Origin of the sequence: Bradyrhizobium sp. CCBAU 11386, assembly GCF_028128955.1 — a bacterium.
Taxonomy (GTDB): Bacteria; Pseudomonadota; Alphaproteobacteria; order Rhizobiales; family Xanthobacteraceae; genus Bradyrhizobium.
Genome location: NZ_LBKA01000226.1, coordinates 1 through 55,897, shown reverse-complemented (window position 1 = coordinate 55,897; position 55,897 = coordinate 1). Strand labels below are relative to the sequence as shown.

The window sequence follows — 55,897 nt, the reverse complement described above, 5'->3', positions numbered from 1 at the left end:
GGGTCTTGGGCAGGCCCGGCGCGAACTGGATCTGGTCGGGCGAGGCGATCGGGCCGATCTCCTTGCGCACCCAGGTCACGAGCTCTTTGCGCAGATCCTCGGACGGCTGGACGCCGGCCATCAGGGTGACATAGGCGTAGATGCCCTGGCCCTTGATGTCGTGCGGGAAGCCGACCACGGCAGCTTCGGACACCTTCTCATGCGCAACCAGCGCGCTCTCGACCTCCGCGGTGCCCATGCGGTGGCCGGAGACGTTGATGACGTCGTCGACGCGGCCGGTGATCCAGTAATAGCCGTCGGCGTCGCGCCGGCAGCCGTCGCCGGTGAAGTACTTGCCTTTGTAGGTCGAGAAATAGGTCTGCTCGAAGCGGGCGTGGTCGCCATAGACAGTGCGCATCATGCCTGGCCATGCCCGCGTGAGGCAGAGATTGCCTGATGTCTCGCCGTCCAGCACCTTGCCATCGGCATCGACGATTTCCGGCGCCACGCCGAAGAACGGCAGCGTTGCCGAGCCAGGCTTGAGTTTGGTCGCGCCCGGCAGCGGCGTGATCAAAATGCCGCCGGTCTCGGTCTGCCACCAGGTGTCGACGATCGGGCAGCGGTCGTCGCCGACGACGCGGTGATACCACTCCCAGGCCTCGGGATTGATGGGCTCGCCGACAGAGCCGAGCAGGCGGAGCGAGGCGCGCGAGGTCTTCTTCACCGGCTCGTCGCCACCCTGCATCAGCGCGCGGATCGCGGTCGGCGCGGTGTAGAAGGTGTTGACCTTGTGCTTGTCGATGACGTTCCAGAAGCGCGAATTGTCCGGATAGTTCGGCACGCCTTCGAACATCAGCGTGGTCGCGCCGTTCGCCAGCGGCCCGTAGAGAATGTAGCTGTGGCCGGTAACCCAGCCGACGTCGGCGGTGCACCAGTAGACGTCGCCGTCGTGATAGTCGAAGACGTATTGATGCGTCATCGCCGCGTAGACGAGATAGCCCGCGCTGGTGTGCAGCACGCCCTTGGGCTGGCCGGTCGAGCCCGACGTATAGAGAATGAACAGCGGATCCTCGGCGTGCATATGCTCGGCCGGGCACTCCGTCGTCACCATCGCCGCGGCGTCGTGATACCAGAGGTCGCGGGTCGGGTTCATGTCGATCTTGCCGCCGGTGCGCTTGACCACGACGACCCAGTCGACGCCATCGGCCTTGGCGAGCGCAGCGTCGACATTGGCCTTCAGCGGCACTTTCTTGCCGCCGCGCAGGCCTTCGTCAGCGGTGATGATCACCTTGGATTGGCAGTCGTTGATGCGCTGGGCGAGGCTGTCGGGCGAGAAGCCCGCGAACACCACGGAGTGGATCGCGCCGATCCGCGCGCAGGCCAGCATCGCATAGGCCGCTTCCGGGATCATCGGCAGGTAGATGGTGACGCGATCGCCTTTCTTGACGTTGCGGGTGCGCAGGATGTTGGCCATCCGGCAGACCTCGTCGTGCAGCTCCTTGTAGGTGATGTGTTTGGACTGCGAGGGATCGTCGCCTTCCCAGATGATCGCGGTCTGGTTGGCGCGCTTGTGCAGATGACGGTCGATGCAGTTATGGGCGACGTTGAGGACGCCGTCCTCGAACCATTTGATCGAGATGTTGCCCGGCGCGAACGAGACGTTCTCGATTTTCGTCGGCACCTTCATCCAGTCGATGCGCTTGGCCTGTTCGGCCCAGAAACCGTTCGGGTCCGAGATCGAGCGGGCGTACATTTCCTTGTACTTGGTCTGGTCGACCCAGGCGCGCTTTGCCCACTCCGACGGGACGTCGTAAATCTTCTCGGACATATTTTCCCTCCACATACGGCAAGCCGAACACGAGCGACGGGCAGGCCGACTTGATCGTTGGACCGATTATGCGTCGAGCTAACCGGACCCGACAAGGTGCACAAGCTGGACCTTCGGCGAGCGGCCGACCATGCGGAGGATCAAGGTGCGCAGGCCGGCTGTCGCAAATCTGAAACAGGCCGGGAGGCGCCTTTCGGCTCTTTACCGAAATCTCCGGAACAGACCTGCGCAGAGCCCCATGCAGCGTGCGGAGGTATTTAGGAACCGTCTCTCACTGATTCGGGACTCGCAATACGGTTCGGAACACCCTAAATGGCCAACCCGGGTCCAAAGAGACCCCATGGAACAAAAATCAGAACAGCGGCATTGACCGGTAACAGGCAGGGTTAAGGCGTAACACTATGATGGATCAGCAGAATCTCGGGACGATGCGGCCCGCTTCAGCCGATCCTGCCGCTATTGCGCTGGCCAAAGCCCTCGGACAATGGCCGAAACCGGCCGTTTCGGGGCGTCTCAGCCCGAAAAGAGTCTTCGACACGGCGCCCGCGGCGACGGTCGAGGCCCTCGCCAGGGAGCTGGGCCTGCGGCTCGGCGACCAGAACGAGCTGACCATCCGCCGGATCAAGCGCGGCAAGGGCTATTCATTCGTCCGCCCTAACGGCGCGCATATCCGCGACGCCCGCACCATCCGCCGGCTGCACGCCATGGCGGTGCCGCCGGCCTATCGCGAGGTGCGCTACTCGGCCGATCCGAGCACGCATCTCCAGGCCGTAGGACGCGATGCCGCGGGCCGGTTGCAATATCGCTATCACGCCGACTGGGAGAAGGTCCGCGAGCACCGCAAGGCGCATCGCCTGGAGAAGCTCGTCGGCGCGCTGCCAAAGATCCGGCGCAAGGTCTCGGCGTTCCTGTCGGGCGACGAGCCGACGCGCGAATTCGCGCTCTCGGCCGTGATCGAATTGATCGCGCGCACCGCGATCCGTCCCGGCAACGAATCCTACGCCCGCCTCAACGGTACCCGCGGCGCGACCACGCTGCTGAAGTCGAACGTGACGCTGGAGGACGATTGCTTCGTGCTGACCTTCAAGGCGAAGGGCGGCAAGGCAGTGCGCAAGGAATGCGATGCGGCCAAGCTGGTGCGCGCCATCGGCATCCTGCGCGGCGTTCCCGGCAAGCGCATGTTCCAGTATCGCGATGCCTACGGCATCGTGCGCGCGGTCAACACCACGCAGGTGAACGCGTTCTTGCGCGAGATCGCCGGCATCAAGATTTCGCTGAAGGATTTTCGCACGCTGATGGCCTCCGCCGTCGTCGTCGAATCGTTGTCGCGGATCACGCCGGCGACCAGCCAGCGCGGCCGCAAGAAGCAGGTGCTGGACGCGATCCGCGCCGCGGCCGACAAGCTCTCCAACACGCCGGCGATCTGCCGCAAGAGCTATGTCCACGACACCATCGTCACCGCCTTCGAGGACGGCATCCTCGAGCGGTTCGCCGCGACCATGAAGGGCCAGCGCTCGCAGGCCAGGCGCGAGCAGCTTCTGGCGCAGGTGGTTGCGACCGCGGCGGTCTAAGCCGCCCGTCGCTACGCCTTGTCTGAAACACCCTTGTCGGGACCGGGATCGTTGCCCGCGGCTGCGGCCGTGAGCCGTTCCAGATAGTGCGCCCAGCCCTTCGCGTGTGCGGCGGCCTGTTCCTCGGTCGGCAGCCCGCTATGGGTCATGCGCAGCAGCGTGCCGCCGTCGCGCTCGATCAGGTCGATCTCGATCAGGCTCGAGCCGGGCGGCACCTCCTGGCCGCCCTCCCAGCCAAACGTGTAGGCCAGACGATGCACCGGCACGACCTCGCGGAAGGCGCCGCGGGCGACGCCGCCGCGCGGGCCGACGCCCTTGAGCAGATAGAGCCCGCCGGGATGCGGCTCCGTGGTCGCGTCGGAGCCCATCCAGCTCAAAATCTTCTCGGGATCGGTCAAATAGGCGAAGACGGTGGCACGTGGGGCTGCGATCTGGGTCTCGCGTCGCACTATGAACGGTTCGGTCATCGGCGATCATCCCTGGGCTGACATTGGGACATGGCGGCGGCCGAGCGGCCCGTCAAGGATTGCCTCGTGACAAAGACGGCCTGCCTTCGCCATGATCGGGCCATGCACCTCGCTCCGACCCTCGCCTGGCTCGTCGATGCCGCCTCCGATAGTCAGGGGGCCGACCGCCTGCTTGCGGAACTCGGCGCGCATCTGGTTGCCGACGGCGTGCCGCTTGCGGCCGGCGCCCTGACGCTGGAGGTGCCGCACCCGCTGATCGCGAAGCGGACCTGGCTGTGGCGAGCCGAGAACGGCACGGTGATCGAAGCGCTCGGCTTTGCACCAGGCGGATTGGCGCCCGACCCGCCCAACGATGCCGGTCGCCGCTGGCTCCGCGGCATCGCGGGCGGCGAGGTGCACGAAGATGTCGTCGGGCGGTCCGATGGGCCGTTGCTCGGCTGGATCGGCCCGCGTCCGTTCACCACGGATGAAATCGAGCAACTGCGCCAGGCCGCGCGTTTTGCCGCGACGCCCCTTGCCGTGCTCGCTGCGCGCGCCACGTTGCGGGCGACGCTGGATGCCTATCTTGGCAAGCGCAGCGCGGCGCGGGTGCTGGCGGCACCGCTGCGGCGCGACCTCGGCGAAACCATTCAGGCCGCGCTGCTCTATGCCGATTTGCGCAATTTCACGACCTTGTCGGAAACCACGCCGCCGGCCCAGGTCATCGCGGCGCTCGACGCCTGGTTCGACCGCATCGCCGGTGCCGTTCACGCCTTTGGCGGCGAGGTGCTGAAATTCATCGGCGACGGCGTGCTCGCGATCTTTCCGGTGGTCGAGGCATCACCGCGCCGCGCCTGCGATGCGGCCTTGCGCGCCGCAGGCGCGGCCAGGGCCGGGATGGCTCATCTCAACGATGAGCGCCGCAACCAGGGTCTGCCGCCGCTGTCGTTCGGGGCCGCGCTCCATCTCGGCGAGATGCTGTGGGGCAATATCGGTGCCGCCAACCGGCTCGATTTCACGGCGATCGGCCCCGCCGTCAATCTCGCCAGCCGGCTCGAGGGATTGTGCAAGCCGCTTCGCGAGACCGTGCTGGTGTCGGGCGCGCTCGCCGCCGAGACGGACATGCCTCTCGCTGCGCTCGGACCGCATCCGCTGCGCGGCATTGCCGCGCTATGCGAGGTCTTCGCGCTGCCGGAGACGTAAGTCGCGTAGCCCGCATGAGCGTAGCGACATGCGGGACCGGACCATCCCGGATGTCGCTGCGCTCATCCGGGCTACGGCAGCTTGGACTACATCCCGCCCATCTTGCAGACGAGCTTCCACTCCTCCGCCGTCACCGGCTGCACCGACAGGCGCGAATATTTCACCAGCGCCATGTCGGCGAGCTTCTTCTCGGCCTTGACCGCGGCCATCGTCACCGGCGTCTTCAGCGGCTTGTCGGCCTTGATGTCGACGCAGACGAATTTTTCGGTCTTGTCGGTCGGATCGGGATAGGCCTCCTTGATAATTTCCGCGATGCCGACGATCTCCTTGCCCTCGTTGGAATGATAGAAGAACGCCTTGTCGCCCTTCTTCATGGCGACGAGGTTCTGGCGGGCGGTGTAATTGCGGACGCCGGTCCAGGCTTCGCCTTTGGCGCCCTTCGCCACCTGCTGGTCCCAGGACCACACCGACGGTTCGGATTTCACCAGCCAGTAGTTCATCGCGCGCCCTATCCGTTCGTCATGGCCGGGCATAGCCGTCCGAAGGACGGCGTCGCTTCCGCTCGCCTATGCCCGGCCATCCACGTCTCTGCTGCCGTGTTCAATATCAAGACGTGGATGCCCGCGACAAGCGCGGGCATGACGGAAGATGTCATTCCTCTGCCTTGAAGGGGCGCGTCAACAGCCCCGAGATCGCGGCGTCGATCGTGCTCTTGCCGCTCAGGATCGCTGCGACCGCCTCTGATACCGGCATCTCGATGTTTTGCGAAGCTGCGAGTTCGATCAGCACCGGAGCAGTGAACTCGCCCTCGGCAAGCTTGCCGGCGGGCGGCTGCTCGCCGCGGCCGAGTGCGAGGCCGAGCGCAAAATTGCGCGACTGCGGGCTCGAGCAGGTCAGGATCAGATCGCCGAGGCCGGACAGGCCAGTGAGCGTCTCGCTGCGCGCGCCGAGCGCGCGGCCGAGGCGCGTCAGCTCGGCAAAGCCGCGAGTCGTCAGCGCGGCCTGGGCGGAAGCGCCGAGCTCGCGACCGACGGTGATGCCGACCGCGATCGCCAACACGTTCTTGGCGGCGCCGCCGATCTCGACGCCGCGGACGTCGGTGGAGTGATAGGGCCGGAACGTCGGCGAGCCCAACGCCTGCACAAGGCTGCTGGCCAGCTCTTCCTCCCTCGCCGCCAGCGTCACCGCGGTCGGCAGGCCGCGCGCGACGTCGTCGGCAAAGCTCGGGCCCGACAGGATCGCCGGCTGCGCGTGCAGCGCGGCTTCAGCGATCACGTCGGTCATGAATTTGTGGGTGCCGTGCTCGATGCCCTTGGCACAGGCGACGACAGGCGTCTGTTTCGTCAGATGCGAGGCCAGCATGTTGACGGCGCCGCGCAGATGCTGCGCCGGCGTTGCGATCAGCAGCATGTCCGCGCGCGCGGCGAGCGCGAGCTCGCTCGTCACGACAATCTCAGGAGCAAGCCGCACGCCGGGTAGCCGTGGATTGTCGCGGGTCGAAGCGATGCGCGTCGCATGCTCGGCGTTGCGCGCCCAGAGCGTGACGCTTCGTCCGGCTCGTGCGGCCACGGTCGCGAGCGCGGTGCCCCAGGCGCCCGCACCGATCACCGCGACGGAGTGGAATGTCGTCATCGCGCGCTCCCTCCACTCCCTGTCCCCGCTCTTGCGGGGAGAGGGTTGGGGTGAGGGGCCTCTATCCACGAAATCGGTGGGAGCGAGACTCGCCGAGAGCCCCCCTCACCCGGATTGCTTCGCAATCCGGCCTCTCCCCGCAAGCGGGGCGAGGTGAAGTTGAGCTCGTGGCGCCGCCTGTGCATTCAAAATCCCGCCCGCGTGTTGCCGTAGCCGGCCGGCGCCGTCGCATTGGCATCGAGCAGCCAGCGGGCGCGGGGCTGTGCTTCCATCGTGTCGGTCAGGCCGAGCGCGAGCCGTTCGGCGCCGGCCCATGCGATCATCGCGCCGTTGTCGGTGCAGAGCGCGGGCGGCGGCATGATCAGTTGCGTCCTGGCCTGCCGCGCGACGTCATGCAGGGCGCCGCGGATCGCCTGGTTGGCGGCGACGCCGCCGGCGGCCACGAGCGCACGCGGTGCGCCGAACCGCTCGCGGAAAAGTCTCAAGCCGACACTCAACCGGTCCGCCGTCGAATCCAGCACGGCGGCCTGGAAGCTTGCACAGAGATCGCTGATGTCCTGCGGCGTGATCTCGGCGATACGGCTCGCTTCGTTGCGCACCGCGGTCTTCAATCCCGACAGCGAGAAGTTGGCATCTGGCCTGCCCTGCATCGGCCGCGGAAAGGCAAAGCGCGTAGCATCGCCGCTTGCTGCCGCGCGCTCGACCTGCGGGCCGCCGGGATAGGGCAGGCCCAGCATCTTCGCGACCTTGTCGAAGGCTTCGCCGATGGCATCGTCGACGGTGGTGCCGAGCCGCACATATTGGCCGACGCCGGTGACCGCGACGATCTGGGTATGGCCGCCGGAGGCGAGGAACAGGCAGTACGGAAATTCGATTCCGTCGGTGAGGCGCGGCGTCAGCGCGTGCGCTTCCAGATGGTTCACCGCGACCAGCGGCGTGTCGTGCACCAAGGCGATCGCCTTCGCGGTGGTGAGCCCGACGATGACGCCGCCGATCAGTCCAGGCCCGGCCGCCGCGGCGACACCGTCGAGCTGAGCATAGTCGATGCCGGCCTCGTGCATGGCACGGTCGATGATGCCGTCGAGCACATCGACATGTGCGCGCGCGGCGATCTCCGGCACCACGCCGCCGAAACGGGCATGCTCCTCGACCTGCGACCGCACGATGTTGGACAGGATCTTGCCGCTGCCGTCAGGCGCGCGCTCGATCACGGCCGCGGCGGTCTCGTCGCAGGTGGTTTCGATGCCCAATACAAGCATTGGCGAATTGTTATCCAATTTGCGCCCTTGCGCTCATCCGGAAAGCAGAGTTCTGGTACGTCCGGTAGCATTCCGGGGTCGGCTTGCGCAATCGTTACGCGCAGCCGTCCTCGTGAATGCGTCACCGTCACGCGGTTCGGGAACACAAGCGATGTCCATTCTTGTCACACGGCCGCATCCCGAAAATGAGGCGACGGCGGACAATTTGCGCGCGCGGGGGCATGTGGTGCTGCTCGCGCCGGTGCTCAAGTTCGAGCCGGTCGCTTTCCACGACGAGAGCGAGGCGAACTATAGCGCCATCATTGTCACATCGGCCAATGCGATCCGTGCCGTCGCGCCGCTATTGCAGGATCTCGGCCTGCTGAAGCTGCCGCTGTTTGCGGTCGGCGAGCACACCGCGACTGCCGCGCGAGACGCCGGCTTTGCCGAGGTGATCATCGCCGGCGGCGATTCCGCGGCCCTGCGCGACAGGGTCGTTCAAAGCGCGCGCGACAAGGTGCTGAAGAAGAAAAGCACACTGCTTTATCTCGCCGGTGCGGATCTGTCGCGCGATCTCGGCGGCGAACTCGGCGCCGAAGGATTCAACGTGGTTACGCAGACCACCTATCGCATGGCGCCGGTCAAGATTCTCCCGCGCGATGTCTGCGAGGGCTTCGCCGCGCATGGGATCGAGGCGGTGCTGCATTATTCCAGGCGCAGCGCGCGGGCCTTCCTGGATGCAGCGCGGGACGAAGGCGTCGAAATCTCGGCGCTGGCGATCCCGCAATGCTGCCTGTCCGAGACGGTCGCCAGCGTGCTGCGCGATGCCGGTGCGTCGCAGGTTCTGGTGGCCGCGAAGCCGGACGAAAGTGCCTTATTTGACACCTTGGAGCGTGCTTTGCGGACCCGTTTGGCGTAAGAGGTCGGGCCGAATCCGACGCAATCGGGTCCGTTCAAGGATATTTGCCAAGGATCCGCGCAAGGTATGGAAGTGTGAGGAACCGTCACGATGGCCGACGACAAGCCTGAAGACGCAGGATTGGCCCCCGAGTCGGGTCGTGCCAAGCGCACCCCGCCCACCATCGACCTCGAGGCGACCGAAGTCTCGACCCAGCCGCAGGAGGTGGCAGGCGAGCCCGAGGCTTCGCCGGCGAGCGAGCACACCGAGCCCGAGCAGGCAAAATCCGAGCAGGCCGACGCTGAGCCGGAGCGCGCCGAGGCGCAGGCCGCGGTTGCGCCCGCTGCGGCGTCGCCTCCGGTTTCGCCCTGGGTCATTGCACCGTTCTCCGGTGCGGTGGCGGCGGCCGTCGTGATCGCGGTCGGCTGGATGCTGGGCTGGCCCGCCGTGCAGGCGCCGCCCGCCGCGCCACAAGTGACGAGCGCGACGGTCGACGCTCTGAACGGTCGCGTTGCCGCGGTCGAAGCCAAGGCTGGCAAGCCCGCCGCCGATCCGGCCATGGTGGCGCGGATCGATGCGCTGGAAAAATCCGTAGGCAGCCTGCGCAGCGACATCGCCAATCTGCGCGCACAGTCCGACAAGACCGCGAGCGCTCTTAACGATGCGAAATCTGCGCCGGGCGCTGCTTCGCCTGATCTTGCCGCTCTCAACGACCGCATCGCGCAGCTCGAGCGCGCCAGCAAGACGGAGCGGGCCGAGCTCGCGCAGCAGGGCGAGAAGATCGCCGACGCCAGGACGATCGACGACAAGCCGCTGCGCCACGTGGTGGCGGCGGCCCTGCTCGACGTCGCCGTGCGCCATGGCGATCCCTATGAAGCGCAGCTCGCCGCGGCGCGGTTGCTGGCGGCCAAGCCCGACATGCTGAAGCCACTCGACACCTTTGCATCGTCGGGCATCCCGACCCCGGTCGCGCTGAGCCGCGAGCTGCTCAACATCGTGCCGAAATTGTCGCCGCCGGCGGAGGCCCCGGCCGCGGGTGCCGGCATCGTCGAGCGTCTTCAGGCCGGAGCGTCGAAACTCGTGCGCATCGAGCGCACCGACGGCGTCGGCAACGATCGCGGCGCCATCGTGGCGCGGGTGACGGCTGCTGCGCTCCGCAATGATTTCGTCGAGGCGCGGCGCGAGTTGAAGACGCTGCCCGATGCCGATCGCGCGCCGGCGCAGGCCTGGCTCGACAAGGCCAATGCCCGCGATGCCGCGCTCGCCGCGTCCCGCAAGTTCGCCGACGATGCCATGGCGGATCTCGTCAAGCCTGCTCAATAAAGCTTCGCGCAATAATCAGCGCGTATAGGGATCGCCATGCTTCGCATCGTCCTTTTCCTCGTCTTGATTGCGCTGGCGGCGGCCGGCGCGGCCTGGGTTGCCGATCAGCCCGGCGATCTCGTCCTGACCGCGGGCGGTTTCCGCGCCTCAACGACGTTGCCGAGGTTCGTGTTCTTGCTTGGCCTGTTTGCCGCGGCAGTCGTGCTCGTCTGGAGCATCCTGACGACGATCTGGCGGACGCCGGGGCGTTTGCGCCGCCGCCGCCATGAAAAGCGCCACGCCCGCGGCCGCCACGCCATCACCCACGGCCTGCTCGCGATCGGTCATGGCGATACCGCGCTCGCGCGCCGTCACGCCGAGACGGCGCGGCGGCATGCGCCGAACGATCCGCTCGCGCTGCTGCTGCACGCACAATCGGCGCAGCTCGAAGGTAATCGCGACGAGGCGCAGCGCGCCTTCCGCGCCATGGCCGAGCGCGAGGATACGCGTCTGCTCGGCCTGCGCGGCCTGTTCATCGAGGCGCAGCGCGCCGACGACGCGGTCGGCGCCGTCATGATCGCGGAGGAAGCGATCAAGCTGTCGCCGTCGTCGACCTGGGCCTCGCATGCTGTGCTCGGCTTCCGCTGCGCGCGCGGCGACTGGAGCGGCGCGCTGGCGATCCTCGATTCGAACCTGTCCGCGGGCCTGATCGACAAGCCGGCCTATCGCCGCCAGCGCGGCGTGCTGCTCACCGCACGCGCGCTGGAATTGCAAACGATGGACCGCGACGTCGCACGCGAGAGCGTGATGGAGGCGATCAAGCTCGCGCCGACCCTGGTGCCGGCCGCGGTGCTCGCCGCAAAGTTCGAGAGCGAGGCGCATCAGGTGCGCCGCGCCATGAAGCTGGTCGAGACCGCCTGGCTCGCCAATCCGCATCCAGATCTGGCCGAGGCCTATGCACATGTGAAGCTCGGTGATTCCGCACGGCAGCGCTTGCAGCGGGTCGAGACGCTTGCGGCCAAGACGCCTGCCGATAAAGCCGGCCATATTGAAGGCCAGCTCGCGCTCGCACGTGCCGCGATCGATGCCTCCGAGTTCGCCCGCGCCCGCGCGGTGCTGGGGCCCTACGTCAACGATCCGACCCAGCGCGTTGCACTGCTGATGGCCGAGATCGAGCGCACCGAGCACGGCGACGGCGGCCGCGCCCGCGCCTGGACCTTGCGCGCGGTGCGTGCCCGCCACGATCCGGCCTGGACCGCCGACGGCTATGTCAGCGATCGCTGGCGCCCGGTCTCCCCGGTGACCGGCCGCCTCGACGCCTTCCAGTGGCAGACGCCGGTCGCGAGCCTTCCTTCCGACAAGGGCGACTTGATCGAATCCTCAGCCTTCGAGGAAGCCATGCTGGCGGCCCCGCCGCCGAAACGGGTCACGGCGCCTGCGAATGACACCCCGATGGAACCGGCGCCGGCTGCATCGGCACCGGCCGAGCAGGACAATTCGCCTCCGGCGGCCAAGGAAGAGCCAAAGGCAGAGCCCGTCGTCACGCCCACCGAGCCGGTTGAACCGGCCCCCGAGCCGGCCGAATCATCGCCGGCGGCGACGCCGGTGTTCCGGACCCGCGCCGACCTCGGCAAGCCCGCACCTGCCCCGATCCCCGCCGTCATCCCGATCGTCCGCGCCCCGGATGATCCCGGGATCGATGACGAGGGCCCAAGTGATGAATTTACGGAACAAATCGGCACGCCCAAGGCCCAGGCCGGCGGCTGGCGCGGATTCTGGTCCCGTTGGGGCGCCTAAGCCGCATTTCGCACCCGGCTTGTTCTTGCCAATTCGGGCCATGCCCGATATCAGGAGCGCGCGTATCGGGGCCGGCATCGTCCGGGTCCCGGCAGGGTTCGCCGCAATAGCTCAGTCGGTAGAGCACGTCATTCGTAATGACGGGGTCGGGGGTTCGAATCCCTCTTGCGGCACCAGCGCCCCGAATTCATCCGATCATCACAGCGTCTTAACCGACGCATCCAGCCGGCATGAGCGTGCGCGGATTCAAGATCGTTCGGTCGCCTGCGTGATCGCGATCACATAGTGTCGCGCGTATCTCGCGTAGCGTCCCCGTCACGCCAACACGGGGAGATTTCACATGCGCAAGATCATTCTGGTTGCCGCCATGGTCCTGGCTTCCGCATCTGCCCAGGCGGGCGGCCCACGCAGCCTCTCGCTGGCCACGGCGAGCGAACAGGCCTCGGCTTCACAATCGACAGCGACAACCACGGCCACACAGGTGAGCGAAGCCGCACCCGTCACCGAAGCTGCGAAATATGTCGACCGTCCGCCGGCGATCTTGGCCCCTGCGCCTGCCGCGGCACCTGCTCCAGCCGTCACCACGACGACTTCAGCGCCCGCCACGACCGCAACTCAGCCTGCTAAGACCACGGCGAAAGCCAACAAGCCGAAGCACAAGCGTACCTGGACCGAACGCCGCATCATCAGCGAGCTGCATCGCCACGGCATCTACTGGTAAGCCGCCCGCGTGCTCCACTCTCGCCGTCATGCCCGGGCAAAAGCGCGAAGCGCGTCTTCGCGCTAGATGACCTGGGCATCCACGTCTTCTTCTTCAATCCAAGAACGTGGATGGCCGGGACAAGCCCGGCCATGACGCAAACGTTCCGGATTGATCTTCCGCGTTACTGCGAAACCGTCTGCACCACGCTTCCGATCGGGCGTGCGCTCGAGGTCGGCACCTTCAGATCCTTCAGCAGCGCTTCGTCATATTCCGGCAGCGTCTGGAAGGTGGTCTTGGCCTTCATCTGCACGATCTTGTAGCCGCCGGCCTTGAGCCGTGCGAGCAGCGCCGGCATGGCTTCGCCGGTGTGCTTCTGGAAGTCGTGCATCAGGATGATGCCCTTGCCGAGCTTGTCGAGCCTGGTCATCACGGTCTCGACGATCTTCTCCGGCGTGGCGCCCTTCCTGAAGTCGAAGGAATCGATGTCGGTCGAGAACATCGCGACGTTACGGGTGCCGAAATAGGTCACCATCGCCGGATTGTGCTGAAGCTGCGGGAAGCGGAAGAACGGCGCCGGGTTGGTGCCGAGCGCGAACCTCACTGCGCTAAAGCCCTTCTCGACCTCGTCCTTGACCTGTTGCTCCGTCATCTTCTTGCTGTTCAGGTTGACATGCGACCAGGTGTGCGTGCCGACCGTGTGGCCCTGGGCCAGCACCTGGCGCAGGATTTCCGGGTGGTAGGTCGCGTGCTTGCCGACCGAGAAGAACAGGCCCTTGGTGCATTCATCCGCGAGCGCCTTCAGCACCGCGGGCGTGTTGACCGGCCACGGACCGTCGTCGAAGGTCAGCACGACCTCCTTGTCGGTGAGGAAATCGAACTGCTTGAAGTGCTCGAAGCCGAAGCCGGGACCGCCGGTGGTGTCGATCTCGACCACGCGGGAAACGCCGAGGGCGTTCGGATTGGCGCAGGTCGATCTCTGCTGAACCGGCATGGCCGGAGCGGGCGCTGGGGCCGCGGCGGCTGCCGCCGGCTTGCCCGCGAGGGCCGCGGTGGTCTCGACGTCATCCTTGGCGGCGAGCTTCGCCTGTGCCGGCAATTGATCGGCGGCACGGGCGGCCATTGTCTTGGGAGCGGCCTGATCGGCGCGCGAGGAATAATAAAACCAACCTCCGGCGGCAATCACGACCGCCGCAACTACACTGGCCAGCATCAGGCCCAACGCATTACGCATCGCTACTCTTTCCAATTACGCAACCAAACCTGCGGAATTTCCCGCGCGACGAGCCATTAATGCGAAGGAACAGTTAACGTGACACCAACACGACGGCGTTTGCGCCGGATTTTCAGCGGGGTGCGCCAATGTGACTGAAGTCACAGTTGGGGTGCGCCCCGTGACCGTCATCACAGTGGAAACTGTTTTGCTGGAGCATCGTAGTTCCCATCAACAACGGGCCCGCTTCCTGCGGTGCCAATGGGAGCTTCAAATGACCAAGTCGTTTACCGCCAAGTCGCTTACCTCCAAGTCCTTGAGTAGCAAGATCCGCGACACCAGCCTGGCCCTGGGCTTCGCCGCCATCGTCTCGATCGTTTCGACAACTTCGAGCTTCGCCTTCTCGTCCGAAGCGCAGCAGATGTGCACCGGCGATGCCTTCCGCCTGTGCTCGTCGGAGATCCCCAACATCCCGAAGATCACCGCGTGCATGATGAAGCATCGTTCGGACCTGAGCGCCGGCTGCCGCGCGGTGATGGACAAGGACCTCGCCAAGGGCGCCTCACGCAAGGTCGCTGACGCCCAGGACAAGCAGTAAGGACAACACAGCGATCGTTGTGTCGGTTAGCTCCCCTCGCGCAGTGCCCCGGCGTCAAGCCGGGGCCACGCGGCGGCGCCATTCAGTCTGTCAATAAAGCCGTTGCGGCTCCGGGATCGTCGCACTAGCTTCGCCCGCACTTTCTTCCGGGTAAGAGGCATTACGCGATGACCAGATTTCTTTTCGTTATTTCTTTGCTCCTGTGCGCATCTGGCGCCTCAGCGCAACAACAGCCCGGACACGACGCCTGCGCGCGCGACGTCACGCGCTTCTGCCGCGCCGTGATGAACAATGGCGACCAGGCTGTGCTCGCCTGCCTCAAGCAGAACCGCACGCGTCTCAGCAAGGGCTGCGACAAGGTGCTGACGGAGCACGGGCAGTGATTGTCATTCCGGGGCGCGCGAAGCGCGAACCCGGAATCCATCGAGCGGCAATCTTCTGAGAGAAATGGATTCCGGGCTCGCGCCTGACGGCGCGCCCCGGAATGACCAGAGACCTACGTGCTGCTCCCCGCCGCGGTCGCAACCACTGGCAGCACCTCGCTTGCTCCCTGGTCCGGCGTCTCTTCCTTCCAGCGCACCGAGCCGAACGGACGCTCCAGCATGCGGCGGATCCGCACCGGCTCGGGGCCGACGTGGAAGTCGATCGCCTGTTGATGCAGCGCGCGTTCCGACTGGGTCGAACGGTTGCGCTGGCGTAAATAGTCGAACCAGGTCGGGCAGTGATAGCGCTCGGTCCACAATTCGGGGTCGGCGATGTCGCGCGCGATCGACCAGCCATAGGCGCCGTTGCGCTGCCTCGAGAGCTGCACATCCTGCATGACATTGTGGAAGGCGCGCGCGTTCTCTTGGGCGACGCGGTATTCGATCTCGACCACCAGCGGTCCGCTGCGGCCGGTGAGCGACAGCCTGACTTCGGGGTCGGCCAGCACCTCGGCGTCTTCGTTGCGGGCGCCGACGCGCGGCATCGTGAGCCAGATTCCCAGCAGCGGCGAGACCAGCATCAGGCCTGCCGCGACCAGAAGCGCGGCCTCGACGCCGGCATAGTCGGTGAGATGGCCCCAGCCCCAGGCGCCGATCGCGATGCCGCCGGAGATCGAGGCCTGAAACGCCGCCAGCGACCGGCCTGCGACCCAGCGCGGTGCCGAGAGCTGCACGCCGATATTGAACAGCGCGACGGCGGCCATCCAGACCGCGCCGGCCAGCACCAGCGCGGCCGCCGTCAGCACCGGTTCCGTGCTCACGGCAAGGGCGGCCATCGCGAAGGCCATCGAGATGGTGCAGGCCCGGATCGCGGACTCGCCGCTCATGCGCTTGCGCAATTCGTGGATGTTGAGTGCGCCGACGACCGCGCCCATGCCGAAGGCGCCGAGCATGATGCCGTAGGTCTGCGCGCCGCCATGCAGCAGGTCGCGCGCGACCAGCGGCATCAGCGCCATCACGGCGCCGCCGATCAGGCCCATCACCAGCGTGCGCAGCAGCACGATCTTGATCGGCGGTGAATTGGTGATGTAGCGGAAGCCGGAGACCATGGCGCGGTTGAGCTTCTCCCGGGGCAGGCGCGAGGGCTCGGTGCTGCGCCGCCACAGCAGCAGCACGGCCAGCAGCGGCAGATAGAGGATCGCGTTGCAGGCGAACGCCGCCACCGCGCCGAGCGCGGCGACGATGACACCGCCGACCGCGGGACCGAAGCTGCGCGCGATGTTGTAGCTGATGCCGTTCAGCGCGACGGCCGACGGCAGTGCTTCGGGCGGCACCTGCTCGCTGACCGAGGATTGCCAGGCCGGGCCGAACAGCGCGTTGCCGCTGCCCACGACGAAGCAGAAGGCGAGCAACGTTTCCGGCGTGATCAGCTTGAGCCCGGCCAGGATCGTGAGCGCAGTCGCGCCGGTCAGCGCGATCATGAGCGAGACCAGGGTGACGATGCGGCGGTCATACATGTCGGCGATGGCGCCGGCCGGCATCGAAATCAGCATGATCGGCAGCATCAGCGCGGTCTGCACCAGCGCCACCTTGTCGGCCGAGGCCGCCATCTGCGTCATCGCCCAGGCGGCGCCCACGCCCTGGATCAGCAGGCCGAGATTGGAGAGCAGGCTGGCGAGCCAGATGCGCCGGAATACGGTGTACCGCAGCGGCGCGGTGATGCCGTCGCCGGCGAGTTTCTGACGGTTCGGCTGCTCGGTCATATCCCCTTCCAAAAGGGCTGGCAGAAGTGGTCCTGGTGATTCCGGCAGGTTCAGTGATGCCCGCGAAAGTCCTTCGCTGTCCAGTGATTAGGACGCTATAAGCGGTGCAAAGAGATGGTTTTGCCGGGGAGGAACAGATGAAGCTGTCGCGACGGACGATCCTGCTAGGTGCCGGCACGTTGCCTTTCGCGCTTGCGAGCGTCCGGATGGACGCTTTCGCACAAACCACGCCCGCGGCGCAGGGCGCCGAAGTGCCGCCGATCCTGTTCGTCCACGGCAATGGCGACTACGACGCGCTCTGGATGACCACGATGTGGCGGATGGAATCCAATGGCATCGCGCGCGATCGCATGCTGGCGATCAACTTCACCGATCCCTTGGCGCGGAGCGACGACAAGGTCGAGCAGGCGAACCGCTCCTCGACCGAGGACCAGCGCCGCGAGCTCACTGCCGCCATCGCCGAGCTGAAGCGCCGTACCGGTGCGGCGCGCGTGGCGCTGGTCGGCAGCTCGCGCGGCGGCTATGCGATCCGCAATGTCATCAGGAACGGCGGTGTGGCCGACGTCAGCCACGCCGTCCTGTGCGGCACGCCCAATCACGGCGTGTTCGCGACCGACGACCAGCCCAACAGCGAGTTCAACGGCCGCGGCGCGTTCCTGCGCGGGCTGAACGGGGGCGAGAGCGAGGTGACGCCGGGCACGGCTTTCCTCACCTTGCGCAGCGATGGGATGGACAAATACGCGCGAGCCGACGGCCGTTTCATCGGCAAGCCTGGCACGCCGACCGGTGTCACCACCGAGGGGCCGGAGCTGCAGGGGGCCACCAATCTCGTGCTCGGTGCGCTCGATCATCGCGAGGTGGCGTTTCACCCGCGCGCCTTCCGCGAGATCTACAAGTTCATCGCCGGCCGCGAGCCCGCGCGCATCGCGATTGTGCCGGAACCGAGCGTCAGGCTGAGTGGCCTCGTCACGGGAACGCCGGGGGGCGTGTCGACCAATCGTCCGGTGGCGGGCGCAACCGTCGATATCTTCCGCGTCGACCCTGATACCGGTGAGCGCAAGGGCAATGCCGTGCACAGCTCGAAGACCGGCGGCGACGGTCGCTGGGGACCGGCGCAGGTCGAATCCTCCTGGTCGCTCGAATTCGTCCTCGTGTCGCCGGATGCGCCGACTACGCACATCTACCGCTCGCCCTTTCCGCGCTCGTCCGACGTCGTCCACCTGCGCGCCGCGCGTCCGCTCGGCCCGGCGGACAAGGACGCCGGCGCTGTCGTGATCATGTCACGTCCGCGCGGCTATTTCGGCCTGCCGCGGGACGTCGTTCTGCTCGACGGCAAGGAGCCGGCCGACGTCAAGCCGGGCGTACCCACGGATTCGGCAGCAACATTGCGGCTTCCGGCTAGCGAGATCGGGCGTAACATCGTGGCCCAGTTCGGCGAAGAACGGATTGTGGCACGCCTCTGGCCTGCCTCCGAGAACAGGATTGCGGTTGCCGAGCTGACTTACTAGCTATTTGCCTGCGTCACATCTGCGGGAGAGAGCCATGAACATCGCCAGCGTGCGTCGGCCCATCGTCCCTCCGACGCCGCCGCGTGCGCCGGACGGCATGTCGTTCCTCGGCCGGGTCGCGGTGATCAGGCAGAACATGATCGCCACCTGGGGGCAGCGCGCCTATGAGGAAGACGTTCTCGAGGGCCGCTTCTTCCTCCATAAGAGCTTCATCCTGAACCGCCCGGATGCGATCCGGCATGTCCTGCTCAGCAATTACGAGAACTACACGCGCACGCCGGCCGGCATCCGCATGCTGCGTCCCGTGCTCGGTGAAGGCCTTCTGATTGCGGAAGGTCATTCCTGGACGTTTCAGCGCCGCACGCTCGCGCCGGCCTTCACGCCGCGCGCCACCGCAAATCTCGTTCCGCACATGACTGCGGTGCTCGACGAGACCATCGCGAAGCTGGATGCGCGCAACGGCGAGACCGTTGATCTGCGCGAGACCATGCAGCGCATGACGCTCGAGATCGCCGGGCGCACGATGTTCTCCTTCGGCATGGACCGGCATGGCCCGACCTTGCGCAACTTCGTCATGGAATATGGCGAGCGGCTGGGACGGCCCTATTTCCTCGACATGCTGCTGCCGGTGTCCTGGCCGAGCCCGATGGATTTTGCCCGCGCCCGATTCCGCAAGCGCTGGACCAAATTCGTCGCGATGCTGATCGCCGAGCGGCGCGCCGCCGGGAAAAAGGACGGCGCGCCGCCGCGCGACCTGTTCGATCTCATGGACGAGGCGCGCGATCCTGAAACAGGCAAGGGCTTTTCCGACACGCAGCTCATCGACGAAGTCGCGACCATGATTCTCGCCGGTCACGAAACCACGGCGACCGCGCTGTTCTGGGCGCTCTATCTGCTCGCGCTCGATCCTGACACGCAGGAGGAGGTGGCGTCCGAGACCCGCGGCGAACATCTCGACAGCATGGCCGACATCGATCGCCAGAAATTCACCCGCGCGGTGATCGAAGAAACCATGCGGCTCTATCCGCCCGCCTTCCTCATCGCGCGTGCCGCGCGCGAGAAGGACAGTGTGGCCGGAATCGAGATCGGCAAGGGCGACATCATCATGATCGCGCCCTGGCTGCTGCACCGGCACGAAAAGCTGTGGGATCAGCCGAACGCGTTCGTTCCAAAGCGCTTCATGTCGACTGAAGCACCCGACCGTTTCGCTTATTTGCCGTTTGGCGCGGGTCCGCGCGTGTGCGTCGGCGCGCCGTTTGCGCAAGCCGAGTCGGTGCTGGCGCTGGCCCGGCTGATCGGTGCGTTCCGCGTCGAGCTGGTCGATACGGCTCCCGTGATCCCGCATGGCGTCGTCACAACCCAGCCGGACCGTTCACCCATGTTCCGCATCACGCGTCGGTGACAGGCAATCGCCTGGCCGATGGCGTGATCCACCCTAGATAGAGTTGCGCCATGAGCGACATCCAGGCCCAGTTTTCCGTTCTGAAGCAGACCGCCGATCCGAAGGTGGTCGATGCGATTGCGCGCCTCATCGAGGACGGCGAGGATCACGAGCTCAACCGCATCAATGTCCTCGATTTCGCCAGGCAGCATGACGTCGACGAAGAGCACGCGATCTCTGCCTTCCTGCATTCGGCCCGGCTTGGGCTGTTCGATCTCGGCTGGAACGTGCTGTGTCCGGGATGCGGCGGCGTGCTCGGCGCTCACGCGACGCTGAAGGCGCTCAAGCCGGACGATTATCACTGTGCGCTCTGTGCCTGTGGCTACAAGGCCTCGGTGGACGACCAGGTCGAGGTTTCCTTCACCGTGAATCCGCGCGTCCGGCGCATCGCGGCGCACGATCCTGATACGCTTCCGGTGTGGGAGTATTTCAAGCAGGTGTTCTGGAGCTCCGGCGTCGACTTCAACAAGGAATCGTTTGCGACGCTGGCCAACGAGGTCACGCTGGATACGATGGAGCTGCCGGCCGGCGAGAAGGCGACCATGTCGCTGCAGCTGCCGAACGACTTCATCATCATCTTCGAGCCGGTGACGCACGCCGCTCATTTCATCGACGTGCAGGGCGAGCCGACCAAGGATCGCCAGCAGTTCGCCATCATGTACAACAGGGTGCAGGCGCCGACGGGCACCACGACCATGCGGCCGGGCCCGCTGCGGCTGTCGCTGGAGAACCAGGCCGGCGTGCGCGTGCTGCCGTCGGTGTTCATCGCGGCCGAGGCGCTTCATCACCTCATCGGCAAGCGCAAGCCGTTCCTCACCGCCAAGCGCATGCTGTCGAACCAGACGTTCCGCGATGTGTTCAAGGCGGACAATCTCAGTGTCGACCAGCGGCTCCAGATCACGTCCCTGACATTTCTGTTCACGGATCTGAAGGGGTCGACCGCGCTCTACGAACGGGTCGGCGATCTCGCTGCGTTCGATCTCGTGCGCGCGCATTTCCATGCGCTGCTCGAGATCATCTCCTCCGAGAAGGGCGCGGTGGTGAAGACCATCGGCGACGCCGTGATGGCGACCTTCATCCGTCCCGAGCACGCGATCGTCGCGGGCCTGCGGATGCGCGCGGCGATGGACGAGCTCAACAAGCAGCGCGGCACGGCCGATCTCATCGTCAAGATCGGCATCCATGAGGGGCCGTGCCTCGCGGTGATGCTCAACGAGCGGCAGGATTATTTCGGCCAGACCGTCAACATCGCCGCGCGCGTGCAGAGCCTGTCGACCGCGCAGGAGATGCACATCACCGGGCCGGTGCTCGATGCGCCGGCCGTGGCGGAAGTGCTGAAGCAGCGCGCGATCAAGCCGATCCAGAAGCAGGCCGCATTGCGCGGCATTGCCGACAAGATGGTGGTGTACGAGATACCGTGAGGGCGCGGTGGCGGAGTCCGCGGGCTCCGTCATTTACGAGCAAAGCACCAAATCTCTCCAACGTCGTCCTGGCGAAAGCCAGGACCCATACCGCGGAATCTATTTTTTGCGGATGGTCGTAGTACCGGACGACAACCAGTCTTCGCCAAACGTCTCCCTGGGGTAATGGGTCCTGGCTTTCGCCAGGACGACGTCGGAGAGTTGATCTGGCCGCCCTCCAGAAATCACAGCCTTTAGATTGCCAAAACGTAATGCAGCGCGCGGAACTGACACGCGTTGCGCCGGTTGAGTTTCCCGCTCATATAAGGCTGGTAGACGCCGCGTCCTCGCGGCGTCATCGATTTCGGTAGGACTCCATGCTCGACGGCTTGCGCCAATTCATCGCCGACATTGTGGCCCCCCAAGCCCAGGACCGCGCATTCGGCGACAGCGATTATCGGCTGGCGGCGACCGCGTTGCTGGTTCACGTGGTCTCGCTGGACGGCCAGCCGACGGCGGCCGAGCAGCGCAAGCTGCACAGCCTGATCGAAAGCCATTTCGGGCTTGATCGCGGCACCGCCGATCGTTTGATCGCCGATGCAACCCAGGTCGAGGGCGAGGCGGTCGACCTCTATCACTTCACCAGCGTCATCATGCGCTCGCTCGACGAAGCGGGCCGCAAGCGCATCGTCCAGATGATGTGGGAGCTGGTCTATGCCGACGGCCAGGTCTCCGAGTTCGAGGACAACGTGGTCTGGCGCGCTTCCGACCTGCTCGGGATTTCCCAGCGCGACCGGATCGACCTGAAGCATGCCGTGGCAGACCGTACCGGTAGCCAGGTGAAGGACGGCGCCGTCGGCGGCTGATTTCGCCCAACACGGCGGATTGCCGGTTGTGCAGATCACATGACGAAACTTTAATGTAGCCCCCGGCCGCCTTGTCCCGGATTTGCCCGTAAATCCGCGGGTTTTCTGCTCTCCCTGATGCCCGCTCAAGCGGCCATGCTGTCAGCGCCGCTTGCCTGTCGCGTACGGCCTATGCTCTCGTTCCGCCATTGCGGGACCAAAAACTTCAATTCAAGAGACTTCGATCGTGACTGAGCGGGTAACGTTGATCACCGGTGCCTCGGCGGGCATCGGCACGGAGCTGGCGCGGGTGTTCGCCGCGAATGGACACCGTCTCGCGCTGACGGCGCGGCGCGCGGACCGGCTCGAGGCGCTCGCGAACGAGCTCTCCGCCAAGGGCGGCAAGAAGCCGATCGTCATCGCCTGCGATCTTCAGGAAGCAGACGCCGGAGAAAAGATCGCGGCAGCGCTCGCCGCCGAAGGAGTCGAGCTCGACCATCTCGTCAACAATGCCGGCTTCGGCGTGTTCGGCGATGCAATCGAGTGCGATCGCGACGAGCAGGTTGGCATCGTCGATGTCAACGTTCGGGCTCTGACGGATCTGTCGCTGCGATTTGCCGATCAGCTCGTCAGGAACAAGGGCGGTCTTCTCAATGTCGGATCGGTTGCCGGCTTTCTGCCCGGCCCCGGCATGGCGGTCTATTACGCGTCCAAGGCCTATGTGATTTCTTTCACCGAGGCCTTGCGGGCAGAGCTCGCGCCGCGCGGCGTCCGCGTCACCGTACTTTGCCCGGGTCCGGTGCCTACCGAATTCCAGGCGCGCGCCGGCGTTGGATCCGGACATAATACGGCCCTTCTCAATGTTCCTGCCTCCGATGTTGCACGGGAGGCCTATCGTGGGCTGATGGCAAATAAACGGGCAGTGCTGCCCGGTCTCGGCATCAAGATTGTGCCATTCGCGCTGCGTTTCTTTCCGCGCGGCTTCATTTTGTCCGCCACCAGTCGCTTCCAGCGGCAGAGGCACTGAAGAACGCTCGAAGCGTCTGTCGTGGCCCGGAGCTTGCTTCCTTAATCGGTGTCGTGTGTGCGCAAACTCACACGATGTTAACCATCGCTTAGCTATGCTGGCGGTCTGAACCGATAGCATTTGGAAAGGCAATGTCGTTCCGGACGGACAGGTTTGGTGGCGCGGAGTTGGTGCCCTTCCCGAAGAGAAGGGCCCTTGGCGCATCTGCTGCTCGTCCGGAAGCCCGGTTGCCGGTTCTGATTGTCCTGCACCAGGAATCCTCGACGCCCGGCCGCGTCGGCAATGCGCTGCGCGCGCTCGGTCATCGCCTCGACATCCGCCGTCCCCGCTTTGGCGATCCCCTTCCGGAGACGCTCGATAGGCATGCCGGCGCCGTGGTCTTCGGCGGCCCCATGAGCGCCAACGATCCCGACGACTACATCCGCCGCGAGATCGACTGGATCGAAATTCCGCTCCGCGAACAGCGGCCGTTCCTCGGCATCTGCCTCGGTGCGCAGATGCTGGCGATGCAGCTCGGGGCCCGCGTCGCGCCGCATGCGGAGGCGCTGACCCAGATCGGCTACTACCCGATCCGCCCGACGGCCGCGGGCCACGCGCTCTGCCCGGCCTGGCCGGCGCAGGTCTATCACTGGCATCGCGAGGGATTCGAACTGCCGGCCGGCACTGAGCTGCTTGCGGAGGGCGATGATTTTCCGGTGCAGGCGTTCCGCGCCGGCAATGCCTTCGGCGTGCAGTTTCATCCCGACGTGACCTACGCCATGATGCATCGCTGGACCACGCGCGGCTATGACGGGTTCAGTGCGCCCGGTGCGCGCGAGCGGCATCATCATTTCGCGGATCGTGCCGTGTACGATGTCGCAGAACGCGCCTGGCTCGACCACTTCATCAATGGCTGGCTGGCGCGCCGGCCGCTGCTGGCGCAAGCCGCCGAGTGATCGCGCAGACGGCGCACAGGCCCTTGCTTCATCCCCGGATATGCTAGGCTCGCTTCCAACGAGCGCGCGCGAAATTGCGCCGGCAGACAAAGGGAGAGCGTCATGGCCTATGAACACATTCTCTATGAGGTGAGCGACAAGGTCGCGACCATCACGCTCAATCGCCCGGACCGCATGAACGCGTGGACGCCGACAATGGAGCGCGACGTGCGCCATGCGATGGAAGCATCAAGCGCCGACGACAACGTCCGCGTCATCGTGCTCACCGGCGCGGGCCGCGCCTTCTGCGCCGGCGCCGACATGGATGCGTTGAAAGGGCTCGACCCTGACGGCGTCAGGCGCGCATCGAACCTGCCGCCCTTCGACATGAATCGCCGGCCCGACTGGCAGACGCGCTACGGCTTCTATCCGTCGATCGGAAAGCCCGTCATCGCGATGCTCAACGGCGCGACCGCGGGCATCGGCCTCGTCCACGCGCTCTATTGCGACCTGCGCTTTGCCGCCGACAATACCGTGTTCACCACCGCCTTCGCGCGGCGTGGTCTGATTGCCGAGCACGGCATCAGCTGGATGCTGCCGCGCATCGTCGGCCATGCCAACGCGATGGATCTGTTGCTCTCGGCGCGCCGTGTTTCGAGCGACGAGGCGCTGCGGATCGGGCTGGTCAACCGTCTGTGCTCGCCGGAGAAGCTCCGCGAGGAAACCTACGCCTATGCGCGCGACCTCGCAGATTTCGTCTCGCCGAGCGCGATGGCCGTGATCAAGCGCCAGCTCTACGAGGTGCCGTTCCAGACGCTGGCCGAGGCCACGATCGAGGCCAACCGGGAGATGATGGTGGCGCTGGGAGGCAGCGATTTCCGGGAAGGCGTGGCAAGCTTCATGGAGAAGCGGCCGCCGAGGTTTACGGGGAGGTAGGGGATTTGCACGGAGAGAGTCCGCCGTCGCCCTGCGGGCTATGGCGGGACAGCCTTCGCTACGCGAGGGCTTGCCTAGCCGAAGCAGGCGTAGCCTGCGAAGGCTGGTGGAGCCAGGCGGGATCGAACCGCCGACCTCGTCATTGCGAACGACGCGCTCTCCCAGCTGAGCTATGGCCCCGTTTGCTGGCCGCTCTGGTAAACGCGGCCGACAACCGGGCGCCATTTAAGTCCCTGCCAAGGTCAAGTCAAGGACGGGCGTAACCCGGTTTTAGCCATTCCGGCGCCCGAACTTCCCTTGTTTGGACCGGGGGGAACCGATATCTAGCAAAAGGCGTCAATCCCGACCGCAGCCAGAGTTTTCAAAAGCCAGAGTCTTCAAAAGCCATGCGTGCCGTTCTCGACATCGTCATCATCGTGCTCGACCTCTACGTCTGGCTGCTGATCGCCTCCGCGATCCTGTCCTGGCTGATCGCTTTCAACGTGGTGAACACCCGCAACCAGTTCGTTTCGGCGGTGGCGGAGTTCCTCTACCGAATCACCGAGCCGGTGCTGGCGCCGATTCGCAATTTCCTGCCCAGCCTTGGCGGGCTCGATATTTCGCCGATCATCCTGATCCTGCTCATCATGTTCATCGAGCGGGTGATCCTGTATTACATCTACCCGAACGTCATCTAAGCAGGCGGGAGCGCCTTGGTCGCGAAAGAGGCCTTCAAGGAACCCTGGCGTTACTCGGCTGCAGGAATCAGCATCGCGCTGCGGGTGACGCCGCGCGGCGGCCGCGACGACATCGACGGGATCGAGCAGCTGGCCGATGGCCGCAGCGTGCTCAAGGTGCGGGTGCGCGCGATCGCCGATGGCGGCGAGGCCAACAAGGCCGTTTTGGTCCTGCTGGCGAAATCGCTTGGTGTCCCCAAGGCCAGCGTAAGACTCCTGTCCGGAGCGACCTCGCGGCTGAAGCAGATCGCGGTCGACGGCGATCCGGCGCGGCTCGGCGAGGCCTTGCGCCAGCTCGCATCCGCCAAATCGAAAGACCAAGGGAACTGACATGACGGCCAAGATCATCGATGGAAAAGTCATTGCCGCGGATCTCCGGGCGCGCGTGGCCGACGAGGTTGCCCGCGTCAAGCGCGAGCACAATCTGGTGCCGGGGCTTGCGGTGGTCCTGGTCGGCAACGACCCGGCGAGCGAGGTCTATGTCCGCTCCAAGCAGACCCAGACCCAGGCCGCCGGCATGGCCTCGTTCGAGCACAAGCTGCCGGCCGACGTGTCGCAAGGCGACCTGCTGGCATTGGTCGCAAAACTCAATCGCGATCCGGCCGTGCACGGCATTCTGGTGCAGCTGCCGCTGCCGAAGGGTCTGAACACCGAGGCCGTCATCAACGCCATCGATCCCGCCAAGGACGTCGATGGCCTGCATCCGAACAATGCCGGCCGGCTCGCCGGCGGCTTCGAGGCGCTGTCGCCCTGCACGCCGCTCGGCTGCATCATCCTGACCAAGAGCGTGCACGCCTCGCTCGAAGGCATGAACGCCATCGTCATCGGCCGTTCCAATCTGGTCGGCCGCCCGCTGGTGCAGTTGTTGCTGAACGAGAACGCCACGGTGACGATCGCGCATTCGCGCTCGCGCGACCTGCCCGGCCTCGTGAGGCGGGCCGATCTCGTCTACGCCGCCGTCGGCAGACCTGAGATGGTGCGCGGCGACTGGCTGAAGCCCGGCGCGACCGTGATCGACGTCGGCATCAACCGGATCCCGAAGGACGACGGCAAGACGCGCCTCGTCGGTGACGTCGCCTATCAGGAAGCGCTCGCCGTGGCCGGCGCCATCACGCCGGTGCCGGGCGGCGTCGGCCAGATGACGGTCGCGTGCCTGCTGGTGAACACGCTACGCGCGGCCTGCGCGATCGCGGGGCTGCCGAAGCCGGCGGTGTAGTTGAGTGTCATTCCGGGGCGGCTCGACGGGACCGCGGAAACGCGGCCCGGAGAGCCGAACCCGGAATCTCGCGCCCCAATCTCCGGATTCCGGGTTCGCGCTGACGCGCGCCCCGGAATGACGGTAGGGATCAGCCCTTCTTCTTCTTCTCGCGGTCCATGCCTTCGAGGATCAGCTTGTGCGCTTCCTCCGGGCCGCCCCAGCGCAAGATCTTCACCCACTTGCCCTTCTCGAGATCCTTGTAGTGCTCGAAGAAGTGCTGGATCTGCTGCAGCGTGATGTCGGGCAGGTCGGAGTACGACTTCACCTTGTCGTAGCGCTGCGTCAGCTTCGACGACGGCACGGCGAGAATCTTCTCGTCGCCGCCGGCTTCGTCTTCCATGAACAGCACGCCGACCGGACGCACGCTCATGACGGCGCCAGGGATGATGGCGCGGGTGTTGACGATCAGGACGTCGCAGGGATCGCCGTCGTCCGACAACGTGTGCGGGATGAAGCCGTAGTTACCGGGGTAACGCATCGGTGTGTAGAGGAAGCGGTCGACCACCAGCGTGCCGGCCTCCTTGTCCATCTCGTATTTGATCGGTTCACCGCCCACGGGGACTTCGATGATGACATTGACGTCCTGTGGGACGTTTTTCCCGATCGAGACCGCATCGATACGCATTCAAGGCTCCGTTGTTGCCGAGGTTAAATCGCGCCCGGCAGCGATTTTGGCGCTGTCATACGCGGGCTTGGCCCCCCAATCCATCGTGTTTTTGTGAAATAATGAATCCGGCACCACCGGCTCAAGAGGCAACGGTATCGACGGATGGGAAACGCTGGCAGCTAAACCTTCAGCAGCTCAATTGGTCCAGGCGAAGGCAACCTTGTCGAGCGACTTCGGCCCGAATCGTTCCGAGGAACGCGCCACCATGCGACCGCCCAGAGCCCGGTAGAACTCGGTGGCCGGATCGTTGTCCGAGAGCGCCCACACCACCATGCTCTTCAACCCGCTCTGCATCAGGTCGCGGCGGGCGGCGGCGAACAGGCGCCGACCGAAGCCGAGGCCCTGGAATTCCGGGCGCAGATAGAGCTCGTAGATCTCGCCGTCGAAGTGCAGGCTGCGAGCACGGTTGCGGCCGTAATTGGCATAGCCTGCGATCTTGTCGCCGAACACCAATACGCTGACGCGGCTGCCCTTGCGGATCGCGCTGTCCCACCACTGCGGACCGCGGCGGTTGATCAGCTTCTCCAGCTCGGCGCCGGGAATGATGCCCTGATAGGCCGAGCGCCAGGCTTCGTCATGGGTTGACGCCACCGCAGTTGCATCTGCGGCTTTGGCCGGCCGGACCTCGATCAGGGTTGTGCTCATGGACACGATCAAATCAAGTCGCCGCGTCGGCGGCAAGACCTATCGTTAATTATCGGTTAACCTGTGGACTTTCTGCATCAGTATTTTACCCCAGTTGTACCGAAAGAGGACAAGGCGCTGCCTTGAACGGCAACGAATTGCCATGCGTCGGTGCAAAACTCCGTTGTGGCAACCAATGAACGGCGATGGCAACGCAGAAAGTCCGCCCAGGATGATTCGTTCCCGTTAGTGTGGCCCTCGCTGTCCGTGTTCGCCTCCGGCAATTCATGCGGCTTTTCAATATCCTTGCGCTCCTTTCTCTGCTGGCCTTGCTGACCGCGCCGCCTCTGTGCGCTCAGGTCACGTTCGGTGCAGCGGGCGAGGAAGGCGAGCCGTTTCGCCGGCAGGAGTGGCGTGTGCCATCGCCGGATAGCGACATTGCCGCGCATGCGCTGCTGTTTCGCCCGCTCGGAGCCGGCCCATTTCGACTTGCGGTCATCGCGCATGCCTCGACGCAGAACGGCTTGCGTCGCGCACAAATGCAGCAGCCGGAATACCGCGCGCTCACAGCCTTCCTTGTCGCGCGTGGCTTTGCCGTGCTGGTGCCGGAACGGCTCGGCCATGGTGCAACCGGTGGTCGCTATGTCGAGGACCAGGGCGGCTGCGACGAAGCGGACTACGCGCGCTCGGGTCGTGCGACGGCCGGAGAAATTTCGCTGGCACTGGACCATTTGCGGAAGCAGGATTTCATCCGCCAGGATGCCGCGGTCGTGGTCGGCCATTCCGCCGGTGGCTGGGGCGCGCTGGCGCTCGCCAATGCCGATCCGAAGACGATCTCCGCGATCACAGTGTTTGCGCCGGGGCGCGGCGGCCATGCTAATGACGAACCGAACCGGATCTGTGCGCCACACACGCTTCTTGCGGCTGCCGCTGAATTCGGCAAGGCGGCGCGCATTCCCGTCACATGGCTCGTTGCGAGCAATGACAGCTATTTCCCGCCGGCATTTTCGAAGTCGCTGGCGGATGCATTTCGCGGCGGTGGCGGCAAGGTCGACTTCCGCGCACTGCCCGCAGTGGGCAGCGAGGGGCACTGGATGATCGAGCTTGAGGCCGGCGTCAAAGCCGCGAGCAGCGAGCTCGAGCGCGCGCTGAAGCCGGCGTTGGCGAAGAAACCATGACGCTGTATTTCCTGGTCAAATACCTGCACGTGCTCGGCGCCATCGTCATCCTCGGCACCGGGACCGGCATCGCCTTCTTCATGCTGATGGCGCATCGCACGCACGACGTGGACTTCATTGCGCGCACCGCCTCGGTGGTGGTGATTGCGGACGCGATCTTCACGCTGTCAGCGGTGATCTTGCAGCCGGTCAGCGGTGGCCTGCTGATGATGCTCTCGGCCACGTCGTTCACAGAGCGTTGGCTGCTCGCTTCGCTCGCGCTCTATGCCGTCGCGGGCCTGTTCTGGATCCCCGTCGTCTTCATGCAGATCGAGATGCGCGATCTCGCGCGCAAGGCTTCCGAGCAGCGCGCCGCGCTGCCGGAGCGTTACTTCGTCCTGTTCCGCCGCTGGTTCGCGTTCGGCTTCCCCGGCTTCGGCGCGACGATGCTGATCCTCTGGCTGATGGTTGCCAAGCCGTTTTGAGGGAATGATGAACCAGCGAACCATCCTGGTGCTCGGCGCCTCCGGCCTGATCGGCCGCTTCGTCATCGACGATCTGCGCGCGCGAGGCCTTCGCGTCGTCGGCGTGGCGCGCAGCCTGTCACCCGCGCAGAAGATGAGCGCGCTGGACGTCGAGCTGCCGATCCTCTCGCTCGACGCAGCCGCGCTGACGCGTCTGTTGCGCGAGCATGCCGTGGATATCGTCGTGAATTGCCTCGGCGTGCTCCAGGACGGCCCCGGCAGCGACACCAATGCGGTGCATCGCGATTTCGTCGCGCGTCTGCTTCAGGCGATCGGCGGCAGCGGCCGTGCGATCCGGCTGGTGCACATCTCGATTCCGGGAATGGCAGAAGCCGACCGTACCGCTTTCGCGACGACCAAGCGCGAGGCCGAGCGATTGATCGTGGCCTCCGGCATTGCCCACGCCATCCTGCGGCCCGGCTTCGTGGTCGCGCCGTCAGCCTATGGCGGCAGCGCCTTGCTGCGTGCGCTCGCGGCCCTTCCACTCGACTTGCCGAGCGTGGAGATGGCGACGCCGTTTCAGCCCGTCGCGGTCGAGGACATCGCTGCCACCATCGCCTGGCTTGCCGCGCGCGATATCGACGATGCATCCGTGAAGGCCGTGAGCTGGGACCTGATGCTATCAGAGCCGGTCACCATGGCCGGAATCATCAAGCATTTTCGTCTCGCGTTCGGCACGGCTGGTTGGCCACGTGTCGCGATGCCGTCTTTCATGCTCGATCTCGGCGCGAAAATCGGCGATTTCGCCAGTCATCTCGGCTGGATGCCGCCGATGCGCTCCACCGCCATCGCCGAGCTGCGCCGCGGCGTGCGAGGTGATCCCTCGACGTGGATTGCCGCCACGGGCATCGTGCCGAAGGCTCTGACCGAGACGATCGGGCGTCATCCCGCCACCATCCAGGACAAATGGTTCGCGCGGCTGTTCCTGATCAAGGCGCTGATCTTCGCGAGCCTGGTCGCGTTCTGGCTCGTCTCCGGCTTCATCGCGCTGTTCGTCTCCTATCGCGCCGCCGCCGGCATCCTGCGCGCGCACAATTTTCCGCCTGCGCTGGTCGAACCCATCACCATCGGCACCAGCCTGATGGACATGAGCATCGGTGTGCTGATCGCGTTCCGACGTACGGCCGCGGTCGGCTTGGTCGCGGGCATTGTCGCCTCGCTCGGTTATATGTTCGGTGCCGCGATCCTCACGCCAGATCTCTGGATCGAGCCGCTCGGCGCGCTGGTCAAGACGGGGCCGGCGATCGTGCTGATGCTCGTCGCATTGCTGATGCTGGATAATCGATAGCGTTTTCGAGCGAAGTGGATCCCGGTTCGCGTGAGGAAAACGCGTCAAAAAGAGAATCTGATGCCAAAATGGCCCGACGACGACGTGATCCTGTTCGACGGCGTCTGCATCTTCTGCTCGCGCTGGGTCCGCTTCGTGGCAAAGCGCGATAAGGCGAGGCGGTTTCGCTTCACGCCGATCCAGTCGGATTATGGAACGCGGCTCGCACGAACGTTCGGCATCGATCCCGATGATCCCGACACCAATGCGGTGGTCCACGGCGGCGAGGCGTTTATGAAGTCGGATGCTGCGCTGACCGTGCTGTCGCAATTGCCGGGATGGGGTTGGGTGCGCATGCTATTCGCCGTGCCGAAGCCGCTCCGGGATGCGGTGTACAGCCTCATCGCGCGCAACCGCTATCGCATCTTCGGGAAGTACGATGCGTGCTTCGTGCCCGATGCCGATTTGCGGGCGCGGGTGATCGAATAACGCGTCATTGCGAGCGCAGCGAAGCAATCCAGACTGTCACCGCGGCAGGATTCTGGATTGCTTCGCTGCGCTCGCAATGACGGAGTTTGCGGTTACGGCTTGCCCAGAGCCGCCAGCACTTCCTTCGCCGCCCGCTCGCCGCTGTCCCGCGCGCCATGCGCCGTCGTGAAGAAGTTCGGCGACGTCGCCTCGCCGGCAAAAAACAGTCGCCCATCCACCGGCGTCGCAAGGACCGCGCGATCTCCCGCGTGCCCTGGCAGCGCGTGCGAGTAAGACCCTCGCGCGAAAGGATCGTGCGCCCAACGGGATTCGCAGAGCGGCTTCAGCTTGCGGCGGATGTCGTTGCCGAGAAGGCTCGCGATCTCGTCGATGCTTTGCGCGGCGATGGCGCCGTCGCCGGCGGCCTCCAGTTCTCTTGCAAAACTGCCGCCGAAAAAGCCCTCGATGCAGGGCTGGCCGAACGGGCGGATGTGGTAGGTGCCCATCGCGGTCCGCATGGTGGCGCCGCGCAGGTTGCCTTCCCTAGGGAAGGCTTCGGCATCGCTAAGCGCCAGCGTCACCTTGTCGTCGACGCCGAGCGGCAGGCCGGCTGCGGCATCGACCTTGGCCGGGAGCTGTGGCGAGAAGCGGATCGCCTCACCGGCGATCAGATTGGTCGGCACGGTGACGATCACCTTGCCGGCGGTCAGCGTGCCCTGCGATGTCTCGAGGCGGATGCGCTGGCCGGAATGATCGATCAGCGTGACCATGCAGTTCAGTGCCGCCGGGCAGGGCGCTCCATAGGCCGCGACCAGCGCGCCATAGCCGCGGCGGATGCGCCAGTTGAGGTCGGTGTCCTCATAGGCATCCCAGTCGAGCGTCGACATGTCCTTCAGCTCGCAGCCGTTGATGTAGGTCGAGATCGCGTCGATCATCGGGTTCCAGCGATTGCCGGGGTCGAGGCTCAGGCTCGCGGGCTCGTCCTTGCCCTTTTGCGCGGCCTGCCAGAGGCGCTCATAGAACGCGTCCATCGCGCGCATGAACTCGTCGCGCTGGCTTTGCGGAAACGCGTTGCCGAAGGCGCGCTCGCGCCAGGGCGGCAGGTCCTTGTTCACCTCGAAATCGAGCTGCTTCGCGATTGCGACGAAGGAGTTTTGGTCTGCTGAATGCAGCCAGCCGCAGCCGACGTCGAACGTCACCTCGGGCGAGGCCTGCACGGTCCAGGCGCGGCCGCCGAGCCGGTCCCGCGCCTCCAGCACGATGGCGGAGAGGCCGGAGCCCGCCAGCGCGTGCGCTGCGCCAAGCCCGGCGGCACCGGCGCCGATGATCGCGACATCAACGGAGGAGGGAAGGGACATGAGGGAGCGAATAGCGAGTGGCGAATGGCGAATAGGGTATCGTAAAGCGAACCCAAGGCCAAACGGCCCTATTCGCTATTCGCCACTCACCATTCGCCGCGTTACGCCACCGCTTCCTTGGACTTCTCCGCGCGCTTGCGCTCGTTCGGGTCGAGGTGCTTCTTGCGCAGGCGGATCGACTTCGGCGTGACCTCGACGAGCTCGTCGTCCTCGATATAGGCGAGCGCCTTTTCCAGCGTCATGCGGATCGGCGGGGTCAGGCGCACGGCTTCGTCCTTCGACGTCGTGCGGATGTTGGTGAGCTGCTTGCCCTTGAGCACGTTGATCTCGAGATCGTTGTCGCGGGTGTGCTCGCCGACGATCATGCCCTTGTAGACCTTCCAGCCCGGCTCGATCATCATCGGGCCGCGGTCTTCCAGCTTGAACATGGCGTAGGCCACGGCCTCGCCCTGATCGTTGGAGATCAAGACGCCGTTGCGGCGGCCCTGGATCTCGCCCTTGTACGGCGCATAGCCGTGGAACAGGCGGTTCATGATCGCGGTGCCGCGGGTATCGGTGAGCAGCTCGCCCTGGTAGCCGATCAGGCCGCGGGTCGGCGCGTAGAACACCAGTCGCTGGCGGTTGCCGCCCGAGGGTTTCATCTCGACCAGCTCGGACTTGCGCTCGCTCATCTTCTGCACGACGACGCCGGAATGCTCCTCGTCGACGTCGATCACGACCTCCTCGATCGGCTCCATGGTGGCGCCGGTGGCTTCGTCCTTCTGGAACACGACGCGCGGGCGCGACACCGAGAGCTCAAAGCCCTCGCGGCGCATGGTCTCGATCAGGATCGCGAGCTGCAATTCGCCGCGGCCCGAGACTTCCATCGCGTCCTTGTCGGCGGCTTCGACGACGCGCAGCGCGACGTTGCCTTCGGCTTCGCGCAGCAGACGGTCGCGGATCATGCGGCTCGTCACCTTGTCGCCTTCGGTGCCGGCGAGCGGAGAGTTGTTGACGATGAAGGACATCGACACGGTCGGCGGATCGATCGGCTGTGCCGGCAGCGGCACCTCGACGGTCGGATCGCAGAAGGTGTCGGCGACGGTGCCCTTGGTCAGGCCCGCGATCGCGACGATGTCGCCGGCTTCGGCTTCATCGAGCGGCGTGCGCTCGAGGCCGCGGAACGCCAGGATCTTGGTGATGCGGCCGGTCTCCACCAGCTTGCCGTCGGCGTTCAGCACCTTGACCTGCTGGTTCGGCTTGAGCACGCCGGAGGAGATGCGGCCGGTGATGATGCGGCCGAGATAGGGATTGGCTTCGAGGATCGTGCCGATCATCCGGAACGGGCCCTCTTCGACCTTCGGCGGCGCGACGTGGCGCAGGATCAGGTCGAACAGCGGCTCCATGCCCTTGTCCTTCGGACCCTCCGGGCTCTCGGCCATCCAGCCCTGCTTGGCCGATCCGTAGAGGATCGGGAAGTCGAGCTGCTCCTCGCTGGCGTCGAGCGCCGCGAACAGGTCGAACACCTCGTTGATGACTTCGGTCGGGCGCGCGTCGGGGCGGTCGACCTTGTTGATGACGACGATCGGCTTGAGGCCGACCTTCAGCGCCTTGGAGACCACGAACTTGGTCTGCGGCAGCGGGCCTTCAGCGGCGTCCACCAGCACCAGCGCGCCGTCCACCATGTTCAGGATGCGCTCGACCTCGCCGCCGAAATCGGCGTGGCCGGGGGTGTCGACGATGTTGACGCGGGTGTCCTTCCACTGCACCGAGGCCGCCTTGGCCAGAATGGTGATGCCGCGCTCACGCTCCAGGTCGTTGGAGTCCATGGCGCGATCGGTCACCTTCTGGTTCTCGCGGAACGTGCCGGACTGCTGGAGGAGTTTGTCGACCAGGGTCGTCTTGCCGTGGTCGACGTGGGCGATGATGGCGACGTTGCGGAGGTTCATGAGTAAGCTTCTTTGCGTTCGAACAATGGGTTAAGCGCGATCTCGCCGGCCAGACCGGGACCTCTTCTCGAAACAACGCTGGAAGACTGGAAACGGGCGCTTTCCGCCCAAAAAGGGAAGCCCGGCCATATCGATCGGGCACCCTGCGCGTTGCGGCGCAATATATGCAAAAACCGCCAAAAAACAATGTGTTCTTTGCCGGTTGGTTGACTGAATTTTGTCCGGGAATCTCCGGGGGTTAGGCAAATGACCGGGCTTAACCGCGCCGTCCCATGATTGCCGCCCAGATCAAGAAGGCGCCCCCGACTCCCACGACCAGGCCCAGGAAGACCAGTGGCGCGATGTCGGAGGCGATCCGGCCGCCCTCGAACACCGACATTCCGCCAAAGAGCAGCGCGCAGAGACCCGGCAGCAGCATGATGATCCCGGCGATCGCCATGAGCGCAGTCAGGCGGCCGCTGCGCTTGTCCGTCGGGGCAGGAGGCGGTCCCGGGGGCGCCGGCGGCGGTGTGTCGCTGATGCTCATGCCTGCAAGACTCCTTCGGTCGCCTGCGCGGCCAGCGCGGCCCGGATGCCGTCGATCTGTCCGTTGCGGTAGAACAGATTGTAGGTGTCGAACGGAATGATCGCGCCCCGCTCCGTCACGAAATGGATGCAGGAGCGCTTGACGTTGCCGACGCAGAAATTGAAGCGATCGAGAAACTGCACGATGGTGACGCGGAACACGTTCTCGTAAGAGAGCCCGTCCGGCACCTCGAAGCTCGGCAGGCAGCACAGCAACTCGCAGACGCGCTCGGAGGTGTTGAGCGGACCCGACGACAGCGAGAACAGGTCGATGAACTTTTCCCGCAGCACCGGATATTTCTCCGGGCTGATGGTGTTGGGCATCACCGCAACCAGCTGCTCCTGCGGAATCAGCGAGGTCAGCGGCAGCACCTTCTCGCCATTGCGCAGGCCGTAGCCGATCGAGATGCTCTCGGGGTTGCAGGGCAGCGGGATCATGTCCTTGTCACCGAACACGCCGGTCTCGACCACGCGCTTGCGAATCTCCGACAGCATGATGCGATCGGTGGTCTTGTCGAAATTCTCGTTGCGGCCGGCATCCTGCACCGGCTGGAGCGTGACGCCGCGAACGCATTTCCAGGTGAGCGCGTGACGCACGATGTCGCCGATCTCGGCATCGTTGACGCCGCGCTTGATGGTCGCCACCAGCGTGGTCGACACGCCGAAATGCTCGAGATTTTCCAGCGCCTGCTGGCGGATCTTGCGCAGGTCCGCGCCGCGCAGATTGACCAATGCATCGCGCTGGAGCGAATCGAACTGGAGATAGACCTCGAGCCCGCGCTTGTTCTCGGCGAGCCGTGCCACGAAATCCTTTTCGCGGGCGATGCGCAGGCCGTTGGTGTTGATCATGACATGGCGGATCGGGCGGGCACGCACGGCGTCCAGGATCTCGAAGAAGTCCGGGTGCAATGTCGGCTCGCCGCCGGAAATCTGCACGAGGTCGGGTTCGCCCTCGCTGGTGACCAGCGCGTCGAGCATCGTCTCGACCGTCGCGAGCGGGGTGAATTTGGTTCGCGTTGGCGCGGATTCGGCGAAGCAGACCGGGCAGGTGAGATTGCAGTGCTCGGTGATCTCGATCAACGCGAGGCAGGAATGCTGCTCGTGGTCGGGACAGAGGCCGCAATCATAGGGGCAGCCGAATTCGGTGCGGTGCTGGAATTGCAGCGGCCGGTCGCCCGGCTTGATGAAATCCTTGCACAGGCGCCAATAGGCCGCGTCGGTGGAAACCAGCGTCGACTGGACGCCGTGCTGCCTGCAACGCTTTTCGTACCAGACCTCGTTGTCGAGAATCTGGATCTTGGTCGGCACCAGCTTCAGGCAGATTTCGCAAAGGGATTGGGTCTGGCCCCAGAAGGTGTAGGGGCGCGACTTACGCAACGGCGCGTTCATGCACAGGTCTCGCTTTGGGCGCCGTCGCCAGCATGACGGCGGCGTAGAGCAGGATGGACAGCGACAGCAGGTGAAACAGCGTGAGGGGGCCGATCAGCGTGCCATAGGGCTTGAAGAATTCCCACAGGAAGCGCTGCGCTCCATAGTAGAGCAGAACCAGGTAGAAACCATTGGTGATCGCGAACGCGTTCCGGTTCAAGACCGCCACCACATAGAGCAGCGCGAACACGCCCATCGCGGCGCTCTCGTAGAGCTGCACGGGATGGCGGAGAACGCCGTCGCCAAAATCATGGCCCCAGGGCAATGCCGTCGGCGTGCCGTAGGTGAAATCGTCGAGGCCCGCAAAATAGCAGCCGAGCCGTCCGATCGCGATGCCGAGGGCCAGCGGCAGCGCAAACCGGGCACCTGTGCGCAAGGCGATGCCGGCGGTCCATTTGTAGAGCTCGACCGCCACGATGCCGCCGGCAAGCGCGCCCTCGACCGAGCGCGCAATGCCGCTCTCGCCCGACAGCCACAGATTGGCGGACCCGAACAGATAGGCGCCAAGGCCGGCGCCGAACACCAGCGCGGCGATGTAGGGCAGCTCGAAGGATTGCGCCGGAAACCGCAAGCCTTGTCGCGACAGCCAGTAAACCGCCGCACCCGCCGCCAGCCACGCCGCAACATCGAAGACAGTGTGAAGGAACGCCCCGCTCATGCGGGAGCGGGTATAGCACGGCGGACGTGCGGTGTCGCACGCCGGCATCCTCCCATGGAGCGGGAGGTCAGGGGGAGCGCGCCGGAGAGGGTTAGCCCGTGCTGCTCGCATCCTCCGTCGGGTAGACGCCGCGCAGCACTTCCTCGAAATGGGTCTTCACCGCCTCGTCGCAGAGGCAGGCGCGCTGGCGCAGGCCGTCGCGGTTGCGAACCAGGATCGAGCCGCGCCGCGTGTCGAGGATGCCTTCGGCCCTGAACGACTGGAGCACGCGACTCGCATAGCTGCGCCCGACCCCGAGCAGCGTCGCGAGCTGCTCATGCGTCAGCGGCACGCTGCTCTCGTCGCCGGTGCGCTCCATCGCCGCAAGGATCCATTTCGCCGTGCGCTGCTCGATCGAGTGGATGGCGTTGCAGGCGGTCGACTGGAAGATCTGCGCCAGCATGCAGTCGGCATAGCGGGCGAAGATGTTGCGCAGCGAGGGCGAGCGCAGCTTGGCCGCCTCCAATTTGCCGACGTGGATGCGCGCAAACGGCCCGCCGAATTTCACGCAGATGCGGGTGTAGGCCGGCAGAAATCCCTCGCTGACGATGCCGCCGACCGCGCCTTCGCGGCCGACCAGGATGGTCTCGACGTCGCGGCCGTCTTCGTTGGGAACGAGAAAGGTCGCAAGCGACGGCCCGCAGGGAAAGTGCACGACCTGGACATCGTCGCCGGGACTGTAGAGCAGCTCGTTGGCCGCGGCATCGTCAACGGTGACGTGGGGCGCGAGCAGCGCATAGTCGGCCGGACTCAAGCGTCGCAGCAGATTGTTGGCCGGCCGGCTGCCGACCTCCATCGCCTTCCCGATACGCGCGTCCATCGTAAATCCCCTGCTCTCCTTTCAACACTAGCGAGTCTCGATCGCTGGCTGTGTGCACAAGTGGACAGACGTCAAAACTGTTCTGTGGTGAGTTTCGTTCCGGGAACCCTCCGGTGCGCTGGGCGCAGGCGTCGGGATGAGGCTGTCCTTGATCGGTAAGAACATGCAGCCCTCAATAGCCAGGATCATGATACCTGTTTCCCCGGACGGCTCGTCCGACGTCCCCACCGATGTCCTGATCGTCGAGGACGATCCGATCATTGCGATCGATTTCGAGGATCGCCTGCTCGGATTTGGCGTGACGAGCGTGCGCACCGTGGGATCGGTGGCGCAGGCGCTGGCCGCGGTCGCGGTGCGCGCGCCCGACTTCGCACTGCTCGACGTCGAGCTCAGCCGCGAGAAAAGCTTTGCCGTCGCCGAGCGGCTGGCGGCTCTGAAGATTCCCTTCGTGTTCGTCACCGGCTATGGCGCCGAGACGCGGATCGCTCCCGATTTCGTCAACCGGCCGCGTTTGCAAAAGCCATGCTCGAGCGATGCGCTCGAGGCCGCGCTGCGGTCGCGCGGTTCATGACGCTCCACTCTGGCTGAAGCGGCTCAGGCGAGCTTCGGATCGAGCGTCGTCGACCACAGCGCGACGTCGGCGCGGTCGCGCAAGGTCACCGTCATCTGGCCGGAGGCGCCGTCGATCTTGACGTGACCGAAGAACTGCATGCCGGCCGACGGCGGCAGGTTCTGGCTGTCCTTGCCCGGCGCCTTGACGAAGCGCACCTCCGGCCCAAACGTGTTGTCGAGCGCGTTCGGACCGAAGGTGCCTGCGTGCAGCGGGCCCGAGACGAATTCCCAGAACGGCTCGAAATCCTGGAATTGCGCCTTGTTCGGGTCGTAGAAATGCGCGGCGGCGTAGTGCACGTCCGCGGTCAACCATACGGTGTTGCTGATCGGCGCCATCTTGATGAAGCGCAGGATGTCGGCGATCTCGAACTCGCGGCCACGCACCGGGCCGTCGCCCTGCGCAACCGCCTCCGATCCGCCCTTCGGCGTGTCCGAGACGACGAGGCTGAGCGGCATGTCGGAGGCGATCACCTTCCATGTCGCACGCGAGTTGAGGAGGCCGCGCTTGAGCCAGGCGATCTGGTCCGGGCCGAGGAAGTAGCTGGCGGGGCCGTAAGCGGTTTCGAGATTGGCGCCGTTGGGGCCGCGATAGCTGCGCTCGTCGAGCACGAACACGTCGAGATGCGGGCCGTAGGAGATCTGGCGATAGACGCGGCCCGGCTCGTTGATGCTCTCGCGCATCGGATACATCTCGTGGAAGGCGCGGCCCGCGCGCGCTGCGAGCAGCGTGATGTCGCGCACCTTGTACGCCGCCGGAAGTTCCTTTGACAGCGACCAGTTGTTGGTCACCTCGTGGTCGTCCCATTGCACGAAGATCGGCACTTCGGCATTGAAGGCGCGGACATTGTCGTCGGTGAAATTGTATTTGTGCGCGGCGCGGTACTCGTCCAGCGTCTCGGCGACCTTGGCCTTCTCGGGGATGGTGACGTTCTTCCAGGTCTTGCCGTCGGCGAGCTTCACCTCGGATTGGATAGGGCCGTCGGCATAGATCGTATCGCCGGAATGCAGGAAGAAATCCGGACGGTGCTTGCGCATCGTCGAGAAGGTGAACATGCCGCCGTCATCGGGATTGATGCCCCAGCCCTGTCCGGCGACGTCGCCGCCCCAGACGAAGCTGACGTCGCGGCGGTCGGCCGGCGCGGTGCGGAAGCGGCCGGCCACCGGCTCGCCTTCGATCGCGCTGTGCGAGAGATCGCGGAAGCGGACGCGGTAGAAGATGTCCTGTCCGCCCGGCAGGTTCTCGATCAGCATCTTCGCGGTGAAGTCGCTCTCGGGCAGCGCCGCGATCGGCGGCAGCGCGCGCGCGTCCTTGAACGACTCCGTCGTCGCCACCTCGACCAGCATCTGCGACGGACGATCGGCGCGCGCCCAGACCACGCCGCCGTCGACGGTGACGTCGCCCGACTGCACGCCATGGGTGACCGCCGGCCGGTCGGCCGCGCGCGAGAGATAGGGCATTGCGACTGCGCCAAGCGCACCGGCACCGGTGGCGAGGAAACGGCGGCGGGAGAATTTGATCTTCATGGCTGGCTCACGGCTAGCTGTCTCGTGCGAATCTTGCGCTGTCATTCCGGGATGGTCCGAAGGACCAGACCCGGAATCTCGAGATTCCGGGTTCGATGCTGATGCATCGCCCCGGAATGACTGTGGGAGCTATATTGAGGCAATGTGACGCAGCGATTACGCGCGCAAGCGTTTACGCGTTGCCGGCGGCCCGGAATTGCGCGCCGGCACGCGGCGGGTTTTGCGGCATGCTGAACAGCACGGCCTTGCGGTCGGCAATCGCGGCGTGGAACTGGTCGAGCACGATGTTGAAGGCGGTGAGCGCTCCTTCCTCGATCGCCCCGTGGTCGTAGCAGCGCAGCGTGTCACGCAGGATCTCGTCGGCCTCGGTCTGCATCTGGTCGAGCGCTTCCATGGTCTCGCTCTTGCGCGCCGCCGCGATCATGTCGAGCAGCCGATCGCGCAGATGGCTGTTGTTGTCGCGCTCGTCCTTCTTCAGATAGCCCGCAAACCACGCGCCGATCGAACCCATGGCGGAGAGCGCCATCAGGGTCCACCAGATGTAATCGCTGTATCTGTCGAGGAAGGTCTTTTCCTCGCCGTCGACGAAGGCGGCGGCACCGGGATGCACGGGGATCACGGCATCCTTGTCGGTGTCCGGCGTCTCGATCTTCGCCGCCAGCGGGAATTCCGTCACCAGTTGCTGGCGCACGGCGAAGAGCTGGCGCGTGAACGCCGCGATGGTGGTTTCGGATACACCTTTGCGCGCCACGATGTGGTGCGCGAAGCTGATGGTCTTGACTTCGTCCTCCGGTCGGTCAGGCGAGCCGCCATAGGTGCCGGCGGGAATCTCCGACGCTTCATAGACCGGATGATTCTGAGCGATCGCATCCGCCCAATCGATCGCGAGGAAAGTTGGCGCGCCGAAATCCTTGGTGGAGGCGGCGATCGCGTCCGACGTGATCTTGCTGTTGACGGGGCCGGCCGCGAGATAGGCATCGGCCTTCTGGGCCTTGATTGCCTCGGCGGCCTCATTGGCCGGGAATTGTATAATCTCGACCTTGGCGGGATCGACGCCGTATTGCTGGAGGATCACCTTGAGCAGATTGACGTTGGCCTGCGTGCGGCCGACCACGCCGACGCGATGGCCGGCGAGCTGCGCGATCTTGGTGATCTTGGCGCCCTTCTTCTTGCCCTTGCCGGGGACGGACCACAGCACCACGACGTTCTTGCGCAGGGTCGCGACCGCTTGCGCGTTCTTCGGCACGTCGACGTCGCCGCGCACGATGGCAAGATCGACCTTGCCCTCCGCAAGCGCTTCGGCGCTGGCCGTGGCGCCGTCGGTCTGGATCGGACGTAGCCGCACATAGCTCTTGTTTTGCGAGAAGGCCTGCGTCAGCGCCTGCACGACCTTGATGTCGTCGCTATTGGGGGGACCGACCGCGATCTTCAGCGCCACCGGCCGCATCGCGAAATAATAGCCGCCGGCAAGCGCGCCGACGATCGCGAGTACGAGCGCCAGAGACACGAGCGCCGTCTTCCGCGCCGCTGATCGCGGCGAAGGCGGAGAGGGCGTTTCGGCCAGGTCCAATCCCCCGGTCATCGATCTCCCAAACAGGCGCTTGAGGCTCAATTTCATCTTGGCCGGCGATTTACGCCCGCAATTGTAGCAAATTTCTTGTCCGGCGGGGTTACATCTCCGTCATGGTTAGCGGATGGGGCAAATCCCTTGTGAACCCGGGCGTAAGCACGGTGTTAGGGTAAAGTTCCCCTGAAGCACGGAGACGATCATGGCAGAACGGCTGACGACGGAGGCGCGCAAGCAGGCGCTGGGCGGAATACCTGATTGGACCGAAGTTTCGGGCCGCGACGCGATCGGGAAAACCTTTGTCTTCAAGGATTTCAACGAAGCCTTCGGCTTCATGACCCGCGCGGCGCTGGTCGCCGAGAAGATGGATCATCACCCCGAATGGCGCAATGTCTACAAGACCGTGGAGGTGGTGCTGTCGACCCATGACGCCGGCGGCGTCACGGCGCTCGACGTCGAGCTCGCGAGGGCGATGAACGCCATCGCCAAGCTTACACCGGGCTGACGTCTTGCAGCGACCGGCTGCATCCCCATCTTGTGATCAGCAGGGGATGCGGCGATCCGCCGCTCCCGGCTGAACGGGGAGTTTTGGAGCATGGCTGCCGAACACAGCGTCGGCTTCGAGCCGGCCGATCGGCTCGCGGAAGATCGTGAAAGCGTTCGCCGCCGCTTCTGGCGCAAGCTGAAGCGCGTCGCCGCGCATCTGCCGTTCGCCGAAGACCTGCTCGCGGCCTACTACTGCGCGTTCGACCGGCAGACTCCGCGCCATGTCCAGGCGTCGCTGCTGGGGGCGATCGCCTATTTCATCCTGCCGTTCGATTTCGTCCCCGACGTGATGCCGATCCTCGGCTTCACCGACGATGCCGCCGTGCTCGCCACCGCCATCCGCATGGTCGCCAGCCACATCACGACGGAGCACCGCGAAGCCGCCCGCGCCGCGCTGAAGCGGGGCGTGGACGAGGCGGAAGCGAAAGCCGAAGCCGCGCAGTAGCGTGGCGCCACACACTCCGCTGTCATTCCCCGCGAAGGCGGGGAATCCAGTACGCCGCGGCTTCTCGGTCTAATCACTGGCGTCACGGAGTACTGGATCGCCCGGTCAAGCCGGGCGATGACAGTGAGTGCGTGGCCAGCGCCTGCGACACTACTGGTCGCAACGACAACCGCTACTTCTTCTCTGCCTGCGCCCGCGCCTTCTCCGCGTCCCATGCCTGGAATTGTCTGAACAGCTTTTCCTTGTCCGCATCGGATACGTTCGCTGCCGTCGGACTCTGCTTCAAAAACGCCTCGAAGCGCTGGCGTGTCACCGGCTCGACGCCGTGCTTGTCGAGCCATTGCTGCGCCACCGGCAGCCTGTTCCAGCCGGACAGGGGCGCCGCGAGCGAGACCTCCTTCCACTTGGGATGGAAGGGTGGGTTCTGGAGCGCGGGGAATTTTGTGAAGAACGCGTCCACGAACAGCGCGAGCTTGCGATAGCGCTCGGTGTTGGGTGCCCAGTTATAGGCCGCCAGCACCGCAGGCACCGCGATCGTGTCCACGCTCTCGCCCTCCTTGATCAGGTTCGGATAGTCCTTTGCGGTCAGCGTCGCCGGCAGATAGTCGCTCTGCAGCGGCTTTGCATAGTCGACCTTTGCGAGATGGAAGCGGCCGTCATTGCCGAAGGTCGAGACCGATTTGTACGGCTTGCCGCCGACCACGATGACGGCGTCGATCTCGCCGGCCTTCAGCTTCTCCATCGCGATGCGCTGCTCGACATAGACGAATTTCGCCTTGATCCCGAGCCGCTCGAACACGGTGAGCGCAGTGACGAAGGTGCCGCCGTTCGGCAGGTCCACGCTCACCGTCTTGCCTTCGAGGTCCTTCAGCGTCGCGACCGATTTCGGCGCGATCACCTGCATCTCCTCGTTATAGAGCTTGGTCACATAGGTGAACTGCCGCTTGATGTCCTTGGCAAAGCCCTTGCGCTCGAGATAGTCGAGCGTGTCGGCGCGCACGATGCCGAGATCGACGCCTTGCAGGAACAGGATGTCGGCGACGCTCTGCACCGAGCCGCGGCCGACGATCGGCAGCACGCGGATCTTGTTGCCGTCGTCGAGCACGGAGGCAAGGTCGGCGCCGAACTGCACATAGGTGCCGCCGATCGTGCCGGTTATCAGCGTGACGGTGTTGGCGTTGAGCGACTGCTTGGTCGAGGTCGAGCCGAACTGGAAGATCGCCTTCAGGCTGTCCGAGACCTTGGCCGGATCGTATTCGGTCTGGTCGGCGCGGGCCGCGAAGGCACAGATGGTCATGATGGCGGCAAGCGCCATTCCCAAAGCGTTACGCATGATGTCCCCTGAAGAGTTCTAGTTCGAGAGCTGGGTGAGGCGCTTTCGCGCTTCCGCCGATCCGAGGCTGGCGGCCCGCTGGTACCAGTCGCGTGCGGCGACGGCGTCGGCGGTGATGCTCCGCGTGTCCCTGGTGCCCAGGACGGCTGGATCGTAGGTCTGCGCCAGCAGGAACGCCGCCGTCGCATCCTGCGCATTCGCCGCGCGCTCGAGCAGCAGCCGCGCCGCGGCGATGTCGCCGACGGTCAACAGGCTCTTGGCGCGCGCCATCAAGCCGGCCAACGTGTCGGCGTCGAGGCTCTTGGCTGGCGGCGGTGGCGCGGGCTGTGCGGCGACCGGTGTCGGTACAGACGCGGGTGCCTGAGCCTGGAGCGCGCTCTGATAGGCGGTTGCGATTGCCTCGCGGCTCGGCGTCGCCGGTGCAGGAACATCCTGTGCCTCAGCGCTCGCCAGCATCGTGTTGGTCACACGCGCGGCATCCTTGACCGGACCCTGCCGTGCGGCGGGCGGATTGGCGGGAGGCGCGGCCTCATTTGCGGCCGCGCCGATCCACGACGTGCCGTTGACGGTGAGCAGCCGGTTGATGTCGGACCAAAACAGCGCGATCGGGACCGCGATGACCGACGCGGCCAGGACGGCAGCGAGAATGCGCCGGACGGTTCTGGCCCTGGTGCGCACGGCCAGTGGCGCGAATTCCCGTGGATCCGGCGCGCTGAGCGGATCGGACAAGAACAGTGGCATAGGATCGTGCGATGAAGGATCGATCCGTTCAGCGCGCGCACGAATGTAGGATGCGGTGGACGGATGTGATGCCGCTTGTTCGGAGTCGAGCGCCCTCGACCCCCAGGACGGACGGAATGCCGTCGTCTCCATGGTGATGCTTCCCCCAAATACTGACACAACGCGGGGCAATGCCGGTTTTAGTTTTCTTGTTTTTGTCCAGGAGCGCCCTGCAGACTGGAACCGGTAAATCGCAATTTGAATCAGCCCAAAAAGCGACAACGGTTGGGGCGAATCGGGAAAAATTTGGGTTTGATTCGGGCGACGCGGGGGAGTGCACCGCAATTTTGGCGATGGTGGTTGAGAAGGCGCTACCATGCGGTGGCGCGCAATTCTGCGCGAAGTCAGGCTTGTTCGCGCTGCCTGCCGCGCACTCCGCTGTCATGCCCCGGCTTGACCGCGGCATCGGGGACGCTGCGGCCTCTCGGTTCAATCACGACCGCCTCTGGAATACTGGATCGCCAGCCCCAGTGCGCAAGTGCGCACAAGGGCCGCGATGACAGGTGTGTGCGTAGCGACCGCGTCGCGCCGCCGCCCGCATCACCTCACGGATGCAGGATCACCTTGCCCATGGCCTGGCGTCCTGCGAGCACCTTCAGCGCGTCCGCGGTCTGTGCCAGCGGGAAGGTGCGATCGACATGCGATGAGATCTTGCCTTCGGCCGTCCACTTCACGAGCTTTTCGAGATTGGCGCGGTTCTTGGCGGGATTGAGCCGGGTCCAGGCGCCCCAGAACACGCCGCGGATGTCGCAGCCCTTCAACAGCGCGAGGTTCAGCGGCATCTTCGGAATGTCGCCGGCGGCGAAGCCGATCACGAGGAAGCGGCCTTCCCAGGCGATCGAGCGCAGCGCCTGCTCGGCATACGCACCACCAACCGGATCGAAGATGATGTCGACGCCCTTGCCATCAGTGAGCTTGCGCAAGCCTTCCTTCAAATCTTCCTTGCCGTAGTTCAGCGTGAGCTCGGCGCCATGGGCTTTCGCGAATGCGAGCTTCTCGTCCGACGAGGCGCAGGCGATCACCTTGAGGCCCATCAGCTTGCCGAGCTCGCAGGCGGCGAGGCCCGTGCCGCCGGCCGCGCCGAGCACTGCGAGCGTCTCACCGGGCTTGGGGCTGGCGCGATCTTCCAGCGCATGCAGCGCGGTGCCGTAGATGATGATGATGCCGGCCGCGCGGTCGTAGTCGAGATTGTCGGGGATCTTCACGATCGAGGCCGCGGGCAGCGCGATCTTCTCGCGCGCGCCGTTGTGGCCGCAGGAGGCGACCACGCGATCGCCGACCTTCAGGTCGGTCACGCCGGGGCCGATGCTCTCGATCACGCCGGCGACTTCCGCGGCCGGCGAGAACGGGAACGGCGGCTTGATCTGGTACTTGCCCTGAATCATTAGGATGTCGAAGAAGTTCAGCGCCGCCGCCTTGATCGCGATCACGGCCTCGCCGGGACCTGCCACCGGATCCGGCACCTCGGCGAGCACGAGATCGTCGGGCTGACAATATTGCGAGCAGAGAATGGCTTTCATGGCGGCACCCAGGCGTTTCGAGGTGGAATTATAGTTGGCTCGTTTCTGCCGGATTTAGCAACGGGCGACAATCCGGATTCTTTGTCGAAAGCGGCGCGGCAGCCTATCCTCCGTCATTGCGAGCGCAGCGAAGCAATCCAGAGTCCGTGCCGCGGAAATAATCTGGATTGCTTCGCTGCGCTCGCAATGACGAAAAAGAAAAAAGAAGGATTCAAACGATGTTTGAAACGGGTCTGCTGAGGGGCAAGCGCATTCTCGTCACCGGTGGCGGCTCGGGCCTCGGCGCCGCGATGGGACGCCGCTTCCTCGCGCTCGGCGCCGAGCTCGTGATCTGCGGCCGCAAGCTCGACCGGCTTGAGGCAACCGCAGCCGAGATGCGCGCGCAGACCAGTGGCAAGGTCACGACCATCGCCTGCGATATCCGCGACGGTGCCGCCGTCGGGAGCATGATGGACGCGATCTGGCGCGAGGCGCCGCTCGACATTCTCGTCAACAATGCCGCCGCGACCTTCATTGCCCAGAGCGAGCATCTCTCCTTCCGCGCCGCGGATGCGATCCTGGCGCCGACGCTGCATGGTGCGATGTATTGCACGCTCGCTGCCGGCAAACGCTGGATCGACGGCAAGCATGGCGGCGTCGTGCTCTCGATCCTCTCGACCTCGACCATCACCGGCCGCGCCTTCACCGTGCCGTCCGCGATGGCGAAGTCGGCGGTGCTGGCGATGACCAAAAGCCTCGCAGTGGAGTGGGGCCCGAAGGGCATCCGCACCGTCGCGATCGCGCCGGGTCCGTTCCCGACCGCCGGAGCATCCGGACAGCTCCGTCCCGAAGGCCGCGACGACGGCTGGACCGCGCGCAACCCGCTTGGCCGGACCGGGGACCACAGCGAGCTCGCCGACCTCGCCAGCTTCCTGGTCTCCGACCGCGCCGCCTACATCAACGGCGAGATGGTCGTGATCGACGGTGGCGCGCATTTGCGCAGTTCGGGCGCCGAGGACCTGCTCGGCTGGACCGACGCGCAATGGGCCGACCAGCGCGCCGCCCGATCCCGAGGCTAGCTGTTGCCAACCCGCTAACTGCCTTCCCAAATTGAACTTTCCCGGTTATCCCTGCCGCGGGGACAATGCGCGGCCGGGCCATCTTCCAGTCACAATATTGAGGGAACCACTCCAGCATGTGGCGGGTGCTATTTTTGGCTTTGATGGCCGGCGTGACGGCGTGGGGAATCACTGATTCCGCGCGGGCTCAGACGGCGCAACCGGCGCCCAAGTCTGCACCCAAAGAGGCCGCACCGAAAGCGGCTGCGCCGGCGCCCAATACGACCGCAAAGACGGCTGCAAAGCCCGAGGGCAAGCCGGTGGCCCCGGCTGCGGCGGTTGCGGGCGGCGCGGAGCCGACCCTGATCGGCCAATTCGGCACCTGGGGCGCCTATTCGGCCGCGCCCAACGGCAAGAAGGTCTGTTTTGCGCTGGCCAAGCCTTCGTCGTCGAAGACCAATCCGCCGAACCGGCCGCGTGATCCCGCCTATGCCTTCGTCTCGACCCGGCCGGCCGAGAAGGTGAACAACGAAATCTCGGTGATGATCGGCTACGCGCTGAAGCCGGGATCGGAATCGTCGGCCGAGGTCGGCGGCGCCGCTTTCGCCATGTACACGCAGGGCGACGGCCTCTGGATCAAGAACGCGGCCGAGGAGGAGCGGATGGTCGAAGCCATGCGCAAATCCGCCGATCTCGTGGTCAAGGGCGTCTCGGCCAAGGGAACGGAGACGACCGACACGTTTTCGCTGAAGGGCCTCGCCCAGGCGCTCGACCGGATCGCCCAGGACTGCAGGCGGTAAGATTGCGGTCGTTAAGGCTGCAGGCGGTATCACGGTCGCAATCGGCCGTTCCGGTTGCTATATAGGGGCGGTTCCAAGTTTTTCCGTCATTCCGGGATGGTCCGAAGGACCAGACCTCAGGTGCGCAAGTGCGCACCGGGGAATCTCGAGGTTCCGGGTTCGATGCTGCGCATCGCCCCGGAACGACCAAACAATTAGGCCTATTGATGCAAACGACGACCGAGCCGCACAACGCAACATTGGTGGAGAAGACTCCGCTCGAAACCTATGTGCCGCCGGCCAAGCCGTCGCTCATCGGCCTGTCGCGCAACGAGCTTGCCGATCGCCTCGGCGAGATCGGCGTCGCACCTGCGCAGCGCAAGATGCGCGTGCAGCAGCTGTGGCACTGGATGTATTTCCGCGGGGCCCAGAATTTCGACGAGATGACGTCGATCTCGAAGGGCATTCGCGCCGAGCTCGCACAGCATTTCACCGTCGACCGGCCCGAAGTCGTGGCCGAGCAGATCTCCAACGACGGCACCCGCAAATGGCTGCTGCGGCTGCCGAGCGGCGACAATGTCGAGAAGGCGCATGAGGTCGAGTGCGTCTACATCCCCGAAACCGACCGCGGCACGCTCTGCGTCTCCTCACAGGTCGGCTGCACCCTGAATTGCTCGTTCTGCCACACCGGCACGCAGCGCCTGGTGCGCAACCTCACCGCCGGCGAGATCGTGGGACAGGTGATGGTCGCACGCGATCGCCTCAATGATTGGGCCGATCGCGAGGACGGCACGCGCCGCGTCACCAACATCGTGATGATGGGCATGGGCGAGCCGCTCTACAATTTCGACGCGGTGCGCGATGCGCTGCTCATCGTCGGCGACAACGAAGGCATCGGCATCTCCCGCCGTCGCATCACGCTGTCGACTTCGGGCGTGGTGCCCAACATCGTGCGCGCCGGTGACGAGATTGGCGTTATGCTCGCGATCTCGCTGCATGCGGTGCGCGACGAATTGCGCAACGAGCTCGTGCCGCTCAACCGCAAATACCCGATCAAGGAGCTGCTCCAGGCCTGCCGCGACTATCCCGGCGCCTCGAACGCACGCCGCATTACCTTCGAATATGTGATGCTCAAGGGCGTCAACGATTCGCTCGACGATGCAAAGCTGCTGGTGAAGCTGCTCAAGGGCATCCACGCCAAGATCAACCTGATTCCGTTCAATCCCTGGCCCGGCACCGCCTATGAATGCTCGGACTGGGACCAGATCGAGAAGTTCTCCGAATACATCTTCAACGCCGGCTATTCCTCGCCGGTGCGCACCCCGCGCGGCCGCGACATCCTCGCCGCCTGCGGCCAGCTCAAGTCGGAGACCGAAAAGCTGTCGGCCCGCGAACGCCAGACGCTGCGCGCCATGGCGATGACGGATTGATGATGGCGGCGTTCTCAGCGCTCGTCATGGCCGGGCTTGACCCGGCCATCCACGTCGAGCCGCAAGCGAGAAAGTCGTGGATGCCCGGGTCAAGCCCGGGCATGACGGTTGAAAGCGTGGCGATGTCGTTGATCGGCAACTTGCTTATCTCATGTCCCTGATCGGCCGCCTCGTCGTTATCTTCATCGGCTTTCTCGCCGCCTGCTTCGTCGGCGGCATGATCGTGGTCGTCGCGCTGCTGTTTCCGGAGTTCGCCGATCTCGGCGCAGGTCCCGTCGATCAAGGCACGATCGACATCCTGCTCGGCTTCGGTTTCATCTTCGTCTCCGGTTTTGCGCTGGTGCCGGCGGCGGTGATCGTCGCGATCACCGAAGCGCTCTACATCCGCAGCGCGCTGGCCTACGCCGTCGGCGGCGGCGTCGTGGGGCTCGCCTGCTACCTCGGCCTCGTTCCCTTTCACTCCGACACGTTGCAGTTCGAGGGCGTCGTGCGGCGTCACCTCGAGATCATGACCGGCGCCGGCATCGTCGCCGGCGTGGTCTACTGGCTGATCGCCGGCCGCAACGCCGGCGCCTGGCGCAATCCGCCGCCCCCGCACAAGCCGCCTCCGCCGTTGCCGTCGAATTCAAGACCGGATGCGCGGTGATTTTATTACCCTCCCCTGGAGGGGGAGGGTCGATCGCGCGTAGCGCGAGCGGGGTGGGGTGACAGACTATCCGCGATGGTGGTGTCCCATCTTTTGTTGTCGCCCTGCGTGCGGCACGTTGATGGAGATACCGTTTGCGCGGCTTCACCCCACCTCGGCTCGCATTTCGCTTCGCTGCATGCGAGCCGATCCTCCCCCTCCAGGGGCGGATGGGCACCTCGCATGGGGTTTTCATCCCCTCCCCACTCCGCTAAACCGCGCGGCATGAACCGGACTGGACTCTTCATCGCCCTGGCGCTGTGGCTCTTGATCGGCGTCGTTTTCGGCCTCTATCCCGAACTCGATCTCAAGCTCGCCGCGCTGTTCTTCGATCCCGCAACCAGGACCTTTCCGCTCAAATCGAGCGGCTGGGCCGGCGTCGCGCGTGACGGGGCGATGTGGATCGCCTGGGCGTTCGTGCTGCCCTCGCTGGTGGCGCTCGTGGTCAAGCTGTTCCGCCCGGACCGGCCGCTGATGGTGTCGGGGCGCGCGGTGATCTTCCTGCTGGTGACGATCACGCTGTCGGCCGGAATCCTCACCAACCTCACCTTCAAGACCTATTGGGGCCGTCCGCGCCCCGTGGTGGTGACGCAGTTTGCCGGCGATCGGCAGTTCGTGCCGTGGTGGGATCCGCGCGGCGGCTGCGCGCGCAACTGCTCGTTCTTCTCGGGCGAGGGTGCGACCGCGTTCTGGACGCTGGCCCCTGCCGCGCTGGCCCCGCCGGCATGGCGGCCGCTCGCCTATGCCGGCGCCGTGGTGTTCGGCCTCGTGACGTCAGGGCTGCGCATGGCCTTCGGCGGGCACTTCTTCACCGACGTCTCGATCGCCGGCCTCGTCACCTTCGTCGTGATCTGGTTTGCCTACGCGCTGATCTATCGCTGGCCGCGGACGCGGTTCTCGGACGCGGCCGTCGATGCCGCCCTGACGCGCCTGGCCTTGCCCGGCTACCGGCTCCGCCAGCGCCTGTTCGGCCGCAAGACGGGTCCCGAGCCGTCAGTTTGAGCCATTAAATGCGTGCCGAGCCCTGCGAAATTTGATATTCGCCCGGTCAACCCGCAACCGCAATCAGCCCCTTGAGACCCGATTGGAAGCCCCATGACCACGATCCTGAAAAGCCTGCCCAAGGGCGAGAAAGTCGGTATCGCGTTTTCGGGCGGCCTCGACACCAGCGCGGCACTGCTCTGGATGAAGCAGAAGGGCGCGCGCTGCTACGCCTATACCGCCAATCTCGGCCAGCCCGATGAAGCCGACTACAACGAGATCCCGCGCAAGGCGCAGGAATTCGGTGCCGAGAAGGCCGTACTCGTCGATTGCCGCACGCAGCTCGTCCACGAAGGCATCGCCGCGATCCAGTCCGGCGCCTTCCACATCTCGACCGGCGGCATCACCTATTTCAACACCACGCCTCTGGGGCGCGCCGTCACCGGCACGATGCTGGTCGCGGCGATGAAGGAGGACGGCGTCAACATCTGGGGCGACGGCTCGACCTTCAAGGGCAACGACATCGAGCGCTTCTATCGCTACGGCCTGCTCACCAATCCGAGCCTGCGCATCTACAAGCCCTGGCTCGACCAGCAGTTCATCGACGAGCTCGGCGGTCGCGCCGAGATGTCTGCGTTCATGACCGCCCAGGGTTTCGCCTACAAGATGAGCGCCGAGAAGGCGTATTCGACCGACAGCAATCTGCTCGGCGCCACGCATGAAGCCAAGGATCTCGAAAGCCTCGACAGCGGCATCAAGATCGTCAACCCGATCATGGGCGTCCCGTTCTGGCGCGACGATTGCACCGTCAAGGCCGAGAAGGTCGTGGTGCGCTTCGAGGAAGGCCAGCCGACGGCGCTGAACGGGCAGACCTTCAGCGATCCCGTCGCGCTGTTCCTCGAAGCCAATGCCATCGGCGGCCGTCACGGCCTCGGCATGAGCGACCAGATCGAGAACCGCATCATCGAGGCCAAGAGCCGCGGCATCTATGAAGCGCCCGGCATGGCGCTCTTGCACATCGCCTATGAGCGCCTCGTCACCGGCATCCACAACGAGGACACGATCGAGCAGTACCGCATCAGCGGCATGCGTCTCGGCCGCCTGCTCTACCAGGGCCGCTGGTTCGATTCGCAGGCCCTGATGCTGCGCGAGACCGCACAGCGCTGGGTCGCGCGCGCCGTTACCGGCGAGGTGACGCTCGAGCTGCGCCGCGGCAACGACTATTCGATCCTCAACACCGAGAGCCCGAACCTCACCTATGCGCCGGAGCGGCTCAGCATGGAGAAGGTCGAGGACGCCGCCTTCTCGCCGGCCGACCGCATCGGTCAGCTCACCATGCGCAACCTCGACATCGCCGACACGCGCACCAAGCTGAAGCTCTACAGCGACACTGGCCTGCTCTCGGGCAGCGAAGGCTCGCAGATCTTCCGGCTCGAGAGCGACAAGGGCTGAGGCTTCCGTAGCCCGGATTGCGCGGCGCTCCATCCGGGCTACGAGCTTAATGACGGTGTCATTCTCGATCGCTAGGCTTCCTGTTCCTGTCGGAAACCGGATTGCGGAGCATCGAGCATGGTCAAGGGATCGGCACTCGCCTCACTCATCGTCCTCTGTTGGACAACGTCGCTGTCGGCGCAGACGATCTATCCGATCGATCGTGCCGAGATCCTGGCCGGCGCCCAGTTCGACTTCAAGGTCGAGTTTCCCGGGCCTGTCGATCCAGCCAGGTTGAAGGTGACAGTGAACGGCGCAGATTATGCTGCCGCGTTCGGACGTAGCGGGACCTTCGTCGAACGCGAGGACGGCAAGGACCAGTCGGCGCTGATCCTGCGCGACGTCACACTGGCCAAGCCGGGCAGTGTCACGGTGGACGTGAGCGACGGCACGCATCAGCGCAGCATCGCGTGGACGGTTTACGAGACCGGTCCGCGCAAGGCGAAGAACGTCATCCTGTTCATCGGCGACGGCATGTCGCCGGCGCATCGGGTCGCGGCGCGAATCCTGTCCAAGGGCATTGCGGAGGGCAAGAGCCGCGGCAAGCTCGCGATCGACGACATGCCCCACATGGCACTGGTGGCGACAGCGGGCTCGGACTCGATCATCACCGACTCCGCGAACTCGGCCAGTGCCTATGCGACCGGCCACAAGAGCGCCGTCAACGCGCTGGGCGTCTATGCGGACCGCACCGCAAGCCCGTTCGACGATCCCAGGGTTGAAACCATCACCAGCCTTGCCCGGAGGCGCAACGGCATGGCGATCGGCATCGTCACCAACACCGAGATCGAAGACGCGACGCCGGCTGCGATGGTTGCGCACACGCGCCGGCGCGCCGCCTATGACGAGATCGTCGAACAGCTCTTCGCCGCGAAGCCGGATGTGCTGCTGGGCGGCGGCAGCGCGAATTTCCTGCCGAAGTCCGCGACAGGCTCCAAACGCAAGGACGAGGCCGACTACATCGCGAAGTTTCGCGACGCAGGCTATCAGGTCGCGACGACCGCAAGCGAGCTCAGCGTTTCTGCCGCAAAGCCGGAGGCGGGCAGGCTACTCGGGCTGTTCGCCACCGGAAACATGGACGGCGTGCTCGACCGCAAATTCCTCAAGGGCGGCGGCGTGAAGAAGTTTCCGGAGCAGCCCGACCTGACCGAGCAGGTGCAGGCCGCGCTGAACATCCTTTCGAGAAACGACACCGGCTTCTTCCTGATGGTCGAATCCGGGCTGATCGACAAATACGCGCACCTGCTCGACATGGAGCGGGCGGTCTACGACACGATCATGCTCGACAATGCAGTGCGCCAGACGCGCGAATGGGCGCGTGCGCGCGGCGACGACACCCTCATCCTGGTGCTCGCGGACCACAATCACCCCAACAGCCTTGTCGGAACGGTCAACGACGACATGGGCACGACGCCCAACGTGCCGCTGCGCGAGCGCGTCGGCGTCTACGAACAGGCCGGATTTCCGAATTATCCGGCTCCGGATGCCGAGGGCTATCCGTCACGCGTCGATGTGAGCCGCCGGCTCGCCATCTTCTCGGCCAGCCTGCCGGATCACTATGAGACCTTCCGCCCCAAGCTCGACAATCCCAACGAGCCAACCGTCAAGGCCGGTGACGACGGGACCTTCAAGGCCAACGACAAATACAAGGATGTCCCGGGAGCAGTGCTGCGTCCCGGCAATCTGTCGGCGATGATCGGTGCCAGCGTGCATTCGGGCGAGGATGTCATCCTGACGGCGACCGGGCCGGGCAGCGAGCGCGTGCACGGCTCGATGGACAATACCGAAGTCTTTCGCGTCATGGTCGAAGCGCTCGGTCTGGCCGCTGGGCAGTAGCCGCCCCGCGCGGCTCAAACAGAAATGGCCGGGATTTCTCCCGGCCATTTTGCATTTGTGGGTCGCCTTAGCGCGGCGGCGCGGTGCCGGGCGGGGGCGGCGGCAGCGAGGCCTGCCCGCCATTGAGCAACGGCGTGATGTTGCGGATGGTGACACGCCGGTTGATCAGGCTCGGCCCTTGCGTCTGCTCCTTCAGATACTGCTCGCCATAGCCCTGCGAGGTCAGGTTCTCCGACGGCACACCGAACTGCTGGGTCAGCAATTCGGCCGCGGACTGCGCACGACGGTCCGACAATGACAGATTGTCGACCTCGTTGCCGACCGCGTCGGTGTGTCCCTCGATCAGGAACACGGCGCGCGGGTTGCGCTGGATCGCACGGTTGAGACCGTCGGCGATCGCCTGCAGCCGGGCCGCCTGGTCCGGCGGGATGGTCCACGAGCCCGTCTCGAAGGTGATCGTGTTGACGTCGATGCTCGGCATCTGCATGCGAACATTGGGGCTGTAGCGGATCTCGTCGAGCGTGTAGCGACGATCGATCCGCTGGACCGGGGGGGCTTCCATGGTCTGGTAGATCACGTCCGGCGACGCCTCCTGGGCATCGACGATGTAGCGATCGTAAGGAATGTTCACGACCGGCGGCGGCGCGTCGACATAGAAGCCGCCGACCGACTGCGGATCGCGGTAGCTGTTGTCGATGATGATGATCTCGCGCCCGCCGGGGTCCCGGCGGATTCGCCGCAGCAATCGACCGTCCGGACCGACAACGGTGATGATCTCGCTGCCGTCGGGACGGATCACGACGGTGCGGGTATCGCCGCCGATGGTGTCGGTGCGGATATCTCGGGCGCCGTAGCGGAAGCGGTAGAGATCGTTGCCGCGGACGTAGGCCTGCCCGCCCGGATCGCGGATGATGATACGATCCGGCTCGGTGTAGACGGTGCGGCCGCCTTCGACGGACTCGCGTCGCTGATTGTGGAGATCGGCAATGGTCGCGCCGATCACGGCACCGGCGACCACGCCCGCACCGATCGCGAGCGGTGTCAGGTCACGCTGCGGCGGGCGCGGCGCTGGCGGCAGCGGTGCCACGACCGTCGGCGCGGCGCGGAAGGCCGGGGCAACCGTCGGCGGAGCGTATTGCGCCCTGTTGGCCGGCGGCGTTGCGGCCGCCGAGCCCGGGACTGTGCTCGGCGCTG

The 55,897-nt window shown here is 65.3% G+C and carries 53 protein-coding genes and 2 tRNA genes (1 of these 55 cut by a window edge); 33 read left to right on the top strand and 22 right to left on the bottom strand.

Going from position 1 to position 55,897, the window contains the following annotated elements:
• Positions 1-1,807 carry the 5' portion of an acetate--CoA ligase gene (gene acs / locus XI09_RS20870; protein ID WP_271568515.1) on the bottom strand. It extends 140 nt beyond the left edge of the window, so the window shows 1,807 of its 1,947 coding nt (coding positions 1-1,807); it begins with the start codon at positions 1,805-1,807; its stop codon lies off the left edge, out of view.
• A 401-nt stretch (positions 1,808-2,208) separates the two neighbouring features.
• On the opposite strand from acs, the gene XI09_RS20865 reads away from it, so the two are divergent.
• Positions 2,209-3,378 (top strand): DNA topoisomerase IB, encoded by a 1,170-nt coding sequence (locus tag XI09_RS20865; RefSeq protein ID WP_271568514.1) that lies wholly within the window; start codon positions 2,209-2,211, stop codon positions 3,376-3,378.
• An 11-nt stretch (positions 3,379-3,389) separates the two neighbouring features.
• Here the strand turns inward: XI09_RS20865 and XI09_RS20860 are convergent, their stop codons facing one another.
• Complete coding sequence (locus XI09_RS20860; RefSeq protein ID WP_092189350.1) at positions 3,390-3,845, bottom strand: SRPBCC family protein; 456 nt, start codon at positions 3,843-3,845, stop codon at positions 3,390-3,392.
• Between the two features lie 102 nt (positions 3,846-3,947).
• Here XI09_RS20860 and XI09_RS20855 point away from each other — a divergent pair, with 102 nt between their 5' ends.
• On the top strand, positions 3,948-5,027 hold the full coding sequence (locus tag XI09_RS20855; protein ID WP_271568513.1) for an adenylate/guanylate cyclase domain-containing protein: 1,080 nt from the start codon (positions 3,948-3,950) through the stop codon (positions 5,025-5,027).
• Positions 5,028-5,113: 86 nt separating this feature from the next.
• Here XI09_RS20855 and XI09_RS20850 read toward each other — a convergent pair whose 3' ends face one another.
• The 3 genes from XI09_RS20850 to tsaD all read right to left on the bottom strand — a co-directional run bounded on the left by XI09_RS20850 (position 5,114) and on the right by tsaD (position 7,918).
• Positions 5,114-5,527: an EVE domain-containing protein gene (locus tag XI09_RS20850; RefSeq protein ID WP_271568512.1), complete on the bottom strand. Its 414-nt coding sequence runs from the start codon at positions 5,525-5,527 to the stop codon at positions 5,114-5,116.
• Positions 5,528-5,678: 151 nt separating this feature from the next.
• Complete coding sequence (locus tag XI09_RS20845) at positions 5,679-6,659, bottom strand: NAD(P)H-dependent glycerol-3-phosphate dehydrogenase (RefSeq protein ID WP_271568511.1); 981 nt, start codon at positions 6,657-6,659, stop codon at positions 5,679-5,681.
• A gap of 185 nt (positions 6,660-6,844) precedes the next feature.
• Positions 6,845-7,918, bottom strand: a complete 1,074-nt coding sequence (gene tsaD / locus XI09_RS20840; RefSeq protein ID WP_271568510.1) for a tRNA (adenosine(37)-N6)-threonylcarbamoyltransferase complex transferase subunit TsaD — start codon at positions 7,916-7,918, stop codon at positions 6,845-6,847.
• A 151-nt stretch (positions 7,919-8,069) separates the two neighbouring features.
• On the opposite strand from tsaD, the gene XI09_RS20835 reads away from it, so the two are divergent.
• The 5 genes from XI09_RS20835 to XI09_RS20815 all read left to right on the top strand — a co-directional run bounded on the left by XI09_RS20835 (position 8,070) and on the right by XI09_RS20815 (position 12,615).
• Positions 8,070-8,816, top strand: a complete 747-nt coding sequence (locus XI09_RS20835) for a uroporphyrinogen-III synthase (protein WP_271568509.1) — start codon at positions 8,070-8,072, stop codon at positions 8,814-8,816.
• A gap of 90 nt (positions 8,817-8,906) precedes the next feature.
• Positions 8,907-10,118: a COG4223 family protein gene (locus XI09_RS20830; RefSeq protein ID WP_271568508.1), complete on the top strand. Its 1,212-nt coding sequence runs from the start codon at positions 8,907-8,909 to the stop codon at positions 10,116-10,118.
• 36 nt (positions 10,119-10,154) lie between these two features.
• Positions 10,155-11,894, top strand: coding sequence for a heme biosynthesis protein HemY (locus XI09_RS20825; protein ID WP_271568507.1), 1,740 nt, complete (start codon positions 10,155-10,157; stop codon positions 11,892-11,894).
• 100 nt (positions 11,895-11,994) lie between these two features.
• A tRNA-Thr gene (locus tag XI09_RS20820) sits at positions 11,995-12,070 on the top strand.
• 164 nt (positions 12,071-12,234) lie between these two features.
• Positions 12,235-12,615, top strand: a complete 381-nt coding sequence (locus XI09_RS20815) for a hypothetical protein (protein WP_271568506.1) — start codon at positions 12,235-12,237, stop codon at positions 12,613-12,615.
• A 163-nt stretch (positions 12,616-12,778) separates the two neighbouring features.
• Here XI09_RS20815 and XI09_RS20810 read toward each other — a convergent pair whose 3' ends face one another.
• Positions 12,779-13,828, bottom strand: a complete 1,050-nt coding sequence (locus XI09_RS20810; RefSeq protein ID WP_271568505.1) for a polysaccharide deacetylase family protein — start codon at positions 13,826-13,828, stop codon at positions 12,779-12,781.
• A gap of 253 nt (positions 13,829-14,081) precedes the next feature.
• Here XI09_RS20810 and XI09_RS20805 point away from each other — a divergent pair, with 253 nt between their 5' ends.
• Together XI09_RS20805 and XI09_RS20800 are read left to right on the top strand one after the other, a co-directional pair.
• Positions 14,082-14,405: a hypothetical protein gene (locus tag XI09_RS20805; protein WP_271568504.1), complete on the top strand. Its 324-nt coding sequence runs from the start codon at positions 14,082-14,084 to the stop codon at positions 14,403-14,405.
• A gap of 167 nt (positions 14,406-14,572) precedes the next feature.
• Complete coding sequence (locus XI09_RS20800) at positions 14,573-14,788, top strand: hypothetical protein (protein WP_271568503.1); 216 nt, start codon at positions 14,573-14,575, stop codon at positions 14,786-14,788.
• 113 nt (positions 14,789-14,901) lie between these two features.
• Here XI09_RS20800 and XI09_RS20795 read toward each other — a convergent pair whose 3' ends face one another.
• Positions 14,902-16,590 carry an MFS transporter gene (locus tag XI09_RS20795; protein WP_271568502.1) on the bottom strand — a complete coding sequence of 563 codons (1,689 nt, stop codon included), beginning with the start codon at positions 16,588-16,590 and terminating at the stop codon, positions 14,902-14,904.
• A gap of 137 nt (positions 16,591-16,727) precedes the next feature.
• Between XI09_RS20795 and XI09_RS20790 the strand changes: the two genes are divergently transcribed.
• The 7 genes from XI09_RS20790 (at position 16,728) to XI09_RS20760 (ending at position 24,661) form a co-directional block, all read left to right on the top strand.
• Positions 16,728-18,098, top strand: coding sequence for a hydrolase (locus XI09_RS20790; RefSeq protein WP_271568501.1), 1,371 nt, complete (start codon positions 16,728-16,730; stop codon positions 18,096-18,098).
• A gap of 34 nt (positions 18,099-18,132) precedes the next feature.
• Entirely contained in the window at positions 18,133-19,500 is a 1,368-nt protein-coding gene (locus XI09_RS20785) for a cytochrome P450 (RefSeq protein ID WP_271568500.1), read from the top strand.
• 50 nt (positions 19,501-19,550) lie between these two features.
• A complete protein-coding gene (locus XI09_RS20780; protein WP_271568499.1) occupies positions 19,551-20,960 on the top strand; it encodes an adenylate/guanylate cyclase domain-containing protein in 1,410 nt (469 codons plus the stop codon).
• A gap of 356 nt (positions 20,961-21,316) precedes the next feature.
• Positions 21,317-21,805, top strand: coding sequence for a tellurite resistance TerB family protein (locus XI09_RS20775; protein WP_271568498.1), 489 nt, complete (start codon positions 21,317-21,319; stop codon positions 21,803-21,805).
• A 226-nt stretch (positions 21,806-22,031) separates the two neighbouring features.
• Positions 22,032-22,811: an SDR family NAD(P)-dependent oxidoreductase gene (locus tag XI09_RS20770; RefSeq protein ID WP_271568497.1), complete on the top strand. Its 780-nt coding sequence runs from the start codon at positions 22,032-22,034 to the stop codon at positions 22,809-22,811.
• A gap of 131 nt (positions 22,812-22,942) precedes the next feature.
• Positions 22,943-23,746 carry a glutamine amidotransferase gene (locus tag XI09_RS20765; protein ID WP_271568496.1) on the top strand — a complete coding sequence of 268 codons (804 nt, stop codon included), beginning with the start codon at positions 22,943-22,945 and terminating at the stop codon, positions 23,744-23,746.
• Between the two features lie 102 nt (positions 23,747-23,848).
• Positions 23,849-24,661: an enoyl-CoA hydratase gene (locus tag XI09_RS20760; RefSeq protein ID WP_271568495.1), complete on the top strand. Its 813-nt coding sequence runs from the start codon at positions 23,849-23,851 to the stop codon at positions 24,659-24,661.
• A gap of 104 nt (positions 24,662-24,765) precedes the next feature.
• Here the strand turns inward: XI09_RS20760 and XI09_RS20755 are convergent.
• Positions 24,766-24,841: transfer RNA gene (locus XI09_RS20755), tRNA-Ala, on the bottom strand.
• Between the two features lie 206 nt (positions 24,842-25,047).
• On the opposite strand from XI09_RS20755, the gene XI09_RS20750 reads away from it, so the two are divergent.
• From XI09_RS20750 to folD, 3 genes are read left to right on the top strand one after another with little or no spacing between them, the layout of a single operon-like run.
• Positions 25,048-25,338 carry a YggT family protein gene (locus XI09_RS20750; RefSeq protein WP_007598721.1) on the top strand — a complete coding sequence of 97 codons (291 nt, stop codon included), beginning with the start codon at positions 25,048-25,050 and terminating at the stop codon, positions 25,336-25,338.
• Positions 25,339-25,353: 15 nt separating this feature from the next.
• Positions 25,354-25,707, top strand: a complete 354-nt coding sequence (locus tag XI09_RS20745) for a DUF167 domain-containing protein (RefSeq protein ID WP_271568494.1) — start codon at positions 25,354-25,356, stop codon at positions 25,705-25,707.
• 1 nt (position 25,708) lies between these two features.
• On the top strand, positions 25,709-26,593 hold the full coding sequence (folD, locus tag XI09_RS20740) for a bifunctional methylenetetrahydrofolate dehydrogenase/methenyltetrahydrofolate cyclohydrolase FolD (RefSeq protein WP_271568493.1): 885 nt from the start codon (positions 25,709-25,711) through the stop codon (positions 26,591-26,593).
• A gap of 130 nt (positions 26,594-26,723) precedes the next feature.
• Here folD and ppa read toward each other — a convergent pair whose 3' ends face one another.
• A complete protein-coding gene (gene ppa / locus XI09_RS20735; protein WP_271568492.1) occupies positions 26,724-27,260 on the bottom strand; it encodes an inorganic diphosphatase in 537 nt (178 codons plus the stop codon).
• A 177-nt stretch (positions 27,261-27,437) separates the two neighbouring features.
• A complete protein-coding gene (locus XI09_RS20730; protein ID WP_008136728.1) occupies positions 27,438-27,947 on the bottom strand; it encodes a GNAT family N-acetyltransferase in 510 nt (169 codons plus the stop codon).
• A gap of 266 nt (positions 27,948-28,213) precedes the next feature.
• On the opposite strand from XI09_RS20730, the gene XI09_RS20725 reads away from it, so the two are divergent.
• Genes XI09_RS20725 through XI09_RS20710 form a run of 4 tightly spaced genes read left to right on the top strand, consistent with a single transcriptional unit; the run spans position 28,214 to position 31,363 of the window.
• A complete protein-coding gene (locus XI09_RS20725) occupies positions 28,214-29,104 on the top strand; it encodes a dienelactone hydrolase family protein (protein ID WP_271568491.1) in 891 nt (296 codons plus the stop codon).
• Positions 29,101-29,568 carry a DUF2269 family protein gene (locus tag XI09_RS20720; protein WP_271568490.1) on the top strand — a complete coding sequence of 156 codons (468 nt, stop codon included), beginning with the start codon at positions 29,101-29,103 and terminating at the stop codon, positions 29,566-29,568. The genes XI09_RS20725 and XI09_RS20720 overlap by 4 nt, the downstream gene beginning before the upstream one ends.
• Before the next feature lie 7 nt (positions 29,569-29,575).
• Positions 29,576-30,895, top strand: coding sequence for an SDR family oxidoreductase (locus tag XI09_RS20715; RefSeq protein ID WP_271568489.1), 1,320 nt, complete (start codon positions 29,576-29,578; stop codon positions 30,893-30,895).
• A 60-nt stretch (positions 30,896-30,955) separates the two neighbouring features.
• Positions 30,956-31,363: a thiol-disulfide oxidoreductase DCC family protein gene (locus tag XI09_RS20710; RefSeq protein ID WP_271568488.1), complete on the top strand. Its 408-nt coding sequence runs from the start codon at positions 30,956-30,958 to the stop codon at positions 31,361-31,363.
• A gap of 92 nt (positions 31,364-31,455) precedes the next feature.
• Here XI09_RS20710 and XI09_RS20705 read toward each other — a convergent pair whose 3' ends face one another.
• From XI09_RS20705 to XI09_RS20680, 6 genes are all read right to left on the bottom strand, one after another.
• Positions 31,456-32,700 (bottom strand): flavin monoamine oxidase family protein, encoded by a 1,245-nt coding sequence (locus XI09_RS20705; protein ID WP_271568487.1) that lies wholly within the window; start codon positions 32,698-32,700, stop codon positions 31,456-31,458.
• Between the two features lie 101 nt (positions 32,701-32,801).
• Complete coding sequence (typA, locus tag XI09_RS20700) at positions 32,802-34,628, bottom strand: translational GTPase TypA (RefSeq protein WP_271568486.1); 1,827 nt, start codon at positions 34,626-34,628, stop codon at positions 32,802-32,804.
• 256 nt (positions 34,629-34,884) lie between these two features.
• Complete coding sequence (locus tag XI09_RS20695; protein WP_271568485.1) at positions 34,885-35,154, bottom strand: hypothetical protein; 270 nt, start codon at positions 35,152-35,154, stop codon at positions 34,885-34,887.
• Positions 35,151-36,581, bottom strand: a complete 1,431-nt coding sequence (locus tag XI09_RS20690; protein ID WP_271568484.1) for a radical SAM protein — start codon at positions 36,579-36,581, stop codon at positions 35,151-35,153. The genes XI09_RS20695 and XI09_RS20690 overlap by 4 nt, the downstream gene beginning before the upstream one ends.
• Positions 36,562-37,278, bottom strand: coding sequence for a prolipoprotein diacylglyceryl transferase (locus tag XI09_RS20685; RefSeq protein WP_271568483.1), 717 nt, complete (start codon positions 37,276-37,278; stop codon positions 36,562-36,564). Before XI09_RS20685 ends, XI09_RS20690 begins: the two co-directional genes overlap by 20 nt.
• Before the next feature lie 91 nt (positions 37,279-37,369).
• Positions 37,370-38,137 (bottom strand): Crp/Fnr family transcriptional regulator, encoded by a 768-nt coding sequence (locus tag XI09_RS20680; RefSeq protein ID WP_271568482.1) that lies wholly within the window; start codon positions 38,135-38,137, stop codon positions 37,370-37,372.
• 187 nt (positions 38,138-38,324) lie between these two features.
• Here XI09_RS20680 and XI09_RS20675 point away from each other — a divergent pair, with 187 nt between their 5' ends.
• Complete coding sequence (locus XI09_RS20675; RefSeq protein WP_271568481.1) at positions 38,325-38,708, top strand: response regulator; 384 nt, start codon at positions 38,325-38,327, stop codon at positions 38,706-38,708.
• 23 nt (positions 38,709-38,731) lie between these two features.
• Here the strand turns inward: XI09_RS20675 and XI09_RS20670 are convergent, their stop codons facing one another.
• Positions 38,732-40,273, bottom strand: coding sequence for an alkaline phosphatase D family protein (locus XI09_RS20670; RefSeq protein WP_271568480.1), 1,542 nt, complete (start codon positions 40,271-40,273; stop codon positions 38,732-38,734).
• 172 nt (positions 40,274-40,445) lie between these two features.
• A complete protein-coding gene (locus XI09_RS20665; protein WP_271568479.1) occupies positions 40,446-41,891 on the bottom strand; it encodes a TAXI family TRAP transporter solute-binding subunit in 1,446 nt (481 codons plus the stop codon).
• A gap of 151 nt (positions 41,892-42,042) precedes the next feature.
• Between XI09_RS20665 and XI09_RS20660 the strand changes: the two genes are divergently transcribed.
• Positions 42,043-42,345: a 4a-hydroxytetrahydrobiopterin dehydratase gene (locus XI09_RS20660; RefSeq protein WP_271568478.1), complete on the top strand. Its 303-nt coding sequence runs from the start codon at positions 42,043-42,045 to the stop codon at positions 42,343-42,345.
• A 90-nt stretch (positions 42,346-42,435) separates the two neighbouring features.
• Complete coding sequence (locus tag XI09_RS20655; protein WP_271568477.1) at positions 42,436-42,831, top strand: YkvA family protein; 396 nt, start codon at positions 42,436-42,438, stop codon at positions 42,829-42,831.
• A gap of 172 nt (positions 42,832-43,003) precedes the next feature.
• Here XI09_RS20655 and XI09_RS20650 read toward each other — a convergent pair whose 3' ends face one another.
• The 3 genes from XI09_RS20650 to XI09_RS20640 form a co-directional block, all read right to left on the bottom strand.
• Positions 43,004-44,164 (bottom strand): TAXI family TRAP transporter solute-binding subunit, encoded by a 1,161-nt coding sequence (locus tag XI09_RS20650; RefSeq protein WP_271568476.1) that lies wholly within the window; start codon positions 44,162-44,164, stop codon positions 43,004-43,006.
• 18 nt (positions 44,165-44,182) lie between these two features.
• A complete protein-coding gene (locus XI09_RS20645; protein ID WP_271568475.1) occupies positions 44,183-44,905 on the bottom strand; it encodes a hypothetical protein in 723 nt (240 codons plus the stop codon).
• Between the two features lie 584 nt (positions 44,906-45,489).
• The gene (locus XI09_RS20640) at positions 45,490-46,464 is read right to left on the bottom strand and encodes an NADPH:quinone oxidoreductase family protein (protein WP_271568474.1); all 975 of its coding nucleotides are present in this window, start codon (positions 46,462-46,464) and stop codon (positions 45,490-45,492) included.
• 218 nt (positions 46,465-46,682) lie between these two features.
• Here XI09_RS20640 and XI09_RS20635 point away from each other — a divergent pair, with 218 nt between their 5' ends.
• From XI09_RS20635 to XI09_RS20605, 7 genes are all read left to right on the top strand, one after another.
• Entirely contained in the window at positions 46,683-47,522 is an 840-nt protein-coding gene (locus XI09_RS20635) for an SDR family oxidoreductase (RefSeq protein WP_271568473.1), read from the top strand.
• A 116-nt stretch (positions 47,523-47,638) separates the two neighbouring features.
• Positions 47,639-48,301: an invasion associated locus B family protein gene (locus XI09_RS20630; RefSeq protein ID WP_271568472.1), complete on the top strand. Its 663-nt coding sequence runs from the start codon at positions 47,639-47,641 to the stop codon at positions 48,299-48,301.
• A 206-nt stretch (positions 48,302-48,507) separates the two neighbouring features.
• Positions 48,508-49,710 carry a 23S rRNA (adenine(2503)-C(2))-methyltransferase RlmN gene (rlmN, locus tag XI09_RS20625; protein ID WP_271568471.1) on the top strand — a complete coding sequence of 401 codons (1,203 nt, stop codon included), beginning with the start codon at positions 48,508-48,510 and terminating at the stop codon, positions 49,708-49,710.
• A gap of 151 nt (positions 49,711-49,861) precedes the next feature.
• A complete protein-coding gene (locus XI09_RS20620; RefSeq protein ID WP_092189437.1) occupies positions 49,862-50,356 on the top strand; it encodes a hypothetical protein in 495 nt (164 codons plus the stop codon).
• Positions 50,357-50,620: 264 nt separating this feature from the next.
• Positions 50,621-51,397, top strand: a complete 777-nt coding sequence (locus tag XI09_RS20615; RefSeq protein WP_271568470.1) for a phosphatase PAP2 family protein — start codon at positions 50,621-50,623, stop codon at positions 51,395-51,397.
• Positions 51,398-51,490: 93 nt separating this feature from the next.
• Complete coding sequence (gene argG / locus XI09_RS20610; RefSeq protein ID WP_271568469.1) at positions 51,491-52,828, top strand: argininosuccinate synthase; 1,338 nt, start codon at positions 51,491-51,493, stop codon at positions 52,826-52,828.
• A 117-nt stretch (positions 52,829-52,945) separates the two neighbouring features.
• Positions 52,946-54,703, top strand: a complete 1,758-nt coding sequence (locus XI09_RS20605; RefSeq protein WP_271568468.1) for an alkaline phosphatase — start codon at positions 52,946-52,948, stop codon at positions 54,701-54,703.
• Between the two features lie 67 nt (positions 54,704-54,770).
• Here the strand turns inward: XI09_RS20605 and XI09_RS20600 are convergent.
• On the bottom strand, positions 54,771-55,897 hold a 1,127-nt coding region (locus tag XI09_RS20600; protein WP_271568467.1), incomplete at its 5' end, for an OmpA family protein.

What these genes read in the sequence shown, in the direction of transcription:
- XI09_RS20865 (WP_271568514.1), top strand. Translation starts at nt 2,209, where the DNA reads ATGATGGATCAGCAGAATCTCGGGACGATGCGGCCCGCTTCAGCCGAT.
- XI09_RS20860 (WP_092189350.1), bottom strand. Translation starts at nt 3,845, where the DNA reads ATGACCGAACCGTTCATAGTGCGACGCGAGACCCAGATCGCAGCCCCA.
- XI09_RS20855 (WP_271568513.1), top strand. Translation starts at nt 3,948, where the DNA reads ATGCACCTCGCTCCGACCCTCGCCTGGCTCGTCGATGCCGCCTCCGAT.
- XI09_RS20850 (WP_271568512.1), bottom strand. Translation starts at nt 5,527, where the DNA reads ATGAACTACTGGCTGGTGAAATCCGAACCGTCGGTGTGGTCCTGGGAC.
- XI09_RS20845 (WP_271568511.1), bottom strand. Translation starts at nt 6,659, where the DNA reads ATGACGACATTCCACTCCGTCGCGGTGATCGGTGCGGGCGCCTGGGGC.
- tsaD (WP_271568510.1), bottom strand. Translation starts at nt 7,918, where the DNA reads ATGCTTGTATTGGGCATCGAAACCACCTGCGACGAGACCGCCGCGGCC.
- XI09_RS20835 (WP_271568509.1), top strand. Translation starts at nt 8,070, where the DNA reads ATGTCCATTCTTGTCACACGGCCGCATCCCGAAAATGAGGCGACGGCG.
- XI09_RS20830 (WP_271568508.1), top strand. Translation starts at nt 8,907, where the DNA reads ATGGCCGACGACAAGCCTGAAGACGCAGGATTGGCCCCCGAGTCGGGT.
- XI09_RS20825 (WP_271568507.1), top strand. Translation starts at nt 10,155, where the DNA reads ATGCTTCGCATCGTCCTTTTCCTCGTCTTGATTGCGCTGGCGGCGGCC.
- XI09_RS20815 (WP_271568506.1), top strand. Translation starts at nt 12,235, where the DNA reads ATGCGCAAGATCATTCTGGTTGCCGCCATGGTCCTGGCTTCCGCATCT.
- XI09_RS20810 (WP_271568505.1), bottom strand. Translation starts at nt 13,828, where the DNA reads ATGCGTAATGCGTTGGGCCTGATGCTGGCCAGTGTAGTTGCGGCGGTC.
- XI09_RS20805 (WP_271568504.1), top strand. Translation starts at nt 14,082, where the DNA reads ATGACCAAGTCGTTTACCGCCAAGTCGCTTACCTCCAAGTCCTTGAGT.
- XI09_RS20800 (WP_271568503.1), top strand. Translation starts at nt 14,573, where the DNA reads ATGACCAGATTTCTTTTCGTTATTTCTTTGCTCCTGTGCGCATCTGGC.
- XI09_RS20795 (WP_271568502.1), bottom strand. Translation starts at nt 16,590, where the DNA reads ATGACCGAGCAGCCGAACCGTCAGAAACTCGCCGGCGACGGCATCACC.
- XI09_RS20790 (WP_271568501.1), top strand. Translation starts at nt 16,728, where the DNA reads ATGAAGCTGTCGCGACGGACGATCCTGCTAGGTGCCGGCACGTTGCCT.
- XI09_RS20785 (WP_271568500.1), top strand. Translation starts at nt 18,133, where the DNA reads ATGAACATCGCCAGCGTGCGTCGGCCCATCGTCCCTCCGACGCCGCCG.
- XI09_RS20780 (WP_271568499.1), top strand. Translation starts at nt 19,551, where the DNA reads ATGAGCGACATCCAGGCCCAGTTTTCCGTTCTGAAGCAGACCGCCGAT.
- XI09_RS20775 (WP_271568498.1), top strand. Translation starts at nt 21,317, where the DNA reads ATGCTCGACGGCTTGCGCCAATTCATCGCCGACATTGTGGCCCCCCAA.
- XI09_RS20765 (WP_271568496.1), top strand. Translation starts at nt 22,943, where the DNA reads ATGTCGTTCCGGACGGACAGGTTTGGTGGCGCGGAGTTGGTGCCCTTC.
- XI09_RS20760 (WP_271568495.1), top strand. Translation starts at nt 23,849, where the DNA reads ATGGCCTATGAACACATTCTCTATGAGGTGAGCGACAAGGTCGCGACC.
- XI09_RS20750 (WP_007598721.1), top strand. Translation starts at nt 25,048, where the DNA reads ATGCGTGCCGTTCTCGACATCGTCATCATCGTGCTCGACCTCTACGTC.
- folD (WP_271568493.1), top strand. Translation starts at nt 25,709, where the DNA reads ATGACGGCCAAGATCATCGATGGAAAAGTCATTGCCGCGGATCTCCGG.
- ppa (WP_271568492.1), bottom strand. Translation starts at nt 27,260, where the DNA reads ATGCGTATCGATGCGGTCTCGATCGGGAAAAACGTCCCACAGGACGTC.
- XI09_RS20730 (WP_008136728.1), bottom strand. Translation starts at nt 27,947, where the DNA reads ATGAGCACAACCCTGATCGAGGTCCGGCCGGCCAAAGCCGCAGATGCA.
- XI09_RS20725 (WP_271568491.1), top strand. Translation starts at nt 28,214, where the DNA reads ATGCGGCTTTTCAATATCCTTGCGCTCCTTTCTCTGCTGGCCTTGCTG.
- XI09_RS20720 (WP_271568490.1), top strand. Translation starts at nt 29,101, where the DNA reads ATGACGCTGTATTTCCTGGTCAAATACCTGCACGTGCTCGGCGCCATC.
- XI09_RS20715 (WP_271568489.1), top strand. Translation starts at nt 29,576, where the DNA reads ATGAACCAGCGAACCATCCTGGTGCTCGGCGCCTCCGGCCTGATCGGC.
- XI09_RS20710 (WP_271568488.1), top strand. Translation starts at nt 30,956, where the DNA reads ATGCCAAAATGGCCCGACGACGACGTGATCCTGTTCGACGGCGTCTGC.
- XI09_RS20705 (WP_271568487.1), bottom strand. Translation starts at nt 32,700, where the DNA reads ATGTCCCTTCCCTCCTCCGTTGATGTCGCGATCATCGGCGCCGGTGCC.
- typA (WP_271568486.1), bottom strand. Translation starts at nt 34,628, where the DNA reads ATGAACCTCCGCAACGTCGCCATCATCGCCCACGTCGACCACGGCAAG.
- XI09_RS20695 (WP_271568485.1), bottom strand. Translation starts at nt 35,154, where the DNA reads ATGAGCATCAGCGACACACCGCCGCCGGCGCCCCCGGGACCGCCTCCT.
- XI09_RS20690 (WP_271568484.1), bottom strand. Translation starts at nt 36,581, where the DNA reads ATGAACGCGCCGTTGCGTAAGTCGCGCCCCTACACCTTCTGGGGCCAG.
- XI09_RS20685 (WP_271568483.1), bottom strand. Translation starts at nt 37,278, where the DNA reads ATGAGCGGGGCGTTCCTTCACACTGTCTTCGATGTTGCGGCGTGGCTG.
- XI09_RS20680 (WP_271568482.1), bottom strand. Translation starts at nt 38,137, where the DNA reads ATGGACGCGCGTATCGGGAAGGCGATGGAGGTCGGCAGCCGGCCGGCC.
- XI09_RS20675 (WP_271568481.1), top strand. Translation starts at nt 38,325, where the DNA reads ATGATACCTGTTTCCCCGGACGGCTCGTCCGACGTCCCCACCGATGTC.
- XI09_RS20670 (WP_271568480.1), bottom strand. Translation starts at nt 40,273, where the DNA reads ATGAAGATCAAATTCTCCCGCCGCCGTTTCCTCGCCACCGGTGCCGGT.
- XI09_RS20665 (WP_271568479.1), bottom strand. Translation starts at nt 41,891, where the DNA reads ATGAAATTGAGCCTCAAGCGCCTGTTTGGGAGATCGATGACCGGGGGA.
- XI09_RS20660 (WP_271568478.1), top strand. Translation starts at nt 42,043, where the DNA reads ATGGCAGAACGGCTGACGACGGAGGCGCGCAAGCAGGCGCTGGGCGGA.
- XI09_RS20655 (WP_271568477.1), top strand. Translation starts at nt 42,436, where the DNA reads ATGGCTGCCGAACACAGCGTCGGCTTCGAGCCGGCCGATCGGCTCGCG.
- XI09_RS20650 (WP_271568476.1), bottom strand. Translation starts at nt 44,164, where the DNA reads ATGCGTAACGCTTTGGGAATGGCGCTTGCCGCCATCATGACCATCTGT.
- XI09_RS20645 (WP_271568475.1), bottom strand. Translation starts at nt 44,905, where the DNA reads ATGCCACTGTTCTTGTCCGATCCGCTCAGCGCGCCGGATCCACGGGAA.
- XI09_RS20640 (WP_271568474.1), bottom strand. Translation starts at nt 46,464, where the DNA reads ATGAAAGCCATTCTCTGCTCGCAATATTGTCAGCCCGACGATCTCGTG.
- XI09_RS20635 (WP_271568473.1), top strand. Translation starts at nt 46,683, where the DNA reads ATGTTTGAAACGGGTCTGCTGAGGGGCAAGCGCATTCTCGTCACCGGT.
- XI09_RS20630 (WP_271568472.1), top strand. Translation starts at nt 47,639, where the DNA reads ATGTGGCGGGTGCTATTTTTGGCTTTGATGGCCGGCGTGACGGCGTGG.
- rlmN (WP_271568471.1), top strand. Translation starts at nt 48,508, where the DNA reads ATGCAAACGACGACCGAGCCGCACAACGCAACATTGGTGGAGAAGACT.
- XI09_RS20620 (WP_092189437.1), top strand. Translation starts at nt 49,862, where the DNA reads ATGTCCCTGATCGGCCGCCTCGTCGTTATCTTCATCGGCTTTCTCGCC.
- XI09_RS20615 (WP_271568470.1), top strand. Translation starts at nt 50,621, where the DNA reads ATGAACCGGACTGGACTCTTCATCGCCCTGGCGCTGTGGCTCTTGATC.
- argG (WP_271568469.1), top strand. Translation starts at nt 51,491, where the DNA reads ATGACCACGATCCTGAAAAGCCTGCCCAAGGGCGAGAAAGTCGGTATC.
- XI09_RS20605 (WP_271568468.1), top strand. Translation starts at nt 52,946, where the DNA reads ATGGTCAAGGGATCGGCACTCGCCTCACTCATCGTCCTCTGTTGGACA.